The organism is Marinobacterium sp. xm-g-59 (genome assembly GCF_013283315.1).
Lineage (GTDB): Bacteria > Pseudomonadota > Gammaproteobacteria > Pseudomonadales > Balneatricaceae > Marinobacterium_E.
The window spans coordinates 57,672-108,209 of the sequence record NZ_WBYR01000006.1 but is presented as its reverse complement, the minus strand read 5'-3'; the positions used below and the strand labels follow the sequence as shown (position 1 = coordinate 108,209).

The 50,538-nt window shown below is 48.6% G+C and carries 48 protein-coding genes and 10 tRNA genes (1 of these 58 cut by a window edge); 27 read left to right on the top strand and 31 right to left on the bottom strand.

Annotation, left to right across the window (positions count from 1 at the left end; translation table 11 throughout):
- Nucleotides 1-167 precede the first annotated feature (167 nt).
- On the top strand, nt 168-374 hold the full coding sequence (locus tag XMG59_RS08635; RefSeq protein WP_173498557.1) for a hypothetical protein: 207 nt from the start codon (nt 168-170) through the stop codon (nt 372-374).
- A gap of 63 nt (nt 375-437) precedes the next feature.
- Nucleotides 438-713: a hypothetical protein gene (locus tag XMG59_RS08630; RefSeq protein WP_173483599.1), complete on the top strand. Its 276-nt coding sequence runs from the start codon at nt 438-440 to the stop codon at nt 711-713.
- 19 nt (nt 714-732) lie between these two features.
- Here XMG59_RS08630 and XMG59_RS08625 read toward each other — a convergent pair whose 3' ends face one another.
- Nucleotides 733-1,740 (bottom strand): hypothetical protein, encoded by a 1,008-nt coding sequence (locus tag XMG59_RS08625; protein ID WP_173483598.1) that lies wholly within the window; start codon nt 1,738-1,740, stop codon nt 733-735.
- Between the two features lie 116 nt (nt 1,741-1,856).
- Here XMG59_RS08625 and XMG59_RS08620 point away from each other — a divergent pair, with 116 nt between their 5' ends.
- Nucleotides 1,857-2,297: a DUF6641 family protein gene (locus tag XMG59_RS08620; RefSeq protein ID WP_173483597.1), complete on the top strand. Its 441-nt coding sequence runs from the start codon at nt 1,857-1,859 to the stop codon at nt 2,295-2,297.
- Between the two features lie 169 nt (nt 2,298-2,466).
- Here the strand turns inward: XMG59_RS08620 and XMG59_RS08615 are convergent, their stop codons facing one another.
- Nucleotides 2,467-3,729: a site-specific integrase gene (locus XMG59_RS08615; RefSeq protein ID WP_173483596.1), complete on the bottom strand. Its 1,263-nt coding sequence runs from the start codon at nt 3,727-3,729 to the stop codon at nt 2,467-2,469.
- A 187-nt stretch (nt 3,730-3,916) separates the two neighbouring features.
- Nucleotides 3,917-4,002 (bottom strand) — tRNA-Leu (locus XMG59_RS08610).
- Between the two features lie 109 nt (nt 4,003-4,111).
- On the opposite strand from XMG59_RS08610, the gene queA reads away from it, so the two are divergent.
- From queA to serB, 7 genes are all read left to right on the top strand, one after another.
- Nucleotides 4,112-5,146, top strand: a complete 1,035-nt coding sequence (queA, locus tag XMG59_RS08605; protein WP_173498556.1) for a tRNA preQ1(34) S-adenosylmethionine ribosyltransferase-isomerase QueA — start codon at nt 4,112-4,114, stop codon at nt 5,144-5,146.
- Nucleotides 5,147-5,176: 30 nt separating this feature from the next.
- A complete protein-coding gene (tgt, locus tag XMG59_RS08600) occupies nt 5,177-6,295 on the top strand; it encodes a tRNA guanosine(34) transglycosylase Tgt (protein ID WP_173483636.1) in 1,119 nt (372 codons plus the stop codon).
- 42 nt (nt 6,296-6,337) lie between these two features.
- Nucleotides 6,338-6,667, top strand: coding sequence for a preprotein translocase subunit YajC (gene yajC, locus XMG59_RS08595; RefSeq protein ID WP_173480633.1), 330 nt, complete (start codon nt 6,338-6,340; stop codon nt 6,665-6,667).
- A gap of 70 nt (nt 6,668-6,737) precedes the next feature.
- The gene (gene secD, locus XMG59_RS08590; protein WP_173498555.1) at nt 6,738-8,591 is read left to right on the top strand and encodes a protein translocase subunit SecD; all 1,854 of its coding nucleotides are present in this window, start codon (nt 6,738-6,740) and stop codon (nt 8,589-8,591) included.
- Between the two features lie 12 nt (nt 8,592-8,603).
- The gene (gene secF, locus XMG59_RS08585) at nt 8,604-9,524 is read left to right on the top strand and encodes a protein translocase subunit SecF (RefSeq protein ID WP_173498554.1); all 921 of its coding nucleotides are present in this window, start codon (nt 8,604-8,606) and stop codon (nt 9,522-9,524) included.
- A gap of 78 nt (nt 9,525-9,602) precedes the next feature.
- On the top strand, nt 9,603-12,077 hold the full coding sequence (gene rnr, locus XMG59_RS08580; protein ID WP_173498553.1) for a ribonuclease R: 2,475 nt from the start codon (nt 9,603-9,605) through the stop codon (nt 12,075-12,077).
- A gap of 43 nt (nt 12,078-12,120) precedes the next feature.
- Nucleotides 12,121-13,332: a phosphoserine phosphatase SerB gene (serB, locus tag XMG59_RS08575; RefSeq protein WP_173480637.1), complete on the top strand. Its 1,212-nt coding sequence runs from the start codon at nt 12,121-12,123 to the stop codon at nt 13,330-13,332.
- 322 nt (nt 13,333-13,654) lie between these two features.
- On the opposite strand, the gene XMG59_RS08570 is transcribed toward serB, so the two are convergent.
- The 11 genes from XMG59_RS08570 to XMG59_RS08520 form a co-directional block, all read right to left on the bottom strand.
- A tRNA-Gln gene (locus XMG59_RS08570) sits at nt 13,655-13,729 on the bottom strand.
- Between the two features lie 4 nt (nt 13,730-13,733).
- Nucleotides 13,734-13,810 (bottom strand) — tRNA-Met (locus tag XMG59_RS08565).
- Nucleotides 13,811-13,828: 18 nt separating this feature from the next.
- Nucleotides 13,829-13,903, bottom strand: a tRNA-Gln gene (locus tag XMG59_RS08560).
- A 3-nt stretch (nt 13,904-13,906) separates the two neighbouring features.
- Nucleotides 13,907-13,983 (bottom strand) — tRNA-Met (locus tag XMG59_RS08555).
- Nucleotides 13,984-14,110: 127 nt separating this feature from the next.
- Entirely contained in the window at nt 14,111-15,202 is a 1,092-nt protein-coding gene (gene ychF / locus XMG59_RS08550) for a redox-regulated ATPase YchF (protein WP_173483590.1), read from the bottom strand.
- 9 nt (nt 15,203-15,211) lie between these two features.
- Nucleotides 15,212-15,805 (bottom strand): aminoacyl-tRNA hydrolase, encoded by a 594-nt coding sequence (pth, locus tag XMG59_RS08545; protein ID WP_173480639.1) that lies wholly within the window; start codon nt 15,803-15,805, stop codon nt 15,212-15,214.
- Nucleotides 15,806-15,826: 21 nt separating this feature from the next.
- The gene (locus tag XMG59_RS08540) at nt 15,827-16,417 is read right to left on the bottom strand and encodes a 50S ribosomal protein L25/general stress protein Ctc (RefSeq protein WP_173480640.1); all 591 of its coding nucleotides are present in this window, start codon (nt 16,415-16,417) and stop codon (nt 15,827-15,829) included.
- 111 nt (nt 16,418-16,528) lie between these two features.
- Nucleotides 16,529-17,470: a ribose-phosphate pyrophosphokinase gene (locus tag XMG59_RS08535; protein WP_173480641.1), complete on the bottom strand. Its 942-nt coding sequence runs from the start codon at nt 17,468-17,470 to the stop codon at nt 16,529-16,531.
- Nucleotides 17,471-17,542: 72 nt separating this feature from the next.
- Nucleotides 17,543-17,618 (bottom strand) — tRNA-Gln (locus tag XMG59_RS08530).
- Nucleotides 17,619-17,714: 96 nt separating this feature from the next.
- Entirely contained in the window at nt 17,715-18,287 is a 573-nt protein-coding gene (gene lolB / locus XMG59_RS08525; RefSeq protein WP_173480642.1) for a lipoprotein insertase outer membrane protein LolB, read from the bottom strand.
- The gene (locus XMG59_RS08520) at nt 18,269-19,978 is read right to left on the bottom strand and encodes a tetratricopeptide repeat protein (RefSeq protein WP_173480643.1); all 1,710 of its coding nucleotides are present in this window, start codon (nt 19,976-19,978) and stop codon (nt 18,269-18,271) included. The genes lolB and XMG59_RS08520 overlap by 19 nt, the downstream gene beginning before the upstream one ends.
- 164 nt (nt 19,979-20,142) lie before the next feature.
- On the opposite strand from XMG59_RS08520, the gene hemA reads away from it, so the two are divergent.
- The 4 genes from hemA to XMG59_RS08500 are packed head-to-tail and all read left to right on the top strand — an operon-like array spanning nt 20,143 to nt 24,080.
- Nucleotides 20,143-21,408 carry a glutamyl-tRNA reductase gene (gene hemA / locus XMG59_RS08515; RefSeq protein ID WP_173480644.1) on the top strand — a complete coding sequence of 422 codons (1,266 nt, stop codon included), beginning with the start codon at nt 20,143-20,145 and terminating at the stop codon, nt 21,406-21,408.
- Between the two features lie 15 nt (nt 21,409-21,423).
- Nucleotides 21,424-22,509, top strand: coding sequence for a peptide chain release factor 1 (gene prfA, locus XMG59_RS08510; RefSeq protein ID WP_173480645.1), 1,086 nt, complete (start codon nt 21,424-21,426; stop codon nt 22,507-22,509).
- Nucleotides 22,510-22,512: 3 nt separating this feature from the next.
- Nucleotides 22,513-23,337 (top strand): peptide chain release factor N(5)-glutamine methyltransferase, encoded by an 825-nt coding sequence (prmC, locus tag XMG59_RS08505; RefSeq protein WP_173480646.1) that lies wholly within the window; start codon nt 22,513-22,515, stop codon nt 23,335-23,337.
- Nucleotides 23,337-24,080: a molybdopterin-synthase adenylyltransferase MoeB gene (locus tag XMG59_RS08500; RefSeq protein WP_173480647.1), complete on the top strand. Its 744-nt coding sequence runs from the start codon at nt 23,337-23,339 to the stop codon at nt 24,078-24,080. Before prmC ends, XMG59_RS08500 begins: the two co-directional genes overlap by 1 nt.
- Before the next feature lie 13 nt (nt 24,081-24,093).
- Here XMG59_RS08500 and XMG59_RS08495 read toward each other — a convergent pair whose 3' ends face one another.
- The 3 genes from XMG59_RS08495 to XMG59_RS08485 are packed head-to-tail and all read right to left on the bottom strand — an operon-like array spanning nt 24,094 to nt 26,805.
- Nucleotides 24,094-24,675 (bottom strand): hypothetical protein, encoded by a 582-nt coding sequence (locus XMG59_RS08495; protein WP_173483586.1) that lies wholly within the window; start codon nt 24,673-24,675, stop codon nt 24,094-24,096.
- Entirely contained in the window at nt 24,665-25,453 is a 789-nt protein-coding gene (locus XMG59_RS08490; protein ID WP_173483585.1) for a class III extradiol ring-cleavage dioxygenase, read from the bottom strand. Before XMG59_RS08490 ends, XMG59_RS08495 begins: the two co-directional genes overlap by 11 nt.
- Nucleotides 25,453-26,805, bottom strand: coding sequence for a DEAD/DEAH box helicase (locus XMG59_RS08485; protein WP_371731499.1), 1,353 nt, complete (start codon nt 26,803-26,805; stop codon nt 25,453-25,455). The genes XMG59_RS08490 and XMG59_RS08485 overlap by 1 nt, the downstream gene beginning before the upstream one ends.
- A gap of 182 nt (nt 26,806-26,987) precedes the next feature.
- Between XMG59_RS08485 and XMG59_RS08480 the strand changes: the two genes are divergently transcribed.
- From XMG59_RS08480 to XMG59_RS08470, 3 genes are all read left to right on the top strand, one after another.
- Nucleotides 26,988-27,719 carry a glutathione peroxidase gene (locus XMG59_RS08480; RefSeq protein WP_173498552.1) on the top strand — a complete coding sequence of 244 codons (732 nt, stop codon included), beginning with the start codon at nt 26,988-26,990 and terminating at the stop codon, nt 27,717-27,719.
- Between the two features lie 97 nt (nt 27,720-27,816).
- Nucleotides 27,817-28,539 (top strand): SDR family NAD(P)-dependent oxidoreductase, encoded by a 723-nt coding sequence (locus tag XMG59_RS08475; RefSeq protein ID WP_173480651.1) that lies wholly within the window; start codon nt 27,817-27,819, stop codon nt 28,537-28,539.
- A complete protein-coding gene (locus tag XMG59_RS08470) occupies nt 28,539-29,402 on the top strand; it encodes an amidohydrolase (RefSeq protein ID WP_173480652.1) in 864 nt (287 codons plus the stop codon). Before XMG59_RS08475 ends, XMG59_RS08470 begins: the two co-directional genes overlap by 1 nt.
- Nucleotides 29,403-29,414: 12 nt before the next feature.
- Here XMG59_RS08470 and XMG59_RS08465 read toward each other — a convergent pair whose 3' ends face one another.
- Complete coding sequence (locus tag XMG59_RS08465; RefSeq protein WP_173498551.1) at nt 29,415-30,590, bottom strand: mandelate racemase/muconate lactonizing enzyme family protein; 1,176 nt, start codon at nt 30,588-30,590, stop codon at nt 29,415-29,417.
- Nucleotides 30,591-30,607: 17 nt separating this feature from the next.
- Nucleotides 30,608-31,378 (bottom strand): class II aldolase/adducin family protein, encoded by a 771-nt coding sequence (locus XMG59_RS08460; RefSeq protein WP_173495059.1) that lies wholly within the window; start codon nt 31,376-31,378, stop codon nt 30,608-30,610.
- Nucleotides 31,379-31,628: 250 nt separating this feature from the next.
- On the opposite strand from XMG59_RS08460, the gene XMG59_RS08455 reads away from it, so the two are divergent.
- From XMG59_RS08455 to XMG59_RS08440, 4 genes are all read left to right on the top strand, one after another.
- Nucleotides 31,629-31,716, top strand: a tRNA-Ser gene (locus XMG59_RS08455).
- A 20-nt stretch (nt 31,717-31,736) separates the two neighbouring features.
- Nucleotides 31,737-31,812, top strand: a tRNA-Asn gene (locus XMG59_RS08450).
- 16 nt (nt 31,813-31,828) lie between these two features.
- Nucleotides 31,829-31,904, top strand: a tRNA-Lys gene (locus tag XMG59_RS08445).
- Between the two features lie 28 nt (nt 31,905-31,932).
- Nucleotides 31,933-32,008: transfer RNA gene (locus XMG59_RS08440), tRNA-Lys, on the top strand.
- Nucleotides 32,009-32,015: 7 nt separating this feature from the next.
- Here XMG59_RS08440 and greB read toward each other — a convergent pair.
- From greB to XMG59_RS08390, 10 genes are all read right to left on the bottom strand, one after another.
- Entirely contained in the window at nt 32,016-32,516 is a 501-nt protein-coding gene (gene greB / locus XMG59_RS08435) for a transcription elongation factor GreB (RefSeq protein WP_173498550.1), read from the bottom strand.
- Nucleotides 32,516-33,499, bottom strand: coding sequence for a zinc transporter ZntB (locus XMG59_RS08430; RefSeq protein WP_173484572.1), 984 nt, complete (start codon nt 33,497-33,499; stop codon nt 32,516-32,518). Before XMG59_RS08430 ends, greB begins: the two co-directional genes overlap by 1 nt.
- Entirely contained in the window at nt 33,484-33,867 is a 384-nt protein-coding gene (locus XMG59_RS08425) for a hypothetical protein (protein WP_173480657.1), read from the bottom strand. The genes XMG59_RS08430 and XMG59_RS08425 overlap by 16 nt, the downstream gene beginning before the upstream one ends.
- 39 nt (nt 33,868-33,906) lie before the next feature.
- Entirely contained in the window at nt 33,907-34,716 is an 810-nt protein-coding gene (locus XMG59_RS08420) for a putative RNA methyltransferase (RefSeq protein WP_173498549.1), read from the bottom strand.
- Nucleotide 34,717: 1 nt separating this feature from the next.
- Nucleotides 34,718-35,860, bottom strand: coding sequence for a succinyl-diaminopimelate desuccinylase (gene dapE / locus XMG59_RS08415; protein WP_173498548.1), 1,143 nt, complete (start codon nt 35,858-35,860; stop codon nt 34,718-34,720).
- 26 nt (nt 35,861-35,886) lie between these two features.
- A complete protein-coding gene (gene dapD, locus XMG59_RS08410) occupies nt 35,887-36,918 on the bottom strand; it encodes a 2,3,4,5-tetrahydropyridine-2,6-dicarboxylate N-succinyltransferase (RefSeq protein ID WP_173480660.1) in 1,032 nt (343 codons plus the stop codon).
- Nucleotides 36,919-36,933: 15 nt separating this feature from the next.
- The gene (locus XMG59_RS08405) at nt 36,934-37,275 is read right to left on the bottom strand and encodes an arsenate reductase (protein ID WP_254445557.1); all 342 of its coding nucleotides are present in this window, start codon (nt 37,273-37,275) and stop codon (nt 36,934-36,936) included.
- 8 nt (nt 37,276-37,283) lie between these two features.
- A complete protein-coding gene (gene dapC / locus XMG59_RS08400) occupies nt 37,284-38,483 on the bottom strand; it encodes a succinyldiaminopimelate transaminase (RefSeq protein WP_173498546.1) in 1,200 nt (399 codons plus the stop codon).
- 116 nt (nt 38,484-38,599) lie between these two features.
- Nucleotides 38,600-41,743: an efflux RND transporter permease subunit gene (locus XMG59_RS08395; protein ID WP_173498545.1), complete on the bottom strand. Its 3,144-nt coding sequence runs from the start codon at nt 41,741-41,743 to the stop codon at nt 38,600-38,602.
- Complete coding sequence (locus XMG59_RS08390; protein ID WP_173498544.1) at nt 41,740-42,975, bottom strand: HlyD family efflux transporter periplasmic adaptor subunit; 1,236 nt, start codon at nt 42,973-42,975, stop codon at nt 41,740-41,742. The genes XMG59_RS08395 and XMG59_RS08390 overlap by 4 nt, the downstream gene beginning before the upstream one ends.
- 139 nt (nt 42,976-43,114) lie before the next feature.
- Here XMG59_RS08390 and XMG59_RS08385 point away from each other — a divergent pair, with 139 nt between their 5' ends.
- Together XMG59_RS08385 and XMG59_RS08380 are read left to right on the top strand one after the other, a co-directional pair.
- Nucleotides 43,115-43,960 carry an alpha/beta fold hydrolase gene (locus XMG59_RS08385; RefSeq protein ID WP_173484566.1) on the top strand — a complete coding sequence of 282 codons (846 nt, stop codon included), beginning with the start codon at nt 43,115-43,117 and terminating at the stop codon, nt 43,958-43,960.
- Nucleotides 43,960-44,940: a hypothetical protein gene (locus tag XMG59_RS08380; RefSeq protein WP_173483550.1), complete on the top strand. Its 981-nt coding sequence runs from the start codon at nt 43,960-43,962 to the stop codon at nt 44,938-44,940. Before XMG59_RS08385 ends, XMG59_RS08380 begins: the two co-directional genes overlap by 1 nt.
- On the opposite strand, the gene XMG59_RS08375 is transcribed toward XMG59_RS08380, so the two are convergent.
- Nucleotides 44,937-45,629, bottom strand: a complete 693-nt coding sequence (locus tag XMG59_RS08375) for a hypothetical protein (protein ID WP_173483551.1) — start codon at nt 45,627-45,629, stop codon at nt 44,937-44,939. The two genes, XMG59_RS08380 and XMG59_RS08375, sit on opposite strands and share 4 nt — an antisense overlap.
- A 345-nt stretch (nt 45,630-45,974) precedes the next feature.
- Between XMG59_RS08375 and pdxH the strand changes: the two genes are divergently transcribed.
- The 4 genes from pdxH (at nt 45,975) to XMG59_RS08360 (ending at nt 48,019) form a co-directional block, all read left to right on the top strand.
- Nucleotides 45,975-46,610, top strand: a complete 636-nt coding sequence (gene pdxH / locus XMG59_RS08370) for a pyridoxamine 5'-phosphate oxidase (protein ID WP_173483552.1) — start codon at nt 45,975-45,977, stop codon at nt 46,608-46,610.
- Nucleotides 46,611-46,622: 12 nt separating this feature from the next.
- Nucleotides 46,623-47,084, top strand: coding sequence for a peptidylprolyl isomerase (locus tag XMG59_RS08365; RefSeq protein ID WP_173498543.1), 462 nt, complete (start codon nt 46,623-46,625; stop codon nt 47,082-47,084).
- Between the two features lie 136 nt (nt 47,085-47,220).
- On the top strand, nt 47,221-47,352 hold the full coding sequence (locus tag XMG59_RS12205) for a hypothetical protein (protein ID WP_256368167.1): 132 nt from the start codon (nt 47,221-47,223) through the stop codon (nt 47,350-47,352).
- A 55-nt stretch (nt 47,353-47,407) separates the two neighbouring features.
- The gene (locus XMG59_RS08360; RefSeq protein WP_173498542.1) at nt 47,408-48,019 is read left to right on the top strand and encodes a YigZ family protein; all 612 of its coding nucleotides are present in this window, start codon (nt 47,408-47,410) and stop codon (nt 48,017-48,019) included.
- Between the two features lie 48 nt (nt 48,020-48,067).
- On the opposite strand, the gene XMG59_RS08355 is transcribed toward XMG59_RS08360, so the two are convergent.
- A protein-coding gene (locus tag XMG59_RS08355) for a valine--tRNA ligase (protein WP_173498541.1) crosses the window boundary here: on the bottom strand, nt 48,068-50,538 show its 3' portion. It continues 385 nt past the right edge of the window; the window shows 2,471 of its 2,856 coding nt (coding positions 386-2,856); the start codon falls outside the window, past its right edge; its stop codon occupies nt 48,068-48,070.

The window sequence follows — 50,538 nt, the reverse complement described above, 5'->3', positions numbered from 1 at the left end:
TCATGCTCTTTGATCGCCTTAATGATCTGTTCTTCGGTGTAACGCTTCTTCATATCGAGATCTCCATCCCTTTAGGTTAAATGGAAATCTCATCGAGGTCATGGTCTAGTTTTTGGGGGAGAGGTCAAGAGTTTGCAAACATCGATAACACTCCAGGTAATGAGGAAATGCTTCAAGAACTGTTGGATGATGGTCCCACAAACGATGGATATTACTTCTTTGAGGATGAAGATTTAGAGTTAAGTGAGGAAGAAATACAAAACCACATATGGAATTTAGGTGTTTGGGCAGAAAATATTGATGATACTCAAGATGAGTTACGTATTCTTTTTCCTAATCTAGAAATATACGAACTCAATACTGGGGACTACTAAAGCGGATTTTTTATCTACTCAAATTCTATAATATAACTTATCTACCAAACAGGAACTTGTTCTATGGCAACCTACATAATTTCGGGAAATATGTACACTACGCAGGAATATGCATACACATATGAAATGGAGGCTAACAGTCCGGAGGAAGCTGCGGAGCAATTCCGTCAATTATTATCTGGGAGAGGTTTACCAATTGACCTCGATCTAGATGAGGTCGACAGTCCTTTCGACCGATCGGGAACATTCAATGTTTTTAGCGAGGAAACCGATCAAGACGACTACTTTGATCCTGATCAACACGCTTTAGTCGCTTACGAAACGTTTAGTGAAGAATAATAAATGATGAAAACTTCTTTTACTCAAACTCTTTCATTAACTCAGCAATACCGCGAGCTTGGTAGAACTCCAACATCTGTTCTCTACTAAGCTCGCCAGTTGTCAAATAACTCTTCAAGTAATCACGAGTATTTTCGGCTAAAAGCAGTGTGCGTTCGGATTGAGTGATGATTTTTTTGGCACTTTTAATTATGGCTTCTGCATCTTTACGAGTTGTCGAATAGTCATTTAGAACCAGTACAAGGCGCTCAACGATGCGCTCTAACACATGATGGTCGGCTATTGCTTGCTTGGGTGCTGCTAAAACTAAATCACGTGCAAGGAGGTATACGAGAGCTAGGGTTCTAAAATCATTTCGACGAGTACTTACAATAACAATAAAACCAATTCCACCAAGATAACGAACCCCGTCAACACACTGTTTTGAAACTGTCGCGTCAACAGAGTCTTCGTCAAAAACGATGATATTTATAGCTGTATTTCTATTTGCAGCAGTCTCCAGTAACTGGCTTACTGCAGTGTCAGACTTGGCTGTAGGATCCCGCTCTAGAATTTCTCCAAGCTTTACTCCTTTATCCAGTTTAACTTCTATTCCAATCGCTGTTTCAGAATTGCCATTAACCTCTACAAGCACATCACCCGTTTTGTTGCGTGGTATTTGTCCTGTAACGCGAGATAGATCTATGACTTGGTCATCATTAAAGCCAGCTTTCTCTTTAAATTCGTTTAATACATCCATAACTTGCTGCTCTGCGTCTTCACCTTTGCCAGCAGTTTGGAAGCGCATGCTACGAAGCTCGTAGAGGGATTTAAGACTAGAAAGGTGTCTACCTAATTGTCCCTCAGTTTCGTGCAGGAAGTGACTGATTTCACCCTTAAGCTCAGCCATTACTCCAATACCAAGCGCACGTATGACGGCTTCTTCACGCTCTGTGGCTGGCAAGGATTCTATGTACTCAGACACTAATGGGTTTTCTATAGAAACGTCCTTAAGATGAAGTACACCGTTACGGTAGGAAATAGCCATGTTTTCGTTCTCTAGTCAGTTTCGCCAGTAAATTAATGGAGTAATTTTCAAATCTTCGGATGACCTTTTCGAATCTCTGAAAGTACATTGTTTTTTGTACGCAAAAGGAGATTAATATGACCATACTAAACACTCTAAGCTTTGTCACATTTAGCGCTGCTAGTAATAGCGATCCAGTTATTGCTCGTCGAAGAAAACTAATCGCTAAGATTGAAGAACAGATTAAACTGGCTAATGACCCAAGCTATCTGCCAATGAAAACCAAATGGGTAACAGATGCTGAAGGTAATCAACGTAAGATTGATGTTCCTAAGCGAATTAAACGCTGGTGGGCTAAATCTATAAACGGACAGATTAACCTTGTTGTCCGATATGGAAGCAAGCCATTAGAGTTTGCCAAAGGTAAGAACGCCATCGAGCTTGCAGATGAGAGTGCTGTGAGTGAAACGCTTATAAAAATAAAAGAGGCAGCAGAGAAAGGTGAGTTGGACCCACTTATCGAGCAGCAAGCTCAATTTGGGCGAGCTATTAGAAAAAAGGCAGCTTTAACGTCCTAAAAAAAGGGGGCTGTTTAACAAACAAGCCCCATAAACTGCATTGACTCTGCGAGAATGAAAAAGGCCATTCAGATTAACTGTCCCTGTCTATCTGGATGGCTTAGATCTATTAAACAACAGTTCTATTAAATCTTACAAGTATACTTTTTAGGTTTTATTCTGTAGGAAGCTAGTTAGCTAAAACTGTCTCATCAAATCGCTCCCCAGCTAACGTTTGAGCACTCATGTGAGGGATAAACTTACTGTAGAACTTCTCAAGCATCCCAACACTAGTTCCCATTTGTTTTGCAATGATGGCTAAGCTGATGCCTTGTTGGATCATTCGTGTTGCATAGAAATGTCGAAGTGAATAAAGGGTTCTCGGCATCTTGTCACTGGTTGTGCCATACAGCAGATCCATTTTGGTAAGGTACTGCTCAAAGTTTTTGTTGAGCTGTTTAGTTTGCTCACCACTTCGCAGTCTGAAGACATGCTTATCCACGCGTTTTTTTAGCAGTTGATCGAACGTCATATCTGCTAACTCAGGAAAACGGCTTTGAATACGCTTGAAATAACGTATGGCGACATGGCGAGCTATCAGCTGTCTGTTTCCAGTCTTTCCATCCACTGTAATCTCTAAAAATCGTTCGCCAGCTTCATTTACATACCAATCCAAATGTTTCCATTTAAGATTTGTCATCTCAGTGCCATGGCGTATCCCTGTATTCGCAAGGATCAGAACGTAATCACGTAAAAGCTCACGTATTTCTGCTGTTGTTTGCTTAGGCTTACGCTCACCAACCAAAAATTTGTTAGTACTGGTTGTTGCATCTACAAATCCGCTTTCAGCCCAATAGCGAAGACTTCGTGTAAGTTTTGCGTATTCAGCACGGGTAAAAGTAGGGCGGCTATTTGATTTGATACCAGCAACACGAAAGCTTGGAACATCAGTTGGCTTCATCCAGCCTCTGTCGAGCGCTAGCTGAAATACTTTATTCAATGCACTGTTATGTGTGTTGTGAGTACTTTTGGACATTTCAGCTTTGCCCATTTGCTCTAGTCGCCAATCATCAAAACCGTCTAAGCGTTCGTTTGTGATTTGATTGATGTTGAATTTTCCAAGGTATGGAATGTGATATTTGCGAAGAGCGGAGATGTAATCTTTGTAAACAACCTTGCCACGTCTGCTAGCGAGTTCATTTTCCATGCGTTTAATTGCATTTTCTGCGACAGCACGAAATTTGGTTGTTGTTAGTGGTAGATTATTTTTAACGTGTGTTTTTAATTCCGTACGAATATCTAGTGCATTCTCACGAGCTTCATCGATATCTGCTGAGCCAGTGCTTCGTCTAATCCATTCGCCTTCAATTTTAATCCGTGCTTGCCATCGCGCACTGCGTGAACGTCGATAAAGCACGATCAGTCCAGGAATTACTGTAACCATTTCAGCCATTTTTTCGCACTTTTTTAGTGGATATAAATGGATTATAGCGTCGTAAAAATAGCGAGCAATAGCTCTAAAAAAGTGTGCACCGAGTGTGCTAAGAAAGATATTTTAATATGGCAGAAATGAAAAATGCACGATACCTGCGTATTCGTGCATTTTAGCTACATACTCTCAATATTTACCAACAAGATATTGGTACCGATGGTCGGACTCGAACCGACACGCTTTATAGGCAACGGATTTTGAATCCGTCGTGTCTACCAATTCCACCACACCGGCAGAGAGTGTGGCGCATTATAAGCGGGTTTCAGAATAGGTCAATCTTCTGTGACGTTTTTAAGTAGATTTTGTTAATATTTGCGCCCCGCAATTTTAACGCTCGGTATCTATGAAGCTTAGTGATTTTGATTTTGATCTGCCTGAAGAGTTGATCGCACACTTCCCGTTAGAACAACGTACCGCCAGTCGCCTGTTGCAGGTCGATGGGAATACGGGTGAACGTGTGCATGGCTCGTTTGGCGACATTCTCGATCTGGTCGAACCTGGTGATCTGATGGTCTTTAACGATACTCGGGTAATTCCGGCACGTCTGTTTGGGCAGAAGGAGAGTGGCGGTAAGGTTGAGTTGTTGGTAGAGCGCGTCATCGGTGAGAAGCGCGCCCTTGTTCATTTGCGTGCCAGTCGTACTCCTAAAGAGGGCGCTAAGCTGCAGTTTGAGGGTGGTATAAACGCAGAGGTGGTAGGTCGTGATAATGGCCTGTTCGATCTGCAGTTTGATATTGAAGAGTCGATCATTGAAGCGCTAGAGCGTGTCGGCCACATACCGTTGCCTCCTTACATCAAACGTGAGGATCAACTCTCTGACCGTGAACGTTATCAGACTGTTTACAACAAAAAGCCCGGCGCGGTCGCAGCGCCAACAGCGGGTCTGCACTTTGATGATGAGTTGATCGCTAAGTTAGAAGCTAAAGGTGTAGAGCGTGCATTTGTCACTCTGCATGTCGGCGCGGGTACCTTTCGTCCGGTTAAGGTGGATGACATTAAAACCCATGAGATGCATGCCGAGTACATCGAGGTCGATCAATCGGTATGTGATGCCGTAAACGCGGCCAAGGCGAGGGGTAATCGAGTCATTGCGGTGGGCACGACCAGTGTGCGCTCGCTTGAATCAGCAGCCCAATCAGGGCGTATTGAGCCAACCTTTGGCGATACGCAGATCTTTATCTACCCAGGCTATCAATACAAAGTGGTGGATGCTCTGGTCACCAATTTCCACCTACCGGAGTCGACACTGTTGATGTTGGTCTCTGCGTTTGCGGGGTATGAAACGACCATGGCGGCTTATAAAGAGGCCGTTGAACAGAAATATCGATTTTTTAGTTACGGTGATGCGATGTTCTTAACGCGCAACACCCAAGGTTAAGCAGGAAAGTAGATGAGCCGTCACTGTTTTATGAAATTTGAGACGATTACGAGCGAAGGTAAAGCGCGTCGTGGTCGTTTGACCTTCCCGCGTGGTGAGGTCGAAACCCCTGCATTTATGCCTGTGGGTACCTATGGAACCGTCAAGGGCATGCTGCCGCGTGATGTCGAGGCGACAGGTGCTCATATCTTATTGGGTAATACATTCCACCTGATGTTACGTCCTGGTACCGATCTGATCGAACTTCATGGCGATCTTCACGACTTTATGCAGTGGGATAAACCGATACTGACTGACTCAGGCGGCTTCCAGGTATTTAGCCTAGGTAAAATGCGCAAGATCACAGAAGAGGGCGTCTCTTTTCAATCGCCTGTGAATGGTGACAAGGTCTTTGTCAGCCCCGAAGTCTCGATGGAAGTACAGCGCAAGCTAGGGTCTGACATCGTTATGATTTTTGATGAGTGTACACCTTACCCTGCCACTGAGCAGGAGGCGGCTGACTCTATGCGTCTCTCTCTGCGATGGGCACAGCGATCTAAAGATGCGCACGGTGACAGTCCCTCGGCGTTGTTCGGTATTGTGCAGGGTGGTATGTATGAACACCTGCGTGATGAATCTCTAGAGGGGCTCACCAATATTGGCTTTGACGGCTATGCCATTGGTGGTCTGTCGGTGGGTGAGCCTAAGCATGAGATGATCAAAGTGTTGGATCATTTGGCTCATAAGATGCCGGAAGATAAGCCACGTTATCTGATGGGTGTGGGCAAGCCTGAAGATTTGGTGGAAGGGGTGCGTCGTGGGGTTGATATGTTCGATTGTGTCATGCCAACTCGAAATGCACGAAACGGCTTTTTATTTACCCGTGAAGGGGTTGTAAAAATCCGTAACTCGTCCCATAAAACAGATATTGGACCAGTGGATGCGGAGTGCGGTTGTTACACCTGTCAGAACTTCAGTCGATCTTACCTGCACCACCTTGATAAGTGTGGCGAGATTCTGGGCTCGCAGTTGAATACGATTCACAACTTGCACTACTACCAAGACTTGATGGCAGGTTTGCGTGGAGCCCTTGAACAGGGTACATTGACCGCCTTCGTAGATGAGTTCTACCGTCGACGTGGCATGGAAACGCCAGCGTTGGCTGAATGACTTAAATAAACTTATATAAATGATGTTACAGGAGTGCTTTTAATGAGCTTCTTTATTTCACCTGCTTACGCTGAAGGTGCAGCTGGTGCTACCGATCCAGGTATGTTTAACCTTATTTTCCTACTGGGTTTCGGTTTGATCTTCTACTTCTTCATGTGGCGCCCACAAGCAAAACGTCAGAAGGAGCACAAAGCACTGGTTTCTGGTCTTGCTAAAGGTGATGAAGTGATCACTGCTGGCGGTATCATCGGTAAGGTTGTTCGTGTATCTGACGACTACATTGCACTTGAAGTATCAGAAGGTGTTGAGCTTAAGTTCCAGAAGACTCACGTTGCGTCTGAACTGCCAAAAGGCACTATTAAAGGTATTTAATCGACCTTGCTTACAGCGCTGTTACTGAACGGTAACGGCGCTTTTCTGTTTTTAAAAGGATGGGCCTGTAATGCTCAATCGTTTTCCCCTTTGGAAAAGCTTGATGATTGTTGTGACACTTTTGTTCGCAGCTATCTACGCTATGCCAAACCTATACCCTGACGACTTTGCGGTTCAAGTGTCGGGTTCCAAACAAGATTTTAAAGTGGATGATCGCACTCTTGCTCGCGTGACGGCTGCTCTGGATAACAACCAGATCGAGTACAAATCGCTTGAAGCAGAAGAGGGTAAAGGTCTGATCCGCTTTGCCGATGGTGATGCTCAGCTACGTGGCCGTGAAGTGATCGGCCGTATCCTGGGTGAAAATTACACCGTAGCTTTAAACCTAGCACCCACGACACCTAGCTGGCTGACAGACATCGGTGCCGGCCCAATGAAACTGGGTCTGGACCTTCGTGGTGGTGTCCACTTCCTGCTAGAAGTGGATATGGTGACTGCCGTCTCTCAGCGTCTTGAAGTGTACGTCAGTGAGATCAAATCCAACCTGCGTAAAGAGCGTCTGCGTTACCGTCAAGTAGAGACTCTGGATGATGGTACGCTAGCGGTTCGCTTTGCCGATGCTGCCACCCGTGATGAGGCCTCTTCGCTGCTCAGAAAGAGCTACCAGGAGTTTTTGATTACTGACCTGGATGAAGAGGGCTACTCAAGCCTTCAGATCTCTTTGAGTGAGCAGACACTGCGTGATATTGAAGATTATGCCGTTAAGCAGAACCTGACAACGCTGCGTAATCGTGTCAACGAACTGGGTGTGGCTGAGCCGCTTGTACAGCGTCAAGGTCGTAACCGTATCGTGGTTCAGTTGCCGGGTATTCAGGATGCGGCCGCCGCGAAACGTATTATTGGTAAAACGGCTAACCTAGAGTTCCGTCTTGAAGCAAAACCTGACACCTCTCGTGCGCTGACTGAGACATACTCCTTCCGTTCGGACGGGAACCGTAAAGCGAACCTTGAGCGCGATGTCATCATTACCGGTTCTAGCGTCTCTAATGCGCAGTCGAACTTCGATGAGAACGGCATGCCTCAGGTATCGATCAGCCTTGATTCCAAAGGGGGACAGCTGATGAACCGCACGACGCGTGATGCTATTCAACGTCGCATGGCGGTTCTGTTTGTCGAGTTTAAAGCGCGTATGGTGACTGAGACGGTTGATGGTCAGCAGGTTGAAAAACGTGTGCCATACGTTGAGAAGAAGATCATCTCCCTTGCAACGATTCAGAGTGCGTTGGGCTCTAGTTTCCGTATTACCGGTCTAGATAACCCGCAAGAAGCGTCTGAGTTGGCGCTGTTGCTACGCGCTGGTGCACTAGCAGCACCTATCTACTTCGTCGAAGAGCGTACCGTAGGTCCATCGATGGGTGCTGAAAACATCGAGCTTGGTTTGACGTCCGTTCAAATCGGTTTCGCTGTGGTGATGCTCTTTATGCTGGCTTACTACCGTGTATTTGGTTTAATCGCCAACATTGCATTGACACTTAACCTGGTGATGCTGGTGTCGGTTATGTCGATTCTATCGGCCACTCTGACCCTGCCGGGTATCGCGGGTATTGTTTTGACCGTCGGTATGGCGGTAGATGCCAACGTGCTGATCTTTGAGCGCATCAAAGAGGAGCTTAAAGTCGGCATGCCGGTGCAGTCAGCGATTCACTCCGGTTTTGCACGTGCCTTCACAACGATTTTGGATGCCAACGTCACGACATTGATCGCAGCGTTGATCCTATTTGCGATGGGTACGGGGCCGGTGAAAGGGTTCGCGATTACACTGTCAGTCGGTATTTTGACCTCAATGTTTACAGCCATCCTTGTGACTCGCCTGATGGTGAATCTGGTGTATGGCCGCAAACAACTTAAGTCGATCAAGCTGTAAGGGGGTCTAGAGATGTCAGAAGTTCACAAACTCTATAATTTCATGGGCCTACGCAAGGCCCTTGGTATCTTCTCGATCGTTTTGATGATCGCATCAGTCGCGTCATTAGCGGTTAACGGTCTTCGCTTTGGTCTCGACTTCACAGGCGGTAGCTTGGTTGAAGTGGGCTATGAAGAGTCAGCGGATCTGAACCTTATTCGTCAGCAGCTGTCGACGGCGGGTTATGAAGATGCCGTCGTGCAAAACTTTGGGTCTAGTACCGATGTGTTAATCCGCTTGGGTGAGACGCACGACCCTAAGTTGGGTGACAAAGTAGTTGAGGCGCTAAAAGCCGATGGTTCTGCTGTCGAGTTGCGTCGTAACGAGTATGTCGGTGCTCAGGTCGGTGAAGAGCTTCGCGAGCAGGGCGGCTTAGGCATGCTGCTGGCGCTCGCGATGATCATGGTCTACCTTGCTTTCCGTTTCCAATTTAAGTTCTCTCTTGGTGCTGTTTTGGCCTTGGTTCACGACGTGACCATCGTGCTCGGCTTCTTCTCGATCATGCGGTTGGATTTCGATCTAACGGTCTTGGCGGCGGTGCTTGCGGTGATCGGTTACTCGTTGAACGATACGATTGTTGTCTATGACCGTATCCGTGAAAACTTCCGCATCATGCGTAAAGGTGGTCCACTTGAGATAATGAACAGCTCGCTGTCGCAGACGTTGAGCCGTACATTGGTGACCTCTTTAACCACGGCGCTCGTATTGGTTGCGCTGTTGGTCTTCGGTGGTGAGACCATCCGTGGCTTTGCGATTGCGCTGCTGGCGGGTGTTGTGATTGGTACCTACTCTTCAATCTATGTCGCAGCGAATCTGCTTTTGGCACTCAAGATTACGAAGGAGGATCTGATTCCTCCGCCTAAAGAAGAGTCAGAAATAGACGAAATGCCCTAAGGTTAAAGCCGGCTCTTGATGCCGGCTTTTTTATTTCAGGTTAATATGACTGAAACACTATTATGGATTGGATGATTAATGAGTAAACAGTGGCGCGATAACGACCCCAACGCACAGGAAGAGGCGGGTAAATACGACCGACCTGTGCCCAGTCGAGACTACATTATTGAGTTTCTTCGAAAGTGGGGGGCTCCTATAAGCCATGCGCACCTTTGTGCCGAGCTAAAGCTCAGTCATCCTGATGATATTGAAGCGGTGCGTCGCCGTTTGATCGCAATGTGCCGTGATGGGCAGTTGATATCGGATCGTCGCAATCAATTCGGTTTGATCGAGAAGATGGATCTGATTCCTGGTCGTGTCATTGGTCACCGAGATGGCTTTGGCTTTGTTAAGCCCGATGCGGGCGGTGATGATCTGTTTATCAGTGCTCGCCAGATGAAACAGCTATTCGATGGCGACCGCGTTCTCGTTCAAGAGATCGGCTCTGATCATCGAGGCCGACCTGAAGGTAAAGTTATCGAGCTGCTAGAACGCCCTTTGAAAAAGGTCGTGGGACGTTTTGATGGGGAGAATGGCTTCGGTTCACTGATTCCAGAGAACCAACGCATTACCAATCAGATTGTGGTGATGCCGGATCCTGATAAAGATCTTAAATACGAAGATGGTCAGCTGATTGTTGTTGAGTTGGTTCAACAACCGGATAAGCGCCACCCTGCGCGCGCTAAAGTGGTTGAAGTGCTGGGTGATCACTTGGCGCCGGGGATGGAGATTCAAGTTGCCATTCATAACCACGACATTCCCAATGAATGGAATGCCGGCGTTCATCAAGAGATCGGTGATTTAACACCGGAAGTTCGGGAAGAGGACAAGACCAATCGTGTCGATCTGCGTGATCTTCCGTTTGTTACGATTGATGGTGAAGATGCTCGCGATTTTGATGATGCTGTATACGCTGAGAAGAAGCGTATGGGTGGCTGGCGCCTATGGGTTGCAATTGCCGATGTCTCTTACTACGTTAAACCGAACAGCGAGCTGGATAAAGAGGCTGTTAAACGTGGTAACTCTGTCTACTTTCCAGAGTATGTTGTGCCGATGCTGCCTGAGCTGTTATCCAACGGACTCTGTTCGCTGAATCCCAACGTTGATCGTTTGGCGATGGTCTGTAAGCTCAATATTAAACGAGACGGTTCTATCGGTGATGCGGAGTTTTTTGAAGGGATCATAAACTCTAAAGCCCGTCTGACCTACACCAAAGTGGGTGCTATGTTGGATCGCGATGATGACTCGGCTGACGCTGAGTTATGGCGTGATCAATATAAACAGGTGCTACCTCACCTACAGACGCTTCATGGGTTGTTCCACCGACTTCGCGAAGCGCGCGATGATCGTGGAGCGATCGATTTCGATACCACCGAAACACGTATCGTCTTTAGTGATGAGCGTAAGATTCAGAACATAGTACCTGTGACACGTAATGATGCGCATAAGCTCATCGAAGAGTGTATGTTGGCTGCCAATGTGGCAACGGCTAAGTTCTTAGCGAAGCGCAAAAAACCTGCTATCTACCGTATCCATGACGGCCCTAAAGAGCAGCGTCTGGAAAACCTGCGTGCCTTTTTAGGAGAGTTGGGTTTGGCGCTGCCGGGTGGTGATTCACCGGAGCCTAAAGACTATCTTAAACTGGCGTCGGCGATCGAAAACCGCCCGGATCGACACATTATCCAAACCATGATGCTTCGCTCGATGCAGCAGGCTGTGTATAGCCCTGATAATCATGGCCACTTTGGTTTGGCGTATGAGGAGTACACTCACTTTACCTCACCGATTCGACGTTACCCTGATCTTCTTGTCCACCGGATGATTCGATCAGCGATTCACGAAGATAAGAAGATTAAAGGGGCAGCGAGACCGGATGGTTTTGTACGCAACCCAAGCTTTGTCATGAACTACAGTGCAGAGCAGATGCTGCAATTCGGTGAACACTGCTCGATGACTGAGCGTCGTGCCGATGAGGCGACACGTGACGTGGTCTCTTGGCTGAAGTGTGAGTACATGCAGAGCCAGATTGGTGAAGAGTTCACTGGCGTTGTCTCTGCGGTAACAGGCTTTGGTGTATTTGTTGAGTTGGATGATCTTTTTGTCGATGGCCTCGTTCATATCACTAGCCTACCAAGTGATTACTACCAGTTCGAAGCGGGCAAGCAGCGTTTGATCGGCGAACGTACAAGACGCGTCTTTAAGCTAGGTGATCGATTAGGCGTGCGCGTTGCACAAGTCAATCTGGATGAGCGTAAGATCGATTTCGAACTGCTCGATTCAGAGAAAAACAAACCGACGAAAAAACCATCAGTCCGAGAGCGTTTGGCCATGGGGCTGTTTGATCAGAAAGGTAAGGGTGGTGCTAAATCAGGTGCGCGCGTTAAGGGTTCAGGCTCTGGGCGTTCAAGCGGTGGTCGTTCAGGCGGTAGCTCGGGTGAAAAGTTTGGCGGTAAGACAGCCAGCAAAAGCCGTGGAGCAAAAAAGAGCGGCGCGTCTAAGCGCAAGCGCTCTTAACTGGGTATAATCGCATACAGCTTTCTTTGACTCGAGTAAGAGAATGAACGAACTGATTTTGTTGACCTTGTCTGGTTCCGATAAACCGGGCGTCACCGCGGGTATTACTACGATTTTGGCTAAATACGATGTTGAGGTTCTAGACATCGGTCAAGCAGTCATTCACAACACCCTATCCCTAGGTTTACTGTTAAAAGTACCTCATGAGGCTGAATCTTCACCGCTGCTGCGTGATCTGCTGTTCAAAGCGCACGAGATGAACATGGTGCCGCGCTTTGAACCGGTCACTCTAGATGAGTACCAAAGCTGGGTCGGTGCACAGGGTAAGTCACGTCACATCATCACTCTGCTAGCACGACGCATTTCGGCTGAGCATATCGCCAAAGTGACTGAGGTGGCTGCGCGTTACGATCTTAATATCGATAACATCTCACGCCTATCTGGTCGCGTCTCAATTGATGCAGTTGAAGAGGAGAGCAGTAAAGCCTGTGTCGAGTTCTCTGTACGTGATATGTCTGCGGATGAAGCTGAAGTGCGAGCGACTCTGCTAACTTTGGCATCAGAGCTGGGTGTGGATATCGCCTTCCAGCGTGACGACATCTATCGTCGTAACCGCCGTCTGGTGGTGTTCGATATGGACTCGACACTGATTGAAGCGGAAGTGATCGATGAACTGGCCAAAGAGGCCGGTGTTGGCGAGCAAGTTTCTGAGATTACCGAAGCGGCTATGCGCGGTGAAATCGACTTCAATGATAGCTTTAAGCGTCGTGTTGCTCTGCTAGAAGGGTTGGATGAGTCGGTCCTTGAAGGCATCGCTCAGCGCCTGAAAATGACCGAAGGTGCCGAACAGTTAATGTCACAGCTTAAACGCACTGGATATAAGACTGCCATCCTTTCAGGTGGCTTTACCTACTTTGCTAAGTTCCTGCAGAAGCGCTTAGGTTTTGATTACATTCACGCTAATGAGCTCGACATCCAAGATGGCAAAGTGACCGGTAAAGTGGTCGGTACGGTAGTCAATGGTGAGCGTAAAGCGGAGCTGCTGCGTGAGATTGCTGCCAAAGAGGGTGTCTCTCTAGAACAGACCATCGCAGTGGGGGATGGTGCAAACGACCTGCCAATGCTCTCTATCGCGGGCTTAGGCATTGCCTTTAGAGCGAAACCTCTAGTGCGTGAGAATGCTAAGCAGTCGATCAGCACCCTAGGCCTAGATGGCATTCTCTACCTGATTGGTTTCCGCGATCGGGATGTGTGATTGAGCGTCTGAATCAAAAAAACCTCGCCACGGCGAGGTTTTTTGTTGAAGCATCTCTTAAAGAGGTCGCGATCAATACCCAGAAAATCGCCTCATCTGCGATAAGGCTCCAACAATGCTAAAGTCACTAGTGTTTAGTTTTAACTGTTGGAGCGTCCTTGAAAAGGTCGCGATCAATACCTAGAAAATCGCCTCATCTGCGATAAGGCTCCAACAATGCTAAAGTCATTAGTGTTTAGTTTTAACTGTTGGAGCGTCCTTGAAAAGGTCGCGATGGAAATATGAGATTGATGTGGTGATGAAGCAGTATTACTCAAAAAAATGGCAGGGGTAGCAGGACTCGAACCTGCGCATGGGAGGATCAAAACCTCCTGCCTTACCACTTGGCTATACCCCTAGAATGGTGGCAATGACGGGATTCGAACCTGTGACCCACGCATTATGAATGCGTTGCTCTAACCAACTGAGCTACATTGCCATGCTTGAAAGACTTAGATGGCAGGGGTAGCAGGACTCGAACCTGCGCATGGGAGGATCAAAACCTCCTGCCTTACCACTTGGCTATACCCCTAGATGGTGGCAATGACGGGATTCGAACCTGTGACCCACGCATTATGAATGCGTTGCTCTAACCAACTGAGCTACATTGCCATCTTTCAAGGCCGCGAATTATTCCTTCTATAGGCTTCTATGTCAATAGAATCTAAGGGAAAAACCCAAATTCGGCCTGATAAAATTGTGAATCGATCAATCGCTGATCAATTCACAAATTTTCGTTTTAAACGTTGAAACGGAAGTGGATAACGTCGCCATCTTTGACGATGTAATCTTTACCTTCTAGGCGAGCTTTACCCGCCTCTTTAGCGCCTTTTTCACCTTTATATTCGATGAAATCATCGTAGCTGATCGTCTCAGCACGGATGAAGCCTTTTTCGAAATCGGTGTGGATGACGCCTGCAGCCTGGGGTGCAGTAGCACCGATCTTGACGGTCCAAGCGCGGACCTCTTTAACACCGGCTGTGAAGTAAGTTTGCAGACCCAGTAGCTGGTAACCTGCACGAATTACACGATCCAAGCCTGGCTCTTCCATACCCATGTCTTGTAGGAACTCAAGGCGTTCGTCATCTTCCAGTTCTGAGATTTCAGACTCTAGCTTGTTACAGATCGCAACGACTTCAGCGTTCTCATTAGCGGCAAACTCACGAACCGCATCTAGATGAGGGTTATCTTCAAAACCCTCTTCAGAGACGTTAGCGATGTACATGGTCGGTTTAGTCGTTAGTAGGTGGAATCCCTTCGCTAGTTTCTGCTCGTCATCAGAGAGCTCTAGTGAGCGAACTGGCTGACCCTCTGATAGGTGAGGGATTAGTTTTTCCAGCAGTGCTTTCTGTGCAACCGCCTCTTTGTCACCGCCTTTAGCTGAACGTTGTACACGCTGCAGCTGCTTTTCACAGGACTCCAGATCCGACAGAGCCAACTCTAGGTTGATCGTCTCAATGTCTTCAAGTGGGTGGATACGGTTAGCGACGTGAATGACATTATCATCTTCGAAACAGCGAACCACGTGTGCAATGGCATCCGTTTCACGGATGTTAGCAAGGAATTTGTTACCAAGACCTTCGCCTTTTGAGGCGCCTGCTACCAAGCCTGCAATGTCCACAAACTCCATCGTGGTTGGCAGGATGCGCTCTGGGTTTACGATCTCCGCCAGTGCGTTTAGGCGTGGATCTGGCATAGGAACGATGCCTGAGTTCGGCTCGATGGTACAGAATGGGAAATTCTCTGCATCGATACCCGCTTTAGTAAGCGCGTTAAAGAGCGTTGATTTGCCGACGTTTGGTAGGCCGACGATGCCACATTTAAATCCCATGATACTGTCCTATTTCGCTGATGCGTTAAAACTGTGAAGTGTGTTCATTGCTTTGGCATGATCCCCTGAGACAATCATCGGGATGTATCTCAACGTTTCATCAATCGCCTGTTGGGTAGAGTTACGTTCAGCAATCGGTGCTTTGCGCAGTACAAATCCTGCAACCTGTTGAGCGCTGCCCGGATGTCCAATACCTAAACGGAGGCGGTAAAAATCTTTGTTATTGCCCATGCTGGCAATAATGTCACGCAAACCATTGTGTCCACCGTGACCGCCGCCTTTTTTTAGACGTGATACACCCGGTGGTAGATCTAGCTCATCGTGAGCGACCAAAATGGATTGAATGGGAATCTTAAAAAAGTTTGCAAGTGCTGCAACGGCTTTGCCTGACCGGTTCATAAAGGTCGTTGGGACCAATAGATGAACGGGTTGTCCGTTGATTAGGATCTTGCTGTAGAGCCCAAAGTAGTTTTTGTTGGGCTGAAGAGGTGAACTGTGTTGAGCAGCGAGCTGCTCAACCAGTTCTGCACCAGCGTTATGGCGTGTTTCGTGATACTCAGCACCTGGGTTGCCTAGTCCGACAATGAGGCTGATACCTTCCATAAGCTGGCACGTATTAGGCTATTAGCCTGCTACTTTAGCACCGCGTGGTGAGTAACAGTAACCGATGCCTTGGTCGTGGTCTTCGCCGCGACGCAGAGCAACGATTTCAACACCTTCTGGCAGAGCGATGTCTGAAAGGTGAGCAATCTGACCAGTCTGGATCTGAGAAAGGTCACAAGAGACTGACTCAGGAAGGTCTTTAGCTAGACAAGTTACTTCTACAACAGCTGTTTCTGCAGCGAATTTAGCAGATGCTTTAGCAGCCGCTGATTTTTCGAAGTTAACGAACTGAAGTGGAACGCGGATCTTAATGCGCTGGTTGTCATCGATGCGCTGGAAGTCAGCGTGAAGAACAACAGGCTTCGCAGGGTGGCGCTGTAGATCTTTGATGATTACAACTGTCTTAGTACCGTCTAGGTCTAGCGCGATTGGCGATGAGTAGAACGCATCGTTTTGTAGTGCTTTACTTAGTTCGTTTGCGCTTAGGCTGATGCTCTGTGGCTCAGCTGAACCGTAAACGATTGCTGGTACTTGGCCAGCGCGACGCAGGCGGCGGCTCGCACCTTTCCCCTGATCTTCGCGGGCAGTTACATTTAGAGTGAAGTTAGACATTTTATATACCTATATAAATTTAAAAACTGCAGGGACCCGCGACCAGATCTCTACAGCTTTGTTTGCCCCGAAGGGCGTTTAGTGAGCCGAAGCTCTTAAAATCAGCTGTTCTTAACGGAACATCGCGCTGATTGATTCTTCGTTGCAGACACGGCGTACCGCTTCTGCCAACATGGGTGCCAGTGAAAGTTGGCGAATTTTGCTACAGCCTTTCGCGGCTTCGCTTAGTGGGATGCTGTCAGTAACAACCATCTCATCAAGCTGAGAATTTGCAATGTTATCAATGGCTGGGCCAGAGAAAACCGGGTGTGTGATGTAAGAGACAACGCGTTTCGCGCCTTTCTCTTTCAATGCAGCTGCTGCTTTACACAGTGTGCCTGCTGTATCACACATGTCATCAACAAGAATACAAGTACGACCTTCAACGTCGCCGATGAGGTTCATAACCTGTGATTCATTCGCACGCTCACGACGCTTATCGATGATCGCAAGATCCGTATCAAGCTGTTTGGCGACTGCGCGAGCACGAACAACACCACCGATGTCTGGTGATACAACCACAACATCGTCATAGTTCTGGTCGTTAATGTCGTCTAGAAGAACAGGTGAACCGTAGACGTTATCAACAGGGATATCGAAGAAACCCTGGATCTGGTCTGCGTGCAGGTCTACTGTCAAAACGCGGTCAACGCCTACGTTGGTTAGCATGGTCGCCACAACTTTAGCGCTAATCGGTACACGTGCTGAACGTGGACGACGATCTTGGCGGGCGTAACCGAAGTAAGGAATTACCGCTGTGATACGTGTTGCTGACGCACGACGGATAGCATCAATGAAGACCATAAGCTCCATTAGGTTGTCGTTTGTCGGTGCGCAGGTCGACTGCACGATGAAAACGTCTTTACCGCGAACGTTCTCTTGAATCTCTACACTTACTTCACCATCGCTGAAGCGGGATACTGTCGCTTGGCCAAGATCCAAATCTAGGCGCTCTGCTACACGTTCTGCCAATGCTGGGTTTGCATTGCCAGTAAATACCATCATCTTAGACACGTCGTAGTCCTGCTCTTTGTCAAAAGAAATGTATGATGAAGTCGTTTGTTGAGGATCTGTCATCGTAATAAATGGCAGGGGTAGCAGGACTCGAACCTACGAATGCTGGAATCAGAATCCAGTGCCTTACCAACTTGGCTATACCCCTAGCGCTCTCCAGTGGTTTCCCACTAAATTTAAGAGGCGCACATTTTAAATTAGAGGCGCTATAAATCAACCCCTGTTGACTGTTTTTTACACAGAATCAGTGTGGGAATTGCCAGTCAGAGATGATTAAGGTGACATCCAGTTGGGTGTGGCTCATTTTAAGCTTGCGAGGTGCTGTCTTGCCGCTGCTAAGAGTCGTCTGTGCGAGCGTGCTAATCTGCCAGTCGTTTTGCAGAAATTGCCCAGGCTCTTTTGCAACGAAGGGTTGTCTTGGATCGGGTCTGCCTTGAATCCAGTAGAGGGCATGATTTACTGGAAGTTGCCAGCCCAATAACTCCTGCATCAAGGCTTCGGCTGAATCTGCTACGTAGCTCTGTTGATCGTCCGTTTCGAGCTTTGCAAAACGATCATTGCCGGTCAGTCTCATGACCTGGCGGCCAAAGGGGTCGATCAGCGCTAGGTCAAACGTCTGTTGGTTTTGGGTCCAGTTAAAGCGGGCGCTTTCGCTGATCTGATCTCCGCGTACACCGAGTTTTCCGCTCACACTAAAGGAGAAGTGAACGGGTTCAGTCAGCGGTTGCACAGGAATAGGTTTAGGTTTTGTTATGCACCCGCTTAGGTACGCGATTGAGCTGATCAGTATAAAAAGTTTTACAAGCTGTTTAGCCACTGCTCGGCCTCAAGGGTATGACGGTTTTCAGGGTGATCTTGAAGCAGAGTGTCCAGTAATGTCTTGGCTTCGTCAATCCGTTCCAATTTGGCCAGCACCTGAATGTAGTGTTTAGCGACCTCTGGGTCGGGAAAAGCTTTAAAGGCTTGTTCGATGTAGATCAGAGCTTCTTGATAGTTATTTGATAGATAAAACGCCCACCCCATAGAGTCGATGACTGCTGGATCGTCCGGGGTTGACTGGTAAGCCTCTTTAATCAGGTTAAATGCCCTCTCAAAATCGTCTGAATAGAGCAGCATTGAGTAGCCTAGAGCATTTTTAAGGCTTGGGTTCTCTTCATCCAATGAGAGTGCTAGTTCAAGGTTGATCAGCATCTGCTCAGGATCGATCGGTTCAAAAGCGATCGCTTTCGCATAAATCAGCGAGTTGGCTTGTGGAACAATTTTTAGCTGTTCGTCGATCAGGTCGATCGCCTCTTGATTGCGTTGTTGATCCAGTAACCATTCGGCGGCGATGCGGGTCAAAGGCTCTATACGTTCTGGATCTTGTTTGATGAGCGTCGTTAGGCGCACCTCTAACTCACTGCTAGATGTTGCTGGATCAATGAGCTCTAAGGTTCTTGCAAAAGCGTTTAGTAGATTGTCACCTGATTTAACCTTGCCGTAAGCGTTCAGAGCCGCTTCGGTGTTGCCACGCTGTTGCTCGATGGCTCCTTTGTAGAGGTAGATATCGCTGTTCTCTGGATCCATGGCAATCAGGCGGTCTATCCAACGCTCAGCCGGGTCGAGCAATTCGTTTTCCAGCAGTAGCAGTGCGTAGTAGTAGATCAGTTGTGGATCTTCATTACTCTCGTTGATGGCCGACTCAACTAGGTTAGGGACTTGATCTGGGCTCTCTATTAGAAGCAGTCGAATTTGGAAAGCCTGAAGCTCTCTGTGGTCTGTATGCTCTATTAGTGCAGGCTGCATGAGATCCAGTGCGCGTGGGATCTCTTCAAGGTCGATGCCAATGACGCGTGCCTTATCCAAAGTTAGATCGGCATTATTAGGATCAATGGCCAGCCCCTGATCAAGTAGATCAATGGCCTTGTTGGGTTGCTGAAGTGAGCGTTGGATGCGCGCTTGAAGCAGAATATTGGGTAGCTTTTGTTGTTGCTCTGGCCCTAGATGCTGAAGGAGATCGAACAGTGCATTGAGTTCCGTGGGTTGTAAGGTTGCACGGTGGCTTTCGATCAGGCCATAAGTCTCAGCACTAAATTCGGAACGGCTTGCTAGGAGCTCCAACGCTTGATCGATTTTGCCCTCTTGAAAGTAGAGGTTAAGCAAAATTTGAAAGGGTAAGGCTTTGTTTGGATCGAGCGTTTGCCATAGTGTTGCCGACTGCTCGACAAGCTCTGCATCACGCATGAATTGTGAAATGCGAGTAGCGCGTTCAGCCAGTTCAGGGCTTTGCGAGAGTTGTGCTTGCTTGTAAAAAAGTGCTTGGGATTGAGCAAAGTCCCGATTCTGACCATAGAGCTCAGCGCTGATCAAATCTAGCAAAGACTCTTGGTTAAGTTCGCCCGGTGTATAGATGGTAGTCGAGTCGGCGCTTTTAAGTTCTGCCTGCTCTGAAGGGCTGTTTGGTTTTGTAGGAGTACAACCCGCTAGAAGAGCCGAAAGGGCCAATGCACTGATTATTGTCGATCTCAAATCTCAACTCCTAGGTTACCAATCTCATCACTATAGAAAACCGATCGGGTGTTGTCATGTGTATAAGCTGCAAAACAGAACAAAAACAGTGGTCTAGGTCTTATTAGACTAGTCTTTACCGTGTATTATTAGCGACCTGTAATATTTAGGTACAAAAGGGATTCATGTCTTTACTCGCTTTAGGGATTAACCATAAAACCGCTCCGGTTGAGATCAGGGAGCGTGTCTCCTTTGCGCCCGAGTCTTTGGTTGACGCTGTAAAGCAAGCCTGTGAAGAGGCCGCACTTGAAGAGGTGGCTATACTCTCTACCTGTAACCGTACTGAGTTGTACTGCCGTTTAGAGGGTGATGGATCAGATCAGTTGCTCAACTGGTTGGCTAGCTATCACCAGGTCGATAAGTCACAACTCGCCAACTGTATCTATGAGCACTGGGATTTAGGTGCTGCACGTCACATGATGCGTGTCGCATCGGGTTTGGACTCCTTAGTGTTGGGCGAACCTCAAATCCTTGGGCAGTTGAAAGACTCATACTCTGTTTCGCAAGAGGCGGGACGAGCGCATGCAGAGTTAGGTCGACTCTTTAGACAGACTTTTTCTGTGGCCAAACAGGTTCGAACCGAGACCAGTATTGGACAGAACCCAGTCTCTGTTGCCTATGCGTCGGTCAGCTTGGCGCAGCACATTTTTGCCGATTTGGCGGATAGCCGAGCGCTACTGATTGGTGCCGGTGAAACCATCGAGCTGGTGGCTCGACACCTGAAAAATGCTGGAATCAAATCGATTACCATCGCGAACCGAACGCTATCACGTGCTCTGGCATTGGCTGATGAGGTAGATGGTAAAGCGGTTGAGTTTGCCTCTATCCCTGATGAGCTTCCTAACGCGGATATCGTGATTACCTCTACGGCATCGCAGTTGCCTATTTTGGGTAAAGGCAGTGTTGAGCGTGCGCTCAAGGTTCGTCGTCACCGTCCTATGTTTATGGTGGATATTGCCGTTCCTCGTGACATCGAAGCCGAGGTGGGCGATCTTGAGGATGTCTACCTCTACACCGTTGATGACCTGACGGAGGTGATCGAAGAGAATCAGCGCTCACGACAGGAGGCCGCGCAAGAGGCTGAGGCGATCATTGAGCAGGGTGCAGAACTTTTCATGCGTCAATTGCGTGAGTTGGATGCCGTCGATACATTGACTGCTCTTCGACAGCAGCAGATGAGCATAGCCGATGAAGAGCTAGAGAAGGCGCTATCGCAACTGCAAAATGGTAAGTCACCTGAAGAGGTGCTAAAGCGTTTAGCGAATGGTTTAACCAACAAGTTTTTACACGAGCCTAGTGTGCAGTTGCGCAAAGCGTCTGCCGAGGGTCGTGACGATCTGCAGCGATCGGTTCAAGAGCTGTTTCAACTCAATCCGCAATCGAAAGATTAGCGTCGGAAATTAAAGATGAAAGAATCCATACGTCAGCGACTGGAGTCGTTGGTTGATCGTTTTGAAGAGCTGTCGGCTCTGCTGAGCGATCCGAGTGTTATTAGCAATCAAGATCAGTTCCGTGATTACTCACGTGAATATTCGGACCTAGAGCCGATCGTCGCCACCTTTAACCAGTGGAATCAGGCGAAAGAGGATCAAGAGACCGCGCTTCTGATGATGGAAGAGGACGACGCTGATCTAAAAGAGATGGCGCAAGAGGAGTTCAAAGAGGCTAAAGCCCTAGAAGAGCAACTTGATGCTGATCTGCAAATTTTGATGCTGCCGAAAGACCCTAATGATGGTCGTAACGTCTTTCTTGAAATTCGAGCGGGAACCGGTGGTGATGAGGCGGCTATTTTTGCCGGTGATCTGTTTCGAATGTACTCACGCTATGCCGAGAAGATCGGTTGGCGGGTAGAGGTCATCAGTGCGAATGAAGGTGAGCACGGCGGTTACAAAGAGATCATCACTCGTGTTATCGGCGATGCCGTTTACTCTCGACTGAAGTTCGAATCGGGTGCGCACCGTGTACAACGTGTGCCTGAAACCGAATCCCAGGGACGCATTCATACTTCGGCCTGTACCGTTGCGGTAATGCCTGAGATGGATGAGTCGGCCGAAATCGATATCAATAAAGCGGACCTGCGAGTTGATACCTTCCGTGCATCCGGTGCCGGTGGTCAGCACGTCAACAAAACAGACTCCGCAATTCGTATTACGCACATCCCAACAGGTGTAGTGGTTGAGTGTCAGGAGGAGCGTTCGCAGCACAAAAACCGTGCTAAAGCGATGGCGCTGCTCGCCTCACGTCTGCAGCAGGCAGAGATCGATAAGGTGCAAGCGGAACAGGCCAGCGCCCGTAAAAGCTTGGTTGGATCGGGCGATCGTTCAGAACGTATTCGTACCTACAACTACCCTCAGGGACGTCTGACCGATCACCGTATCAACCTGACCCTCTACAAGCTAAATGAGGTGATGCAGGGTGATATGGATGAGGTTCTCAATACGCTAATGCAGGAGTATCAGGCAGAGCAGCTAACGGCGCTGTCTGACGATTAATTGATGCGCATCGACGAGGCCCTAGCGAAATCGGCAGAGCTGAAATCAGACTCTGCTCGCGTCGATGTAGAACATCTACTCTGCTTTGTCCTTCAAAAAGACCCCAGTTATCTTAGAACTTGGCCGGAAAAAGAGCTGACAGCAGAGCAGCTTAGCCAGTTTGATTCACTCCTAGTTAAACGGTCACAGGGCACTCCTGTCGCTCACTTAACGGGACGTCGTGGCTTCTGGTCGTTTGATCTAGAGGTCAATCAACACACGTTAATTCCTCGTCCTGATACCGAAACCTTGGTTGAGTGGGCCCTTGAGTTGCCTCTCAATTCGAAAGCATCTGCAGTCGACCTAGGTACAGGAACGGGTGCTATCGCCATCGCGTTGGCGCTGGAAAACCCTGCATGGCAAGTGAGTGCTGTGGAGTTCGTTGCAGAGGCCGCTGAGTTGGCAAGACGAAACGCAGTTCGTTTAGGCGCCTCTAATTTAACGGTGCTATCCGGTTCTTGGTTTGAACCTTTGGCCGGTCAGTACGATTTAATCGTTTCAAATCCACCCTATATTGATCCTAAAGATACTCATTTAGAGCAGGGTGATGTCCGCTTTGAACCCCTAACGGCATTGACTGCCGAGGATGAAGGGCTAGCCGATCTCTTCTATATTATTGAGATAGCTCCAGCCTATTTGAAGGGTGATGGCTGGTTGCTACTAGAGCATGGCTATGATCAAGCGGAGCAGGTGGCCAATAAACTTAAACAGGTTGGATTTGAACAGGTTGAAACACGACAAGATTATGGGGGTAATCCCAGAATTACCGGTGGTTGTTGGAGAGTCTGATGTTAAATGATGAACAGTTATTGCAATACAGCCGACACCTTCTGTTGCCGGAAGTCGACGCGGCCGGTCAAGAGGCTTGGTTAAACGCCAAAGTGTTGATCGTTGGCTTGGGTGGATTAGGCAGCCCAGTTGCACTCTATTTGGCTTCGGCAGGTGTGGGTGAGTTGGTACTGGCTGATGATGATCGAGTCGAGCTAAGCAACCTTCAGCGTCAGGTGATCCATACGCATCAACGATTGGGTGAGTTTAAAGTAGAGTCGGCCCAAGCGCAGATTGCTGAGATCAATCCCAATACCCAGGCCAGCGTGATCACTGATCGATTAGATGGTGAGTTGTTGCAACGCACCGTCAGCAGTGTGGATCTGGTCGTTGATTGTACCGATAACTTCCAAACCCGCCATGCACTGAATCGAGCCTGTTTTGAGGCCGGTAAGCCGCTGGTCTCAGGTGCTGCGATTCGTTTTGAAGGGCAGGTCAGTGTTTATGATCCTCGCCACCCTGAAACACCTTGCTATCAGTGCCTCTATCCTGCGGATGCCAATGTTGATCAAAACTGTTCAACCTCTGGCGTGTTTGCGCCTCTTGTTGGTATGGTCGGTACGATTCAAGCAGCGGAAGCACTCAAAGTGTTGGCTAGCATCGGCGAGGTTTTAGAAGGGCGGTTGCTGCTTATTGATGCCAAGACGATGCAATTTCAAACGTTGAAGTTATCTAAGCGAGCAACTTGTGAGGTCTGTGGTTAAATCTTAGTGGGATTTAAAGCCAACTGTCTCTCAATGTTTTGTCAGCTACAATGCGGCTGGCGTAGCTTTGAAAGGTTTCAGAGGCTTCTGTTAACTGTTGCTCGTTCAGTCTGACACCGGACTCAATCAAAAACTTCATCAGCTCTCTATCTTCATTTTTAATTGCGAACACAATCGCTTCAGTCGCACCGTTGAGGTCACAGCCATGTTGTGACACTAGGCTGAGCAGGGCCATTCGATCACTCTCCCTATTGTTTACAATAAACCTACTCAGCTGATTGATTTGCTGGTTGGAGATGCGATTTAACCCCTCTCTTAGTAACACTCTTAGGGTCTTGATCGGCTGTTCAGTGGTGCAGGCTAATAGCCCGTAATTGAGCAATTTTTCAGTATCAGAGATCTGCAGCTTCTGCAGAAGTGACTCTAGATAGTCAGGTGCGGACTCGTGAATCGCCGCTTCAATGAGCTGTGTGGATGCAGCTGATAGATCAGCAGGGTCGACTCTGTTTAGGATCTCCCTAAAGCCTTTGAGATCCTCTTTGAGAAGAGCCTTTTTGAGTTTATCGATGTTTGATTTAAACAACTTACTCAGCATTGATGCCAAACATCCAAGAGTCCATGGCGATAGCGCTGTGTCGGACTTCGTCGTTCATATGTTTCAGATTGACCCACTCATCACCGGCCGCACCCAGTGCAAAGTAGAGCGGGATAAGGTGTTCATCAGTGGGGTGGGCGGCTTGTGCATAAGGGGCCACTGAACGGTAGTTCAGTAGAGTGGCCAGTTCACGTTTTTCCAGTCGAGTTTTTAGCCAGTCGGTAAACATGCTTACGTACTCAGGCTGCCCAGGTTGGCGAACATCTCTTAGATTGTGGGTTGTGCTGCCGGATCCAATGACGAGCACTCCCTCTTGTCTTAAGGAACGCAGTGCATACCCCATCTTGTAGAGTGATTCAGGCGTGCTCGTTCTTGGCATCGAGAGTGCTACAACCGGAACATCTGCGTCTGGATAGAGATGTCTAAGCGGGGCCCAGACTCCGTGATCTAAGCCGCGTTGTGCATCCAACTCCACTTCATAACCGGCAAAGGTGAGTAGTGACTGGGCATAAATCGCCAACTCTAAATCCCCTTTGGCAGGGTATTGAATGGCAAACAGCTCATCAGGGAAACCGTAAAAGTCATGAATGGTTTCAGGCTGGAGTGATGAGGTCAGTTTAATCCCGCCAGTAAACCAGTGTGGCGACATGATGAGTATCGCTTTGGGTTGCGGGTATTTTGCTAGCTCATCAAGGCGCTGTTGTTCAGATTCCCCGAACACTAATGCATCAAGCGGTGAGCCGTGGCTCAAATAGAAAGAGGGTAGTGCTTGTTTCATCAGTCGTTTGGATCCAGTCCCGTTGTCTTACGGCGCATCATTGGTGCATTGCCATCGCCTAATGCAGCAGCTGCTGGTTGACGACGCTTGCCGATATCCTTCTTATCGCGAGCGCGCTGTTTAACCTTAGGCTTATCGCTGCTCTTACGTTTATCAGACTCTTTGCGCTTTTTAGTACCCGCTGCGCGGCCGTTCTTACGAACTTTTTCAGGCCCCTTGTAGTGACCTTTCAGTCCCGCAATGGATCGCATCTCAAACGTCACTTTAAGGTAGCGCTGGATGGTCGCGGATAGGTTCCACTCGTTCGACATGATCAGGTTGATAGCCAAGCCTTTGCGACCCTGCCGACCACTGCGGCCGATACGGTGAACGTACTCATCACCCTTACGCGCCATATCAAAGTTGATGACGAGGTCGACACCTTCAATGTCCAATCCACGTGCTGCAACATCGGTTGCGATTAGGTGGTTGATGCGGCCATCTCTGAATAGCTGCAGAATACGCTTACGCTCGGGCTGCTCCATCTCGCCATGAAGAATGCCAATGCGACGACCTTCACGTTGTAATTTAGTACCAAGCTGCTCTGCAAAGGCACGGGTATTACAGAAGATAATCCCTTTCTCATGCTCTTCGTTATCTAGCAGCCAAAGTAGTATCTTCTCTTTGTGACCAGGGTGATCAGCTAGGATCATCTGCTGTGTGATCGTCTCAACAGCATCTTGTGCAGTCGCAAGCTGCAATCGAACTGGCTCTTTAAGACCAACATTGATGAGGCTTTGCAGTTTGCTGTGGTTGAGCGTTGCAGAGAGCAGAAGCGTCTGACGCTGTGCAGGGCAGGCATCAATAATAAAGCTCATCTCATCTTTAAAGCCCATGTCGAGCATGCGATCGGCTTCATCAAGAACAAGGTACTCAAGATCATCAAAATCGAGGGTGTTGCGCTCAAGGTGCTCTTTCAAACGACCTGGTGTGCCTACTAAAATTTCTGGGTTTTTACGTAGACGAGCGACCTGGTTTGACCAGTTTTCACCGCCACACACGCTCTGAACCTGAATTTGTGTAAATGCCGCTAGCTCTGCACACATGTTTTCGACCTGTTCAGCCAGCTCTCGTGTAGGGGTCAGAATCAGTCCGCGTGTGCCCGAGCGAGGTTTAGGCGTGTCGAGCAGCTTTTGTAGCAGTGGCACAACAAAAGCGAGTGTTTTACCGCTGCCTGTTTCTGCACCAACCAGAAGGTCTTTACCTTCTAACGCGACAGGGATGCTCTCCTGTTGCACTGGGGTGGGTTGAGTAATGCCCATTTGGTCGATCGCTTTTAAGATACGATCACTGATATCGAGTTCGCTAAACACGCAAAGTTCCTACATAAATGAATGGCGCGATTCTATCAGATTAGGCAACAGGGCTCTCTATTTATTGTTGCTATAGGTTTTAAATATGAAGTGATTAGTTTTAATTAATTTTATTAAAATATCTATTTCTCATATTCTAAATCTATCGAAACGAACGAGCTTTACATAAAAGGAGTCAAGCCATGATGAATCGAGAAGGACAAACAGTCCCACAGGTTACATTTCCAATTCGTGAAAGTAACGAGTGGGCTAAAGTCACTACAGATGATCTTTTCAAGGGTAAAACGGTCATTGTGTTTGCATTACCCGGAGCATTTACACCGACCTGTTCAAGCACCCATTTGCCTCGCTATAACGAATTGGCTCCTGTCTTCGCCAAAGAGGGTGTGGATAGCATCATCTGCCTATCAGTGAATGATCCATTTGTGATGGATGCCTGGGCTGGTGATCAGGGTGCAGAGAATATCTACATGCTTCCTGATGGTAATGGCGAGTTTACCGACGGCATGGGTATGTTGGTTGATAAAGCGGATCTTGGCTTTGGTAAGCGCAGCTGGCGCTACTCGATGCTGGTTAAAGATGGCGTCATTGAGAAGATGTTCATCGAACCGGATGTGCCAGGTGACCCATTCCAAGTGTCCGATGCCGACACAATGTTGAACTACATCAACGCCAATGCGGAGCAGCCTATGCGCGTCACTGTGTTTACCAAACCAGGATGCCCGCACTGTACGCGTGCTAAGAAAGCATTGAGTGAGGCTGGTTTCAGCTACGAAGAGATCAACCTAGGTGCGAAAGGACTAAGTTACTCGACACTAGCCGCTGTAACTGGTCAGGGAACAACACCGCAGGTATTCATTGATGGTCAGCGAGTCGGTGGAGCTGACGATCTAGAGGCTTGGTTGGCCAAATAATATATAGCTAAACCCTTATCAAACAGTGCCAGACAGGTTTATAGACCTGTCTGGCACTGGCTGGTTACAATGGCTCATCAATCTAGATAGGTGAGTTATGCAGCGAACAGTTGTGATTACAGGTGGTGCTTCGGGGATAGGTTTGGCGATTGCAGAGCGCTTTGCTGAGCTGGGCGATAGGGTATTTAACCTCGACATCAGCCCAAGCGCCGTTGGCGAGACGTTGATCTGCGATGTGACGGATCATCAAAAGGTAACGAACGCTGTTAATCATATTGCCGATCAATACAGCATCGATGTGGTTGTATCCAACGCTGGGCGTCATCTATCCGCTAATATTGAACAGACGAGCGAAGCGGATTTTATTTCGATGTTTGATCTGAACGTGAAGGGTGCCTTCTCGCTTGTTCAAGCTTCTGTGCCGCACATGAAAGAGCAGGGCGGTTCGATCATTTTTATCGGTTCAGATCAATCGTCAGTGGCTAAGTCGAACTCCTGTGCATACAACATGACCAAGCACGCTCTGGCCTCACTCGCCAAAACCACTGCAATCGATTACGCCCAGTTTAATATCCGCTCCAATATTGTCTGCCCAGGTACGATCGAGACGCCGCTCTACACCAAAGCGGTTGAAGCCTATTGTGCTCGCTCAGGTTCAGATCTCAATGAAGTGCATCAGGCAGAGGCCAATGAGCAGCCTATCGGGCGCATTGGGCAACCTAATGAGGTGGCCGCAATGGTGGCTTACTTGGCCAGTGATGAGGCGGGTTTTGTCACCGGTGCCATGTTGCCGATTGATGGCGGATACACCACGCGCTAATGATCAATATTACTGATCCGCACCTGCATCTGTTTAATCTTGCTGAAGGTGAGTATGGTTGGTTGCAGCCAAACTCAGCCCCATACTGGCCTGATAAATCGAAACTACTCAGGGATTTTGGAGCGTCTGATCTGTTTCTATCTGATGGGCTAAGCCTATCTGGATACTCTCATATAGAGGCGGGCTTTAATAATTCAAAATCTTGGTTGGAGGTTGATTGGGTAGAGTCTCAAGCAGCGCTGCCCATCAAGACAGTGGGTTGTGTTGATCTTTGTGTAAGCCCTGACCAGTTTAATCAGCAGCTATCTGAATTGTCTAAACGCACTTCACTTGTTGGAGTTAGAGATATTTTTGATGATCAGCTAGATACGATTCTTAGTAGCCCGAATACCCTGCTTAATTTGCGAAGTTTAGAGCAGGCTGACCTTATCTTTGAACTGCAGTTTGATGTTACCGAGCTCGATGATGTTGATAAGGTGTTTAATCTCTTTAAACAATTTCCTGCACTTCAAGTTGTTCTGAACCATCAGGGTTTCGGTTCATCTGCTTTGCCTGAGACAGAGAGTGAGATGTGGCTGGCTGGACTTAAAAAGCTATCTGGATTGGCTAATCTAAAAGTGAAATGTTCTGGCTTTGAAATGCTCGATCGGTCGTTTACCGAAAAAACACTTAAGCAGACGATTGAAACTGTCGTTTCGATTTTTGGTGAGAGTAGGGTGATGGTCGCTTCCAACTTTCCTCTGATTACACTCTCTATGAGCTATAGCGACTATTGGTCGATGGTTGTGCGAGTGTTGCAAGAGGCAAGTTTGCCAATTGAAAAGTTGGTAGACCTCAACGCGCGTGAGATCTACCGATTCTAGTCTTCTATTTGACTACTTAACCTTCACATTCGGTGAGCGGTAGACAATCTCATCATTTAGCTCAATACCGATGCCTGGAAGATCCGGTACGCTGAACTTGCCGTTCACTGGCTGATAATCCTGAATACAGAGTTCGCGGTTCCAAGACTTGATCGCATAGGTGTGGTGCTCGTGAATAAGGAAGTTAGGAATCGCTGCTTCCAGTTGCAGTGACGCGGCGGTTGCTACGGGTCCACCACACACGTGGGCTTGAATGCGAATGTCGTAGACATCGGCGTAGTCACACACCTTCTTAGCTTCAGTGAAGCCGCCACAAAGGCCGACGTCAGGTTGAAGCACGTCGATCGATTGATCTTCAAAGTACTGACGAACATCCCAGCGGTGATATAGCCGTTCACCCCCTGCGATGGGCACGTTAACACCCTCGGATACTTTTTTGTGCACTTTAGAGTTGAGGTAGTTCACAGGCTCTTCGTACATCATGCAGCCCACCTCTTCGATCACTTTACCCATTTGGATGGCCGATGCGGCACCCATTAAAGAGTGTGATTCGAAGATAATGTCGACTTCGTCACCGACTTCGTTACGAATGGCACGCAGTCGATCCCCAAACAGCTTCATCTGCGCAGGTGTAAAGAGCTTGGTGCGGTCAAAGCTTGAATCACCGTTAGCATCGTAGACGATCGGATCGACTTTAACGGCATCGTAGCCTTCTGCCATCGCCTTTGAGGCTGCACGGGCGTAATCAGCAGGCGTTAGCATCTTGGTGCAATCTTTATCCCAGTCGAACTGCAGTTGGCTGGCATAGGTGCGCAGGTTGTCATTGGTCTTGCCACCTAACAGTTGGTAGACAGGGAGTCCGAGTGCTTTACCTTTGATATCCCACAGTGCTGTGTCGATGGCACTCATCGCCGAATATAGAACAGGGCCTCCACCAAGTCCCCAGAAGCTTTCACGTAGCATGCGTGACCATAAAAGCTCTGTCTTAAACGGATCAAAGCCGATCAGAACCGCTTCGGCGATCTCTTTAATCATTGCGGCCGCTGCACTGTGTCCCCAGTCGTAGGCGAGGCCCGCTTCACCGAGGCCGTGAATGCCTTCATCGGTATGAATGCGGACAAAGACAGGGTTCCAGGGTGGACGCTCTGGACAGTGAATATCAAAAATCTCTACTTCGGTGATTTTCATTGCTTAAACTCTAATAATTATTGATCAAATTCTGGGTAAGCTTGTTTAACTTTTCGTAGCATCGCTGGCCAAGCTTTTTGGCCACCCGTTGTTCCAGTGTGTACGACATTCGCCTGGGCTTTGATGCCATCGATCACGCTTTGTGGAACAGGAACAATATCAGTCGCGTTATGCTGCATTTTGACCTGCACTTCACAGGCCATAATCAGGTCGTACATGTGCATGAAAGCGTCGCCAATGGTTTTGCCCATTGTCAGTGCACCATGATTTCGCAGCATGAAGAAGTTAGCGTTGCCAAGATCATCCTGTAGACGCTTGATCTCCTCTGGATTAACCGCCAGACCTTCATACTCGTGGTAAGCGATGCTGGCTAACGCAAAGGCTGAGTACTGACTTAATGGCAGTAGTCCCTCTTTGCGAGTCGCAACCGCAATCAGATCAGGGTGATGCAGGTGAAATGAGCACTGGTCTTCGTGGCGTGCGAGGTGCACCGCGCTATGAATGGTAAAACCCGCAGGGTTAATGTCATACGGAAAGTCCGGATCGATTTTATTGCCATCAATGTCGATCTTGACCAGATTGGAAGCGGTTACCTCATCGAATCGTAGGCCGAACGGGTTGATCAGTAGCTCTTCGGTACCGGGGATACGTGCCGAGATGTGGGTATAGATAAGATCATCCCAACCATGCAGTACGACCAGTCGGTAGGCTGCAGCTAAATCGATGCGTGTTTGCCACTCGATATCAGATACTTTGCCCCGAAGATTGACCTTAGGAATGTTGTACATAGCGTTACTCAATGTAGAAATTGTTAGTCGAATCCTATCACAGGGCGGTCGCTGCAAGTACTGACATTCATCACAATTCGCTAAGGCGTTTGTTGGAAGATTTCCGATTTATGTCGCTTGTCTGATCAATCCTTGAACAAACTGATCATTGGGTGATCAAAAAAGAACTTTTTTTCACTTTTTTGTGAATTTTTTGTGGCTAATGGTTGACAGAAAAACTGAGGACGGTAACATCTGCGCCCATCCTAACGGAGGGATGGCTGAGTGGTCGAAAGCACCGGTCTTGAAAACCGACGAGTCGAGAGGCTCCCAGGGTTCGAATCCCTGTCCCTCCGCCATTAGGATGTCCAAGGTTTATTCCTCGATAGCTCAGTTGGTAGAGCAGTAGACTGTTAATCTATTGGTCGCTGGTTCGAGTCCAGCTCGAGGAGCCAAACCGAGATTTGGAGTGGGTCGTTAGCTCAGTTGGTAGAGCAGTTGACTTTTAATCAATTGGTCATAGGTTCGAATCCTATACGACCCACCATTCTCACAAATCTCACATTACCTGTTCAGGGTCGTTAGCTCAGTTGGTAGAGCAGTTGACTTTTAATCAATTGGTCATAGGTTCGAATCCTATACGACCCACCATTTCTTGCTACTCATATCGTATCGCCAATATCTCATACCAGAGTGTTCTTCCGTCTGGTGTATTGTGTTCTATCTCTTCGCCCAGTTGACGCTTTAGCAGTTTTCTAGAAAGTGGGGAATCAACGCTGATATAACCGAGTTTAGGGTTGATCTCATCGGCTCCGACAATTCGGTACTCAATCTCGTTATCCTCTTCATCAACTAGGGTCACCCAGGCACCAAAGAAGACGGTATCGCGTTGCTCTGGTAGATGCTCGACCACTTTAAAGTGATCCATACGTTTAGCGAGGTATCGAACGCGCCTATCGATCTCTCTGAGCTCTTTTTTACGATAGATGTACTCGGCATTCTCTGAGCGATCGCCCTCTGCAGCAGCCTCTTTGAGGGCTTGTGTGACCTCAGGACGTCGGACCTTCCAAAGATGTTTAAGCTCTGCATTCAAGCGCTCATACCCCTCTTTGGTAATGTAGGGGGAGCTCTTCTCTGCAGGGGGTCGCCAACGGCCCACTAGAGCCAGCCTTTGCGCTTAAGTAGGTAGACCAGTAAGCCGGTCGTACCCGATAGAGCCGCTAGGAAAATGAAAAACGCTGAACTGTTGTCAGCACCGGGTATACCACCAAGATTTACTCCGAGTAGACCGGTTAAAAATCCTAAGGGTAGAAAGAGTCCGGAGATGATGGCGAGAAGGTATAGACGCTCATTCAGTTGCTCTGACAGCTGGGCCATGATGCTATCTTGTGCCGCACCTGCGCGTTCTCGCAACATGTCTAGATCTTCTATATGACGAGTGAGGTGGTCATTCGTCTCAAACAGCGAGGCGCGATGATCGTCATTGAGAAGAGTGCTCTTAGAGGCTATCAATTGTGTCAGAGCCTCTTTTTGTGGGCCTAAATAACGTTTGAGTCGAGCGTTAGTCGTACGCATCTCGGCTAGCGGTTCACGCAGGCTCTTTGAGCCCTGTTGCTCCAGTTGCTCTTCAAGGGACTCAAGCCGCACATCTAACTCTTCTACTAAACGACCAATACGTTCTGTCAGGCCGTCTGCCAACTCTGTGATCAGATCCGAGAGGGTGTGTGGACCTTTGCCCTGTTGGAGCTGTTCAACCAGTTGTGTCACAGATTGTAGGCGACGCTTGCGTGTCGTGATGAGACAATTCTGTTTAAGAAGAAGGCGTATAGAGACCATGTCTTCAGGGTCAGAATTGACGTTTAAGTTGACCCCTCGCAATGCGATGAGCAGTTCATCATCGAGTCTGGTTGTTCTTGGACGAACCTTATCAGCTAGAAGGGTATCGATCGCTGATTGCGATAGACCTGAGTGCTCCTCTAGCCAGGTGTGGCTCTCTTTTTCGGTGTAGTCCAAATGTATCCAAACTTCACCGTCAAGCTCACTCCGCTGAGAGATCTGTTCAGAATTCAGTGCAATAGCACCGCCCTGACCATCTAGCAAAAGAGCGTGGAGTAGTGCAGGCTGTTTTAGTTCGTATTCCATACAATTTTCTCCTCGACCCCCTGGTGGACTTTATACCACTCATCGGGCTCATCTCCCTCTTGCCAGCCGGAGGCGATACAGCGAGTTTGAGTCTCCATCTCTTTCGCGATTTGATGCGCACATTCGAGATCGGTTGCCCAGGGTGTCTCGCTGCTATCAAACCAAACAGAGCTCCACGCTTTACCGATAACACGCTGTTGAATCAAAACGGGGATTTCAACATCGCCGATGAGGAGCTTAGATTTTATCGACTCTTTAGTGCTCTTATCGGTTGTCAGGGTGCCGAGTGTTTGGACCCACTCTAGGATCTGTTGGGCTGTGCGCTCTTTGACGTAGACCTCGATGTCGGGGTGGCGTTGCTCGCTCATCACTGTTCCTTAACGCGAATGACAGGGTATAGGGGTAATTTAGGCGCTTTTCTTGAAAACTGCGAGATGAATATCCACTTCGGTCGTGAATTGTTGATAATCAGCCAGCTGTTTTGCTGCGCGTTGGCCGTGGGGGGTCATCATAAATAGGTTATGCAGTGCGTCGCGTGAGGTGAGTTCAATCTCAAAATGAACACGTCGCTCATCAATGCGTTCGAACTGTGTACCTAAAGCGCTTTGGGGTGAAGAGTCGGTTTCTCGCACCTCATCGTAGATCGCTTCGCGCAGTGAGTAGAGGTGGCGCTCGCCTGGATAGGCAATGATTAAGTGTCCATCTTCTTTCAGGGCGTTTGCGATAGGCTCGCCGAGTATGCGGCTGAATACGATGACAGCGAGATCTAAGCTGTGATTCTCTGTTGGGATGTTAGCTGATGATCCAACCACCCAGGTGATTGACTTCGAGCGTTTGCAGGCCGCTTTGATGGCGTGTTTGGAAATATCTAAGCCTAGAATCTCGGCCTGATCTAAGGTGTTTTGCAGTGCGAGGGTGTAGTAGCCTTCGCCGCAGCCTAAATCGATAACGCTTGGGTGGGTGTCAGTATATTGCCGAGCTAGTTCGTTCAAAGTGTCTGAGACTGGGGCGTAATAGCCGGCATTCAAGAAGTCACTTCGCGCAGCAATCATCTCGGGGTTGTCACCAGGATCCTTACTGCGTTTGTTTTGCACTAAAAGCAGGTTCCAGTAGCCCTGTTTGGCTCGATCAAAGCTGTGATTGTTATCACATCGGAGCGTTTTCTTTTGCTCGTTGAGTGATAGTCGCTCCTGACAGACAGGGCAGATCAGCTCCATGTTAGGCGTCAGTCAACAGGTTGATCATGACCTGTTCATAAATCTCGGAGAGGGTGTCTAGATCGGCGACAGAAACGTTTTCATCAATCTTATGAATGGTGGCATTAACAGGACCTAGCTCAACCACCTGTGCACCTGTCGGAGCGATAAAGCGACCGTCTGATGTACCACCGCTTGTTGACAGTTCGGTCTCTCGGCCTGTGACCGATCGAATGGCATCACGAGCCGCATCGACTAGATCACCGGCTGCCGTTAGGAAAGGCTGACCCGATAGGTTCCACTCAATCTCATACTCAACATTGTGCTTCTCTAGAATCGATTCAACACGCGTTCGCAGTTCAGTGTCAGTCACCTCGGTTGAGAAACGAAAATTAAACTTCACTTCGACTTCGCCAGGTACAACGTTGGTCGCACCGGTGCCTGCGTTGATATTAGAGACTTGAAAACTGGTGGGTGGGAAGAAGTCGTTGCCCTGATCCCACTCAGTTTGTGACAGTTCGGCTAATGCTGGCGCGAATTCGTGAATGGGGTTGCGCACCAGATGAGGGTAGGCGACATGGCCTTGAACCCCTTTCACTTTCAGGGTGGCGCCAAGCGATCCGCGACGACCGTTCTTGATGACATCGCCAACCAAGGTTGTGCTCGATGGCTCGCCCACAATTGCCCAGGTGATCTTCTCGTTGCGAGCTTCCAAGGTATCAATGACTCGCGTTGTGCCATTGACGTAGGGACCCTCTTCATCACTGGTGATCAGAAGAGCGATAGAGCCTTTATGATCCGGATGTTTAGCAACGAATCGATCCAGTGCCGTCATAAAGGCAGCGATACTGCCTTTCATATCAGCCGCGCCGCGCCCGTGCAGATGACCATCAATGATGGTCGGTTCAAAGGGTGGAGTTTTCCAGCGCTCAATAGGGCCGGTTGGCACAACATCAGTGTGTCCTGCGAAACAGAGTACAGGACCCTCTTGGTTTCGACGTGCCCAGAAGTTGGTCACCTCTTCAAACGGCATATGATCGATAGTGAAGCCCAGCGCTTCAAGGCGCTCACACATCATTGCTTGGCAACCTGCGTCCTCTGGGGTAACAGAAGGGCGGCTGATTAGATCGCAAGCAAGTTCGAGAGTGGCGGAGCGCTGAGTCATCTTCTATCTACCTTTGTCTTTCAGGATTAGTTGTGAGCGTGTAGCTCTTCATTCAACTCAATTGCTGACTTGTTTGTTTTAACTTCGATACGGCCGTTTTGTGAGTTACGACGGAACAGTAGATCCGACTTGCCAGCCAGTTCAGACGCTTTAACCGTGGTTACTTCGTTGTTTTGGTCATCAAGAATGGTCACTTTCGAGCCGCCTGTTACATAGAGGCCCGCTTCCAGTGTGCAGCGATCCCCTAGTGGAATGCCTAGACCTGCATTGGCACCTAGCAGTGCGTTCTCACCAACAGAGATGATGACATTGTTGCCGCCAGAGAGAGTGCCCATAGTCGAACAACCACCGCCTAGGTCTGAGCCGTTTCCTACGACGACGCCGGCAGAGATACGACCTTCAACCATGCTGACACCCATAGTGCCTGCGTTGAAGTTGATGAAGCCTTCGTGCATAACAGTGGTGCCTTCACCTACGTGAGCACCTAGGCGGATTCGAGATGCGGCACCGATACGAACACCCGTTGGCACAACGTAGTTCGCCATCTGTGGGAACTTGTCGACTGAGTGAACGTGAAGCATGCGACCCTGTGCACGAGCGGCTAGCTGGCGCTTAGAGAGCTCATCGACCGCGATTGGACCTTCGTTCGTCCAGGCGATGTTCGGTAGCAGACCAAAGATACCGGTTAGGTTCTGGCCGTGAGGCTTAACGAGACGGTGCGAGATCAATGACAGCTTAAGGTAGACTTCAGCCGTGGTCGTTGGTGCATCGTCAGATTCAAGGATCGTCAAGATGACGGGCTGTGCGGTTCCTTCAAGAACCTCGACAATCTCGGCTTGATCTTCAGCGCCAACGCTCAAAAATGCAGCCTCTAGAGCTTTTAGCTGAGCGGCATCTACCTCGATCGCAGCGTTGCCACCGGTGTAACCCACGGCTTTACCTGCAGCATTAACCAGTGCTGAGTCTGCATTAAGCAGTGGTTGGTTGTAGTAGACCTCTAGCAAGTCGCCAGCCGCTGATTTAGTACCTACACCTAGGCCAAATGCAAAATTAGTCATCTCTATATCCTCGTGTTAAATCGTTAATGCCGATTGAGTATCAGGGGTAAAACCGACCTCAATCTGACCATTGAATTCAAAAATTGGGCGTTTGATCATGCTGGGCTGTTCGCTCATCAAATTGATCAATACAGACTCATCTGTAATCGCTTTTGTGGCATCGTCCAACTTGCGCCAGGTTGTACCGCGTTTGTTTAGGACAACCTCAATACCGGCCGCGTCAACCCACTGCTTAATCTGTTCAACTGTGGGTGGGCTCTTTTTAAAGTCGATGAAGGTAAACTCCACACCCTGATCAGTGAGCCACTTGCGCGCTTTTTTTACCGTGTCGCAGTTTGGAATGCCGTAAAGGTTCATAGCCATCCTTACAGCGACTCGATGTAACGGCGAATTCGCCAAGCCGCTTCGACACACTCTTCAACCGTTGCTACCAGTGCCATACGAACATAACCGGCACCAGGGTAGAGACCTGCATCGGTTTCACGCGATAGGTAACGACCGGGTAGCACTGTTAGGTTTTGTTGTTCAAACAGTCCTGCGGTAAAAGCGTCGTCATCGATCGGTGTCTTCGCCCAAAGGTAGAAGCTAGCATCCGGCATTTTGACATCCATAACCGGTGCAAGAATCTCAAGAACGGCCGCAAATTTCTGACGGTACTGTTCACGGTTATCTTGGACGTGAGTCTCATCATTCCAAGCAGCAATGGAGCCTTTCTGAACCTGAAGTGGCATCGCACATCCATGGTAGGTGCGGAACAACAGGAACGGCTTGATTAGAGCGGCATCACCGGCGATAAAACCTGAGCGAAGTCCAGGCAGGTTGGAACGTTTTGAGAGACTGTGGAATACGACACAATTTTTGTAATCGTGACGGCCAAGTTGCGCACAGACCTCTAGGAGACCTACGGGTGGGTTCGCTTCGTCAAAATAGATCTCGGAATAGCACTCATCAGAGGCTAGGATAAAGTTGAATTTATCCGCTAGCGCAATCAGCTTTTTGATGGTCTCTGCAGAGTGGACTGAACCGCTTGGGTTGTTGGGTGAACAGATAAATAGCAGCTCACAACGTTCCCAAATATCATCAGTGATCGAGTCGTAATCTGGAATAAACCCATTTTCAGCCAAAGTGGGTAAGAAGTAAGGCTCTGCTCCCGCTAGGTAAGCGGCCCCTTCATAGATCTGGTAGAAGGGATCTGGTGATAGTACCAAAGCCCCTGGTTTGCGATCGACTGCACACTGAGTGAAAGCAAAGATCGCTTCACGAGTACCCATTACCGGTAGCACGTTCTGCTCTCCAGTTAGGCTATCGCTCTTCAGTTTGAAGCGTCGTGTGGCCCAAGCGGCAATCGTATCGCGAAGCTCGGCACTGCCTTTGGTCGTTGGGTAGTTTGCAACAAGATCGACGGTTTCGTTTAACACCTTAGTCACACACTCAGGGGCAGGGTGTTTCGGTTCACCGATGCCCAATGAGATGTGCTCCATCTCTTGAGGTGGTCTTAGACCGCCCAATAGCTTTGCCAGTTTTTCAAAAGGATAAGGCTGTAGTAACGAAAGATCTCGATTCATAAACAGTGTCTCAAGCGACCAAGCGCTCTAGTCATTAAAAATGGGTGCGACAGTATAACGTAAGGCGGCGATCCAATAAATGGATCGCCGCCTTAGAACACAGGTCGTAATTTGCTTTAAGGTGTATCGACCGAGTAAGAGCTGATCGGTTTCATTCCTAGCTTCTCCCGACCCCCTTCGATCAGTGTCAGCAGGGATGGAACCACAACCAGTATTAACAAGGTGCCATAACCTAATCCAAATACGATGGCAGCCGCCATTGGGATCAAGAACTGAGCTTGAATGGAGGTTTCAAATAGGATGGGTGTCAGGCCGCCAATGGTTGTTAGTGATGTTAGCAGCACGGCACGCAGGCGCTGGCAGGAGGCTTCAATAGCCGCCTCTTTAATCGCCATACCCTGTTCACGTAACTTCTTGTAGAACGTCACCAAGACGATTGAGTCATTGATCACGATCCCGGAAAGACCGAAGAAGCCAAACAGTGACAGGATGGTCAGATCCAGTCCTAACACCCAGTGTCCCAATAGGGCGCCGGTTAATCCAAGCGGAATGGTCAGCATGATCGTGATTGGCCAGCTGTAGGAACCAAATACCCAAGCCAGAATCACGTAGATCAGCACCAATGCAATGACTAGGCCGGTTTTCATATCACCCAGGGTTTCGCGTTGATCACGGTTTTTACCCTCAAAGCTCGAATCAACTCCATACTTACCAAGGATCTCAGGCATCACCTTCTGTTGCAGGTCAGCGATGATCTCATTGGCATTGTTGGCGCTCTCATCAAGGTCAGCCGATACGTTGATCGACAGAAGACCATCGATACGTTGAAGTGAATCGAAACCCTGACGTGCGGTGAAGTTGACGACGTTGGATACCGGTGTCACTCGGCCATCCGGTAACACGATCGGTAGCTGACTGAGCGAGCTTAGTTGATTCTTCTGCTCATCGAGCATCTGAACGCGCACACTGATCTCATCACGGCCCTCAAAGTAGCTCTGTACCTCTTGGCCATCAAAGGCAGCTCTTAACTGACGTCCAACCTGCTCAAGTCTTAAACCTGCCGCTTCACCAGCCGGAGTCAGGGTGTAGATTAGCTGAGAAGTACCAAACGGGAGGTCATCATCGATATTACTGAGCCCGTTATAAACCTTCAGCTTCTCTTGGAGCTCAAGTGAGGCTTGTTTCAACAGGTTGATATTGCTGCCGGTGAGTTGAACTTCAACCGGTTTACCTGGAGGGCCACCTCGATCGACATCGATCGATAAGCGCTCTAGGCCGGCAGGTTGCTCAATGTTTTTGCGCAGTGCTCGTGTAAACGCTTTGGTCGAGACCTCCCGGTTGTCTCCCGGCGTCAGCTCAACCTGTATCGACCCATAAATATCACCGCGTTTAGGCGACGCATTACGTGATGGTTGGGAGATGTTTTGGCGAATAAGTGCAAACTTAAGAATGCCACCACCCAGCTCTTCATCTGTTTTGTGAAGTTGATCTTCGATGTAGAAGAGAAACTCACTGACCTGATCACCACTGGTACCAGAGACAAACTGAGTGTTGATCGAGAAGGTGTCTTGGTCGGTACTTGGGAAAAAGGTGAATTGAATTCGACCACCGACAAGTAGGCCCACAGCAAAGATCAGTACACCGACACCGGTTGCAATGGATGCCCAACGATAGTTGATTGCCGTTTCAACGAAACGTCTGAAGATGCGGTCTCGGAAGTAGTTAAACCCATTATCCAGCTTGATTCGGATTTTCGATGGGTGGGCTGCATCCCCTCGTGCTAATGAGTGGTGGAGGTGGCCTGGTAACACCAAGAAGCTCTCAACCAGCGAGGCGATGATGACGCAGATGATCACCAGCGGGATATCAAACAGAATGTTGCCAATGATACCGCCGATCATCATCAGTGGCAGAAAGGCCGCGATGGTGGTCATCGATGAGGCGGTCACAGGAGCGAGCATTCGAAGCGCGCCACCAACAGCGGCACGTCGAGAGCTCTCTCCCATCTGAGCATGTGCGAGGGTATCTTCACCAACGACAATCGCATCATCGACAATGATGCCCAGAGCCATGATCAGTGCAAACAGCGAAATCATATTGATCGAGCCGCCTACTAAGTAGAGCACCGCTAGGGTCGCCATAAAGGAAGTTGGAATACCAATGGTCACCCAGAACGCGACACGGCCGTTTAGGAAGAGGAATAGAATCAAGACAACTAGAACCAAGCCGCTCGCACCGTTTTCGATAAGAAGATCGATACGGTCTTTGATCAGTGTCCACTGCTCATTGTAGGTCAGCAGTTCAACGCCTTCTGGCAGAGTAGGGCGGGTCTCTTCCAGCCAAGTGTTAAACAGATTGGCCGTCTTTAAGCTGTTCTCTGATTCCGTTCGTTTCAGGCTTAGAACAATTGCTGGGTTACCTTCATGGTAGAGGCGTACTTGATCCTCTTTGTCACGCTGCTCGATCAACGCGATATCGCCAAGGCGAACCAGTTTGCCTTGGCCTGCAGTGATCAGAGGTAGCTCTTCAAAGCCGGTAACATCGCGTTGTTGGCCTAAACTGCGAATTCTTCGAGCGCCATCATCCTGTGCTGCAACGCCAGCAGGTAGGTCAACTGAGCGTTGGCGAATTAATCCCGAAATATCGCTCAGCGTAAGGCCTAGTTGATTAAGGTTGTCTGGACTGAACTGGATAGCAATTTCTTGCTCAGGCATGCCGGTAAAATCGATTTTACGAATGCCACTCTGAAGAAGTTGCTGCTCGTAGGTGCGCGCGAGAGTTCTTAGCTCTTCAAGAGAGGCGCGATCACTGGTGACGATAAGATCAGCAATGTTGTCGTATCGCGTCAGTAGCTGTACAACAGCGTCTTCTGCATCAGAAGGCAGTGCTGAACGTGCAGCATCCATCTTCTGCTTTGCCTCTGATAGGGTGTAATCTACATCGGTACCATCTTCAATCTCTAGACGAAAAACGGCGCTGCCATCACGTGAAATGGCCGAGAGCTTTTTGATCCCCTCAAGCGCACGAAGCTCCTCCTCTACAGGAACCACGATAGAGGTCTGCACATCCTCAGCACTGGCACCGCTCCAGGGAACGGTTATGTTGATAATATCGAGCTCAAAGGTTGGGAAGAACTGGATGTTAAGACGGTTAAGGCCCAAAAGACCGGCTGCCAACATCAATATCATTAACAGGTTTGCCGCAACCCGGTGGGTCGTAAATAGGCTGACAAACCCTTTTAGACCGGTAGCCTGACTCACTGTTTCACCTCAACCAACATGCCGCTGACCGCGTTGGGTAGCTGGGTTGTAATGATTTTATCACCGGCGTTGAGCTGATCGCTTTTGATCAAAATCTCACGCTTCTCATCTGAGTTAGTTCGATAACCGAGGTGGTTGACTGTGACCGCTTCGAGTCGAGAGTCGGTGACACGATAGATGCGATCCGTGCCGTAAAGCGCCACTGGCGGCAGTGCGATGACATCATTCAGCTCTGGTAGCGTCAGTGCAACGCTGATGGTGCGACCAGGCTCGGGTAGGTAGTCAGAATCGACAAAACGGAACAGGCCATCCACACCGGTCGATCCAGTCGCAACTTCGGCACTGAGACGATCAAGTTCAAGTTCGAACTGCTGACCATCAATCTTTGCGACAGCCTCAAGGTCAGCGAGTGACGATTGACTCTTAATAAGTGCTAGCGCACGGCTAGGTAGTTGAGCACGAACTTCAAGATCTGAGTTCGGATAGACAGAGGCAAGCGCATCATTGGCTCTTAGGCGGTCACCGACGGCAATTGAAATTTTGGTTGCACGACCATCGAAAGGTGCTTTTACGAAAGCACGTTCACGATCAAGCAGAGATTTATCTAATTGAGCCTGTGACTGGGCAATCGATGCTCTGAGTTGCGCAACGCGGTTGGGGTGGTCCGCCAAAGACTGCTTGCGAGATACAAGGCTCAATTGACGTTGTTGGGTGTTCATCTCAGCGGTATCAAGCTGCTCTTGGCTGGCGAGTTTTTTACCTGATAAGTTAAGTTGGCGCTGTTGAGAGCGTTGCGCAATCACCAGCATCTCTTCTTCAATCGCCAAGGCCTTTTTATCGGTTTCAAAACGAAGCAGTTCTGCCGACAGTTGTGCTTTTAGAGCATCGATTTGGGCTCGCTGTTGAGCGATTTGAAGATCGATGTCGCGGGTATCGAGTTGAATCAGTAGATCACCCTGTTTAATCGCTGCCCCTTCACGCACTTCAACCGATTGAACATCGGCAGCAATCGAGGCGCGCAGAACCACTTGGCGGGGGTTTTCAACTTCAGCATAGAGCTCAATCTCTGGCGCGATCGATTGAGGTGACGCGGCAATTGCATTAACGCTCCAAGATCGTTCCGTGATCGGTTTGGGTGGCATTTTGGGTTTGCTTGATTTTAACGAGATGAATCCAGCAATAGCGATGCCAAGAATGATGATTGGTAGAAGCCATTTCAGTAACCGTTTCACGGAGGCTTTTCTCCCTACAAAGTTAAATTAAATTGTCAGTAAGTATACCGCTTGAGATCTACGTTCGCACAGCGAAACTGGACCGTTTCAATGAGATCAGGCAAGATTTTACAAAACTTTACCCAGCGTTTGAGATTTCATGGAATTAAAATCGACTACCTATCATTTGGACGGTGACGGCTATCGTGTCGCTTATTGGCAGAGTGGTTCTCCTTTGGCAAAAAAAGTGTTGTTTTGTGTTCACGGACTGTTAGGCCGTAGTCGTGATTTTGATGAGTTGATCGAAGCGCTAAGGGATGATTTTCTTTGTATTGCTATTGATCTGCCTGGACGTGGTCAGAGTGATTGGTTGAAACAACCTGAGCAGTACAGTCCAGAGAGCTATCTGCCGGCTATCAGTGCGGTGTTGAACGCTGTAGATAACCGGCCTGTCCATTGGGTGGGTACCTCCCTTGGTGGGATTCTGGCTATGGCTGCCGCAAGCCTGAAGCTAGCCAATATTGAAAAACTTGTTCTGAACGACGTGGGTTGTCACATACCCAAAGCGTCTCTGCAGCGCATTGCAGCCTACGTTAAAGATCCTCTGTTTACCGATCAACAGGCGCTTATTGATCACATCAAACGCACTTACCCCAGTTTTCGCGATTTATCCGAAGTGCAATGGCAGCGAGTGGCTCAATATGGTTCACGACAGGCTGATGATGGCCTGCATCTTCACTATGACCCAGCCATTGCCACTAACGTTCGCTTGGGTTCTAACGAAGACATTGATCTTATGCCATTATGGCAAGTGATAGAGTGCCCGCAGATGCTGATTCACGGCACCGCATCTGACTTGCTGACGCAAGAGATTGTGGATGCAATGCTTGAACACAAGCCCGATTTGGAGTTGTTGCAGTTACAGGGTCTTGGACACGCGCCGCCTCTAATGACGCCCTTTGAGGTCCAAGCAATTACAGAGTTTCTTAAAAGGAGTGATGCCTGATGGGCAGCATAGTGACCTGGCCTAAACATAGGCTGCCTGGTTCCCCAGAGATGAGAGCGAAGGCGCTTGATGCGGTCACTCGAGCATTTGCGCCGACCGTCGAGTCTTTAGATGTCGATCTTGGTTTGAATGAGCTGTTTGAGCAGATCTACGTGCCCGTTGCTTGCTCTATATTGGATCGACTAATGCCGGGTTCCCCTTTGGTTGTCGGAATTAATGGTGCACAAGGGGCGGGAAAAGCGACACTTTATAACCTCCTAGAGGTGATTCTCACCGAGGGTTTTGGGTTAAAGGTGACGGGTTTTTCGATTGATGATCTCTATCTGACGCGTGCTGAGAGGGACGCATTGGCACAGTCCGTTCACCCTCTTTTAAAGACACGTGGAGTGCCTGGTACCCATGATGTCGATTTGGGTATAGAGCTATTAAATCGACTCAAGCACGCGGGGCCAGACGACCTTACTCGGATCCCAATTTTTGATAAATCGACCGATGAGCGTGTGCCAGAACAGATGTGGCATGAATGGCATGGTTCAGCGGATGTCATTATTTTTGATGGATGGTGTGTCGGTGGTATCGCCGAGCCTGAAGAGTCGCTCGCTGCACCTGTTAATGAGCTTGAGACCCTCGAAGACCCTGAGGGTATCTGGCGACATTATGTCAATCAACAGCTGGCAACCTCTTATCAAGAGCTGTTCAGCTTTTTAGATATGCTCGTCATGCTCAAAGTGCCCAACATGCAGGCGGTGTACGATTGGCGTACGGTCCAAGAGCAGAAACTCAAAGATCGAGCCTCATTGCTGTATGACGAAATAGCTCCTGCAGACCCATTGCGGATTATGGATGGCACTGAGATTACACGTTTCATAGCGCACTATGAGCGATTGACGCGTTGGATGCTCGATGAGATTCCAACACGAGCGGACATTACGTTAGCGCTGAATGCCAACCACAAGATTGAGAAGATTATACTGCCTTAAATGGGCAGAAAGGGAGCTGTAGCGACGCTTAGCACAATTCGATTGATGGTTCGGTCCGTCGTCTGCGCAACAATCTCAGCGAGCATATCCTGAGTGGCAATCATCTTCCCGAAGAGTCGCTCGTAGCTGAGGTTGATGACTCCCTCATTCATGCTGTCAGTCAGAATGAACAGTTCGCCACTCGATGTTTTGAAGTTGTGCAGTTGCCAAGCGATCTTCTCTAAATTACGTGCTGAGTTATATAGCTTTTGCGAATCGATTTCGTTGAGCATAAAGAACTCTTCACGGTAGTTGTATGAGGCGTGAACCATACCTGTGATAGCCACCATTAGAGCGAAGACTCGGTCCCCTTGATACTCCTCATCAAAAGCCAGTTTGAGCGCATCAACTCCGTAGAGGTTATTTAGTTCTCGATGACTGATGGGCCTTGGGTAACTTAAAAGCTGTTTCAGGCGCGTCTCAACGGTTGTACCAGCGGCCGCTTTTTTGAGTTCGCGCGGGTTGCGTTTGTAGAGTTTGATGGTGAGTTCACGACTCATCGCGTTGATCGTCTTAATGTGTTGATCAACGATCATATCGACGTCAGACTTGGCGAGATTCTGCAGGCGAAGCTCTTTGTTTTGAACACCGACACAGCCGCTAAGAGCGAGTGCCATGATGAGCGTCACTATTTGTGCAGTTCTAGCCATTTGAGCTGGGATCCTGATCAGATACCGGTAATAATATGTTTAGGGAATCTACGAACAAGTACATAGTATCTCAGCGAGGCCTGATATTTGCAGATACAAGGCGCTTTTCGCCGCTAATGGTCTAGCCATTAGCAAGAGAAGCAACACCGTAGATGCATGTATAAGGCCACGCCCTTCGGGGTTCACAGTCAAATCCACCCTCGGTGTTGTGCTTTCTTGACTTAGCTGGCTAGGCCTTCGAAAACACGCCTTGATGATGAATTTGACTGTAAACCTGAGATGCCATGGACTTATTCTTAGATTCCCTAAGTATAACTCTCGAAAATCTGAATGATAGGAGTTTCGATGTCGACAACCCAATTAAGTGATGTGCGTCGTGAATACCTCGTGGCAGGTCTTCATGAAGATAATTTAGTCAGAGATCCGATTCAGCAGTTTGATGCATGGATGCAGGATGCATTGGCTGTGGATCCTAAAGATGCTACCTCTATGACTCTGGCGACCTCTGATCAGTCGGGGATGCCCAGTGCGCGTATTGTTCTGTTAAAAGAGTTTAGTTCAGAAGGGTTTACCTGGTTTACTAACTATTCGAGTGAGAAAGGGGAGCAGTTAGCGGCCAATCCGCAAGCAGAACTTCTTTTCTACTGGCCGATGTTAGAGCGTCAAGTTCGCGTTCGCGGACAGGTTGAAAAGATCGATCGCATTGAGAGTGAAACCTACTTCCACTCTCGCCCAGTGGGTAGCCAGAGAAGTGCTGCTGTGTCTCATCAAAGTCAGCCAGTCGAATCTCGAGCTGTGCTTGAACAAGCGGTCAATCAGCTGTCAGATATGACTGAGGTTCCGTGTCCCGATAACTGGGGCGGTTATCGACTTGTACCGACCCGTTTTGAGTTTTGGCAAGGGCGTGAAAGTCGCCTGCACGACCGTTTTCGTTTTGAACCATCAGACACAGGTTGGGTCGTTACCCGCCTGCAACCTTAAGGATTTTGGATAATGAATATTTGTAAAGATGCTTACGTCACCTTTCACTACGCCATTGTAAGTGATGAGAGTGAGGTAAAAGATGGTTCGAGAAATGATGAACCGCTCACCTACGTCCATGGTTACAATATGCTGGTGCCGGGTCTCGAACAAGCCTTAGACGGGCGATCGGCTGGGGATCATTTTCAGGTCCTTGTGGAAGCAGGCCGAGGCTATGGCGAACGCGATGAGGAACTGTTCGACGTGCTTCCTCGTGAGGCCTTTGCCGATATGCCAGGTTTGCAAAAAGGGATGTTGGTTCAGCTAGAGGATGAAGATGGTGAGCCGCGCTTGGGTCGTGTTGCAGAGATCGATATCCGTGAGGTGAAGGTTGATCTTAACCACCCATTTGCAGGGCAGGATTTAAACTTTGATGTTGAGGTGATTGATGTCCGCATGGCCACTGAAGAGGAGCTAGCCGAGTTAGCTGAGTAATATTGCTATTGGCTATAAAACAGACCCTGTTAAATCCGAATGTTCTTGAGACAGCTTCGCTAGCTTGAGTTATATCAATATATTGTTGCCGCCTTCGAGTTACAGTTACTAAAACTTGATAAGTAGGAGTAACGAAATGTTCGGTATTGATGCATACACTTTTGAAACAGTTTGGCCAAGCCTTCTAGGTGTGGCTGCAATGGCAGGTGTAATGACTTGGGGTTTCTTCAAAGTGAAGAATCTGATGAACGAAGATCAGAAGAAGTAATCACTTTACATTCCTCTTCATGTCAGTAGTCTAAGCCTCTTCTTTAAGGAGGCTTATGGCTGCTTACTTCTCCCCAATCGATCGATTTGAGTATGAGATCGAAGTCAAAAAAAGTCGTTTCATAGCGACCGCAATCCCTCTTAGTTCCACTGATGCACTCTATCAACTGCAATCAGAAATGCAGCGTCTGCACCCTAAAGCCAGCCACCACTGTTTAGCCTATATTTTAGGCGCACCTCAGGCACCAAAGGCCGCAGGATCCAGTGATGACGGCGAGCCCAGTGGTACAGCGGGTAAGCCTATGCTTAATATCCTCATGTATAAAAATTTGGGAGACATCGGTGTCGTCGTGACACGTTACTTTGGTGGTACTAAACTGGGAGCCGGCGGGTTAATTAGAGCCTATGGCGCCTCGGTTAGTGAGCTTTCAGAACATCTGCCGACCGTTGAATGTGCTCCTAAGATTGAGTGCCAAATCCGATATCCTTACGAGCTAGAGTCTGACATTCAACAGGTCATCGCTGCCGTAGCTGCTGAAGAGCTATCGGCTAGCTACACAGAGATAGTAGAGAAAACACTGTTAGTTGAATTGGCTCAATTAGAGACCTTCAAAGCGGCGATTTTGGCTCTGGAGTATAGAGGTGTGGCGCTTACGCTAGAGGCATAAAAAAGGGGCGCAATCTTAGATTGAGCCCCTTTTTACTATCGACGTCGATTAAAGGTTTTTAATCGACTCTAACTGTTTCTCTAGTTGAACTTTAGAGCGTGCTGCATCATCAGCCTTAGCGCGCTCTTTAGTGACAACGGCTTCAGGAGCGTTGGCAACAAACTTCTCGTTAGACAGTTTCTTATCAACGCGGTCAATCTCACCTTGTAGGCGATCAATCTCTTTCTGCAGGCGGGCCATTTCAGCCTCTTTATCGATCAGATCCGCCATAGGAACCAACAGTTCCATTGCGCCAACCAGTTGAGTCGCAGCAAGAGGTTTATCGTCACCCTCGTTTAGGGTCGTGATGCTGCTCAATTTGGCTAGCTTCATCAAGAATGTTTGGTTCTCAGCTAAACGACGAGTGTCTTCACTGCTGCAGTTAGATAACAGAAGTTCAAGATCCTGTGATGGTGCAATTTTCATCTCACCACGAATGTTTCGAACCGCTGTGATCACGCCCTTAAGCCACTCGATGTCGGCTTCTGCTTGCTCGTCAATCTTCTCTTCTGATGCAACAGGGAACTCCTTAAGCATCAGTGTCTCACCCTCAACGCCGGCCAGACCTTTGATCGTCTGCCAGATCTCTTCAGTAATGAATGGCATGATAGGGTGGCTTAAACGGAGGATCGTCTCAAGAACGCGAACCAGTGTACGGCGTGTGCCACGTTTGGCCGCTTCAGACGCTTGCTCATCCCACAGCACAGGTTTTGACAGCTCTAGGTACCAGTCACAGTACTGGTTCCAAATAAAGTCGTAGAGTGTCTGTGCAGCAAGGTCAAAGCGGTACTCGTCTAGCTGTTTGGTGACGGTCGCTTCAGTGCGTTGCAATTGGCTGATAATCCAGCGGTCAGCAAGTGAGAGTTCCACTGGCTCCTGATTGTTGCCGCAATCTTCACCCTCGGTGTTCATCATGACATAGCGGGCAGCATTCCAGAGTTTGTTACAGAAGTTACGGTAACCCTCTAGGCGCTTCATATCCCAGTTGATATCACGACCCGTTGAAGCGAGTGCTGCTAGCGTAAAGCGCAATGCATCAGTACCGTGCGCCGTAATGCCCTCAGGGAACTGTTTCTCAGTACGTTTGCCGATTTTCTCGGCTAGCTGAGGTTGCATCATGTTACCGGTACGTTTTTCCAACAGATCTTCAAGTGAGATGCCATCGATCATATCGAGAGGGTCAAGCACGTTACCTTTCGATTTCGACATCTTATCACCGCTCTCATCACGGATAAGACCTGTCACATAGACGTTTTTAAATGGCACTTGAGGTTTGCCATTTTCATCTTTCATGAAGTGCATGGTCATCATGATCATCCGAGCAACCCAGAAGAAGATAATGTCAAAACCGGTTACAAGGGTGTCGGTAGGGTGGAAGGTTTTCAAACGTTCCGTGTTTTCCGGCCAGCCAAGAGTACCAAAGGTCCACAGTGCCGAGCTGAACCAGGTGTCTAGGACGTCATCATCTTGGTGGAGCTCTACATCGGCCGCCAAGTTGTATTTTTCACGCGCCGCTTCAGCTGAGTTCGCAACGTAGACGTTACCCTGAGCATCATAGAATGCAGGAATTCGGTGACCCCACCACAGCTGACGTGAGATACACCAGTCCTGAATGTCACGCATCCAAGCAAAGTACATGTTTTCGTACTGTTTAGGGACAAATTTAATGTCGCCATCTTCAACTGCTTTGATCGCTGGCTTGGCCAGTGTCTTAGCATCACAGAACCACTGATCGGTTAGCATCGGTTCAATCACCACACCACCACGGTCACCGTACGGAATGGTCATCGCGTTCTCTTCGATCTTCACGAGAAGGTCTAGCTCTTCCAATTCAGCGACGATGGCACGGCGTGCAGCAAAACGTTCCATGCCACGATATTTCTCTGGTAGCGTTGGATCAATCTCTTTGTTGACACTGCCATCGAAGTTAAAGGTTTGAGCCTCATCACGAATATCTGCGTTAAGGGTCAGAACGTTGATCATTGGCAGCTTGTTACGCTTACCCACTTCGTAGTCATTGAAATCGTGTGCCGGCGTGATTTTTACACAACCAGTCCCTTTTTCCATGCTGGCATGTTCATCGGCAACAATGGGGATGCGACGACCGACTAATGGAAGGAGGATCTCTTTACCGATTAGGTCATCGTAGCGTTCATCTTCAGGGTTGACTGCGACACCAGTGTCACCCAGCAGTGTCTCTGGACGCGTGGTACCCACGACAATGTAATCTTTTCCCTCTTTGGTTGTCACACCATCAGCAAGCGGGTAACGGATGTACCACATTTTGCCAGTCACTTCGCGGTTCTCCACCTCAAGGTCGGAGATTGCAGTGTGAAGTTTTGGATCCCAGTTAACGAGGCGCTTACCACGATAGATTAAGCCGTCGTCGTAAAGACGTACAAAGACCTCTTGAACGGCATGGTAAAAACCAGAGTCCATAGTGAAACGTTCGGTTGGCCAATCGACAGAGTTACCTAGAC

Coding starts and splice junctions, on each gene's coding strand:
- XMG59_RS08500 (WP_173480647.1), top strand. CDS start 23,337: ATGTTAAATGATGAACAGTTATTGCAATACAGCCGACACCTTCTGTTG.
- XMG59_RS08430 (WP_173484572.1), bottom strand. CDS start 33,499: ATGGAATACGAACTAAAACAGCCTGCACTACTCCACGCTCTTTTGCTA.
- dapE (WP_173498548.1), bottom strand. CDS start 35,860: ATGACTCAGCGCTCCGCCACTCTCGAACTTGCTTGCGATCTAATCAGC.
- XMG59_RS08375 (WP_173483551.1), bottom strand. CDS start 45,629: ATGGCTAGAACTGCACAAATAGTGACGCTCATCATGGCACTCGCTCTT.
- queA (WP_173498556.1), top strand. CDS start 4,112: ATGAAGCTTAGTGATTTTGATTTTGATCTGCCTGAAGAGTTGATCGCA.
- XMG59_RS08360 (WP_173498542.1), top strand. CDS start 47,408: ATGGCTGCTTACTTCTCCCCAATCGATCGATTTGAGTATGAGATCGAA.
- XMG59_RS08405 (WP_254445557.1), bottom strand. CDS start 37,275: ATGAACCTTTACGGCATTCCAAACTGCGACACGGTAAAAAAAGCGCGC.
- XMG59_RS08540 (WP_173480640.1), bottom strand. CDS start 16,417: ATGTCTAACTTCACTCTAAATGTAACTGCCCGCGAAGATCAGGGGAAA.
- hemA (WP_173480644.1), top strand. CDS start 20,143: ATGTCTTTACTCGCTTTAGGGATTAACCATAAAACCGCTCCGGTTGAG.
- XMG59_RS08420 (WP_173498549.1), bottom strand. CDS start 34,716: ATGGAGCTGATCTGCCCTGTCTGTCAGGAGCGACTATCACTCAACGAG.
- secD (WP_173498555.1), top strand. CDS start 6,738: ATGCTCAATCGTTTTCCCCTTTGGAAAAGCTTGATGATTGTTGTGACA.
- serB (WP_173480637.1), top strand. CDS start 12,121: ATGAACGAACTGATTTTGTTGACCTTGTCTGGTTCCGATAAACCGGGC.
- dapC (WP_173498546.1), bottom strand. CDS start 38,483: ATGAATCGAGATCTTTCGTTACTACAGCCTTATCCTTTTGAAAAACTG.
- XMG59_RS08620 (WP_173483597.1), top strand. CDS start 1,857: ATGACCATACTAAACACTCTAAGCTTTGTCACATTTAGCGCTGCTAGT.
- prfA (WP_173480645.1), top strand. CDS start 21,424: ATGAAAGAATCCATACGTCAGCGACTGGAGTCGTTGGTTGATCGTTTT.
- ychF (WP_173483590.1), bottom strand. CDS start 15,202: ATGGGATTTAAATGTGGCATCGTCGGCCTACCAAACGTCGGCAAATCA.
- XMG59_RS08495 (WP_173483586.1), bottom strand. CDS start 24,675: ATGCTGAGTAAGTTGTTTAAATCAAACATCGATAAACTCAAAAAGGCT.
- pdxH (WP_173483552.1), top strand. CDS start 45,975: ATGTCGACAACCCAATTAAGTGATGTGCGTCGTGAATACCTCGTGGCA.
- prmC (WP_173480646.1), top strand. CDS start 22,513: ATGCGCATCGACGAGGCCCTAGCGAAATCGGCAGAGCTGAAATCAGAC.
- dapD (WP_173480660.1), bottom strand. CDS start 36,918: ATGACTAATTTTGCATTTGGCCTAGGTGTAGGTACTAAATCAGCGGCT.
- XMG59_RS12205 (WP_256368167.1), top strand. CDS start 47,221: ATGTTCGGTATTGATGCATACACTTTTGAAACAGTTTGGCCAAGCCTT.
- XMG59_RS08460 (WP_173495059.1), bottom strand. CDS start 31,378: ATGTACAACATTCCTAAGGTCAATCTTCGGGGCAAAGTATCTGATATC.
- XMG59_RS08465 (WP_173498551.1), bottom strand. CDS start 30,590: ATGAAAATCACCGAAGTAGAGATTTTTGATATTCACTGTCCAGAGCGT.
- yajC (WP_173480633.1), top strand. CDS start 6,338: ATGAGCTTCTTTATTTCACCTGCTTACGCTGAAGGTGCAGCTGGTGCT.
- XMG59_RS08425 (WP_173480657.1), bottom strand. CDS start 33,867: ATGAGCGAGCAACGCCACCCCGACATCGAGGTCTACGTCAAAGAGCGC.
- XMG59_RS08475 (WP_173480651.1), top strand. CDS start 27,817: ATGCAGCGAACAGTTGTGATTACAGGTGGTGCTTCGGGGATAGGTTTG.
- XMG59_RS08490 (WP_173483585.1), bottom strand. CDS start 25,453: ATGAAACAAGCACTACCCTCTTTCTATTTGAGCCACGGCTCACCGCTT.
- XMG59_RS08365 (WP_173498543.1), top strand. CDS start 46,623: ATGAATATTTGTAAAGATGCTTACGTCACCTTTCACTACGCCATTGTA.
- pth (WP_173480639.1), bottom strand. CDS start 15,805: ATGGAAGGTATCAGCCTCATTGTCGGACTAGGCAACCCAGGTGCTGAG.
- XMG59_RS08625 (WP_173483598.1), bottom strand. CDS start 1,740: ATGGCTATTTCCTACCGTAACGGTGTACTTCATCTTAAGGACGTTTCT.
- XMG59_RS08480 (WP_173498552.1), top strand. CDS start 26,988: ATGATGAATCGAGAAGGACAAACAGTCCCACAGGTTACATTTCCAATT.
- rnr (WP_173498553.1), top strand. CDS start 9,603: ATGAGTAAACAGTGGCGCGATAACGACCCCAACGCACAGGAAGAGGCG.
- XMG59_RS08615 (WP_173483596.1), bottom strand. CDS start 3,729: ATGGCTGAAATGGTTACAGTAATTCCTGGACTGATCGTGCTTTATCGA.
- XMG59_RS08470 (WP_173480652.1), top strand. CDS start 28,539: ATGATCAATATTACTGATCCGCACCTGCATCTGTTTAATCTTGCTGAA.
- XMG59_RS08380 (WP_173483550.1), top strand. CDS start 43,960: ATGGGCAGCATAGTGACCTGGCCTAAACATAGGCTGCCTGGTTCCCCA.
- secF (WP_173498554.1), top strand. CDS start 8,604: ATGTCAGAAGTTCACAAACTCTATAATTTCATGGGCCTACGCAAGGCC.
- XMG59_RS08385 (WP_173484566.1), top strand. CDS start 43,115: ATGGAATTAAAATCGACTACCTATCATTTGGACGGTGACGGCTATCGT.
- XMG59_RS08635 (WP_173498557.1), top strand. CDS start 168: ATGCTTCAAGAACTGTTGGATGATGGTCCCACAAACGATGGATATTAC.
- tgt (WP_173483636.1), top strand. CDS start 5,177: ATGAAATTTGAGACGATTACGAGCGAAGGTAAAGCGCGTCGTGGTCGT.
- XMG59_RS08630 (WP_173483599.1), top strand. CDS start 438: ATGGCAACCTACATAATTTCGGGAAATATGTACACTACGCAGGAATAT.